Raw genomic sequence first — 54,907 nt, 5'->3', positions numbered from 1 at the left:
CCAACAACTACACCCCAGATTTGGAGTTCGCTGTTCTCATTAAAGGTAATAGGCTCGTAATTGGGGTTCTCGGGCTGAAGCTCAGTTTTGCCGCGTAATTGATAGAGGCGCTTGATGGTGTATTCATCATCCACTACGGCAACCACGATATCTTTATGTTTTGGCTTGAGGGCTTTATCGACCACCACCTTATCGCCATCACAAATACCTGCGCCCATCATCGAGTCCCCTTTGACGGTAAACATGAAGGTAGCTGGCTTGTTTTGAACTAAATAACTATTGAGATCGAGACCTTCCTCGGCATAATCGGCTGCTGGACTCGGAAATCCCGCTGAAATACGGTGACTCAGAAGTTTGAACTCATAGGCGTCGTGAACCGCTAAGACTTGTGGAGCCTGGCTTAAGGTCGCTTTTGAAGGGATCATTTGAGTCGTCATGTTTATTAATATACTGTATATCCATACAGTATATGTAAAAACCTTAAAAATGACGCTCTTTTTGTTGTTTTGCTGCTGACCACCCCCTTTTTCTAGTCATAAACCCCAAGTTCTTTAGTGGGGGAAGCATCACATAATGGCTTTGAGAGTGCATGTCAAAGCGCATGCACTCATTAGAAAATGGCAGTAGGAGACGAATGAAGACTTACAAAATAGCCTCGATTCCGGGTGATGGCATTGGCAAAGAAGTCATCCCTGAATGCGAGAAAGTATTAAACGCTTTAAGTAAAAAACATCCTCAGGTGGCCTTCGCCTTTGAGCATTTTGATTGGGGCGGCGACTACTACCGCAAGCACGGCATCATGATGCCTCATGATGGTCTAGAGCCCTTGCGCTCTAAAGATGCCATCTTATTTGGTTCGGCTGGTGACCCTGATATTCCGGATCACATTACGCTGTGGGGTTTGCGTCTCAAGATTTGCCAAGGCTTTGATCAATATGCCAATGTGCGCCCAACTCGCATTCTTCCAGGTATTGAGACCCCTTTGCGTCATTGCAAGCCGGAACAATTGGATTGGGTGATTGTGCGGGAGAACTCAGAAGGCGAGTATTCCGGGGTGGGCGGCAGAGCTCACCAAGGTCACCCGATTGAAGTGGCGTCCGATATGAGCATCATGACGCGCGTTGGCGTAGAGCGTGTACAGCGCTTTGCCTTTAAGCTCGCGCAGTCTCGACCCCGTAAACACCTCACCGTCATTACCAAGTCCAATGCCCAGCGACACGGCATGGTGATGTGGGATGAAATCGCTCAGTTAGTAGCCAAGGATTTTCCAGATGTAACTTGGGATAAAGAACTGGTCGATGCTGCTACTGCTCGCATGGTCAATCGTCCTGAATCACTCGATACGATTGTGGCTACTAATTTGCACGCGGATGTCTTGAGTGATTTAGCGGCAGCGCTTGCCGGCAGCTTGGGTATTGCTCCTACCGCCAATCTTGATCCTGAAAGACGTTACCCATCGATGTTTGAACCGATTCATGGTTCAGCGTTTGACATTATGGGTCAGGGCTTGGCAAATCCCATCGGTACATTTTGGTCCGCAGTCATGATGCTCGACTTCTTAGGAGAAAAAGAGCTTGGCAAGATACTCATGCATGCAATTGAAGTTGTCACCGCTAATCCCCAATTACATACCCGAGATTTAGGAGGCTCTGCAATGATGAGTGATGTTACTAATGCAGTAATTGAGGAGATATCCAAATGAACGTATTTTCACTAATGAAGTTTGCTGTGCTCTCTTTAGGCTTTATCTCAGTGGTCAGTGCACAGCCATTCCCTGATAAAACGATTCAATACATCATCCCCTTTCCACCCGCTGGAGAGTCTGACTTAGTAGCGCGCTATCAAGCGGATATTTCTGCTAAAAAGTTCAAGCAACCGATGGTGGTCATGAATCGCGCAGGTGCCGGTGGTGCGCTTGTCTGGAGTGCTCTTAATACCTATCCTGCCGATGGCACTACCGTAGTCGGCGTCAATATTCCCCATACGATCTTGCAGCCATTACAAGAAGGCATTCAGTACAAGACTGAGGACATCAGCGCAATCTACTACTACCACTTCACTCCAGATGCCCTCATGGTCTCTGCTGATAGCCCCTATAAAACCTATCAAGAGTTTATTGCCGCCGCTAAAAAGGAACCTGGCAAGATCAATCTTGCTGGCTCTGCACAGTACTCTGCAAACCACATGGCAGTAGAGCGCTTAAATAAATTAGCAGGCGTAAAAATTAATTACGTTCCTTTTAAAGGTACGGGAGATTTAATTACTGCCTTAATTGGGATGCACGTAGATGGCGCTATGGGTTATCTCCCCCTAGCGATTCAGCAAAAATCGAAGGTGCGCACACTGGCGATTGCTACTGAAAAACGCAATCCCGCCCTGCCAGATGTTCCTACCTTTAAAGAATTAGGTCTGAACTGGGTGGATGGCGCATACCGCGGTGTTGCAGTACCTAAGGCTACGCCACTAGTCTTGCAGCAAAAAATGTCGGATTATTTTGCACAGCTCAATGCCGATCCTGAAACGAAGAAAAAGCTAGAAGACTCGGGCTTTGTGATTGTAGATATCCCACTCTCTAAAATGCCGGCGTTTATGAAAGAGAAAATCCCCCAGGCAATGGAAGATGCGAAGAATGCTGGGATGATTAAATAATGACTGAATCAGTTGATAAAGCAATACATTAATTTGTCTTCATAAAAACAGAAGCTACCATGTCGGTAGCTTTTGTTTTGTGGGCAGAGTGAGAATTAAACATCACTCATAAAGTCACCGCCACCGCTGTCATCCCATGAGCTTGCACCGCCATCGTCCCAAGAGCCGGCATCACGCACGCCAAAGTTGGGATCTAAAGATGCTGGGCCGCCTACTTGATTCAGATTGGGGTTAGAGCCAGCATTGGAATGTCCGTTATCGTGACCACCCATCAGATTGCTTGCTAGTGCCTGACCAGCATACATACCAGCACCCAATGCAGCGCCAGTGGCAAGACTACCCATCAAGCCGCTACCCATACCACCTGCTGCTGGTGCTCCGGGGTATCCAGGACCGCCGGGACCACCAGGATAGCCAGCGGGGCCACCTGGAGTGCCAGGATAACCAGCGCTTGGAGCGTTGTAGACCTGGACTGCTTGATCTTTACGACGCTTCATCACAATGATGACGCCTACTACCAAGATGGCAATCAAACCCCAAAAGAGTGGATTACTGAAAATGGATGTCTGACTAGCGGCAGGTGCAACTTGAGTGTTAGCCAATTGCACTTGCAGTTTTTGTACAGACTCAGCTTGTGCAAATGGCAAACCGGGGGCTAAGTTTTGCGCTTTGATGAAATGATTGCGCGCAAGCTCTACCTTACCTTCTTTGAGATAAAGCTCAGATGCCACATAGTGCGCTTTTGCACTATTCGGATGGTTTTGGAGCACCTCTTTCATCATGGCATCGGCTTTAGCCATCTGCCCAGATTGCACAGCCTTGTATACCTCTGGCAAAGTTGCCTCAGCAAATACTGCGTTGCTAGTGAACAGTACCGCTGCCGCGAATACGCCAACGAATAAATGGGTTACTTTACGAATGTTCATCAAGACTCCTTGTAGGATGTTTCGTGTGAATTTCATTATCCCTAGTTTGGGGATTTTTGCTATTCCCTACTCATATTGGGTCTTTAGCGGGGGATTTCAAGGTATTAATTGATAGATCGAAATCTTAATTTCCTTAATTTTTGTAGCTATATAAATTCATTGCTGATATGATTTAACGTAACTACAATATTTAGGATGAAATTATCATATGATTCGGCTAAAAATGATTCAAATATTCAGAAACATGGTTTATCGCTTGCAGGAGCGAGGATGCTTGAGTGGGTTACAGCCCTAGAGTGGATTGACGCCAGAAAAAATTATGGTGAGGAAAGGCGTGTAGCGCTGGCCCTAATGAAGCAATGCCTGTACTGCATTATCTATGTTGAACTAAAAATAGGTATCAGAGTTTTTAGCTTAAGAAAAGCAAATGTTCGGGAGGTAGAAAAATATGAAAAAGAAAATAATTAGACCTACTGCTGCAGAAGATGCTGCAATCACAAAAGCCGCGATGGCGGACCCAGACGCTATTCCATTCACCGATGAAGAGTGGGAGAAAGCCAGGCCCACAATGGTTCGCGGTCGCGGCAGACCTCTAGGAAGCGGAATCAAAGAGCAAGTCACCCTAAGGATAGATAAGGATGTTTTAGATTTCTATAAATCTAAAGGCGAAGGCTGGCAAACTTTTATTAATCAGGTGCTGAGTGAAATCAAAAAAGAGGCCAAATCGATTTCTGCCGTTGAGAAAAAAATCATCAAGGGTAATTTAATTTCAAGCAAACTTAAAATTGCTGCCTAGAAATCTACTTAAATAATTTCCTTGAGATCCCCCTTTGAGGAGATTAAAAAGGCCTTATTAGGCTTATCTTTCCGAATACGTGCGAGCTCAGCCTGATAGCCCTGTAATTGCTTGCGGTATTTATCGTACTTCTCATCACCCTCTTCTGGAATGGTGAGCTTGTAATCCAGGATGGCCAAGTGATCATCAAACTCTACTAGGCGATCCATGCGATAGCTTTTACCTTGCTCGTCCGCTATATCAATCTCATTCCAGGCCTGCACCCACTGATTATCCGTAAGGTAAGGCTTGAGTATGGGCGCATCCATGACAAGCTGGACACGCTCCATGAGTTTTTGGGCACGCTCTTGATCAATGCTGAGCCAATTCATGAGCTCTTGCTCGCTTGGCATTGCAACTACAGCTTGACTGCCAGAATGTGGGGTCAAGAACTCCAATAGCTTATGAAAATGCGTACCCTCTTCCAAAATTTCTGGGTCGGGCTGCGCCACTGCTTGTGCTTGCTCTTTTGCCTTTGTGGCAATGGCTAGTGCACCGCTTTCAATATTGGCAATGGTCTCTTGATGGGATTGCTTGGCAGCGTCCCATGACAATTGGAAATGATTTATCTGAAATAGTTCGCTATCGCTAGAGATCACCTGCTCTTGCTTTTGCGGGATCACTTCACCCAATTGAGTGGGATCTAAAATTGCCATACCAGCTGCCAGAGCCCTGCCATACCAAGATTTTTGGCTAATGCCATCTCTAATGTGAGAGTGCACCCCACTAATCCATAAGCCTTGCTGAGCGCGCGTCATTGCAACGTACAGAACGTTCCAATTTTCATTCTCACTCACTTCATTCTCTTTTTGATAGATTGCTGCGCGCTTCTCGGTCAAAGACTTCGCGGTATATAGGGATAGATGGCTTGGGCTAGTTTCATCCGGAGACCAATCGAGTAGGACTCCGCGCTTCGGTGCTTTCCACTCGGTATGGTTAGCATCTAGCATGATCACAAATGGCGCCTCCAATCCCTTAGCACCATGAATAGTCATGAGACGTACACGCTGATGCTGATCTTCCTCGGACATCTCACTATCGAGATCTACTTCACCAATATCTTCCTCGGCTCCAGCCTCTACATCCCCTTCATCAGGCGTCTCATCATCGTCACCCCGACGCATCGCATTAATCTCTTCAATAAAGCGACTCAAACTCGGATAGCGACCGCCATCTTGATTTAAGGCAAGTTCCAAGAACGCGTCTAAATTAGCTAGTACCTGTGCACGCGCTAGATTTTGAGAGGCCACTGCGTAGCTGACTCGTAAATTACTCTCTTGATAAATCAGATCAAGCAGGTCATGTACAGGCAATACTTCACCTAAACTTCTCCAGCGCTCCAAATAGCGTGCCGCTTTCTGAATCTCGGACTCAGAACTACTTTGTAAAGCATCCCACCAAGAGGTTTGGGTTTGACCTTGGCTCTCGCTTTGGCTGTCACCCACATGACTACTGAGCTTTTGCATTTGCTGCTCATTAAAACTAAAGATGGGACTACGCAATACTTGCGCCAATGGCAAGTCATGCCTAGGAGATACCAAGACAGTGAGCAAAGCAATTAAGTCATCAATCTCTAAAGTATTGAGAAGACCACCGAGGCGAGAACTGTCATAGGCCAAACCTGCCTCGCGCAGCGCTCGTTCAAATTGCGGTAGGTAGGTACGACGTTTAACGAGCAAGATAAAGTCGCTAGCTCTTGCTGGGCGCCAACAGTCTTTGCCATCTTTTTTATCAATCACTTGGCGAGTTGCCAATATATGATGAATCAAGCGACTGACTTGTTGACCCTCCCAGTAGCGTTGCTGTACACCCACAGTAAGCCCCAAATCCTCAATAGGGTTATCTAAAGCATTGCCAGTGCGCTCAGCTTGATCTTGTTCTATACGCTCAATTAGCGGCAATAACATTGCCTCACCCTTAGCAGCAAACTCGTGCTTAGCAATACCCTCTATTGGCGCCTTCCAGTCGGTATCCTGGTTTGAAAACTCATAACTTGATGGCACGGCATCCGTTAAAAAGATATTGTTCACTGCTTCGTTAATTGCATCCGCATTTCTGCGGGTGGTGTTTTTTTCTAGATACTTCGCTTGCAAAGTAGATTGCAGGAAAGTAGTTGCGCTAGTAAATAGTCTTGGGTCAGCGCGGCGGAAGCGATAAATTGACTGCTTCGGATCCCCCACAATAAATACGCTGGGGCGTGAGTCATCTTGTCCATAGCCCTCTAACCAAGATCGCAGAATCTGCCATTGCAGTGGATTGGTATCCTGAAACTCATCTATCAGAATGTGGCTGTACTTGGCGTCGAGCCTTGCTTGCAGGTAAGCGGCATTTGCTGGATCGGCCATCAACTGGCTCACACCAATCTCTAGGTCATCAAAGTCACGCACACGCATTGACTCTTTTGCCTTTTGCATATGCCCTAGCATGGCTTCACTCATGGCAAACCAAGCTGTGTTGAGTGCATAGGCTTCTTGATCATTTTGCCAGGCAAACCATGCCTCATATGCATCTACCCAAGCATTGCGAATGGAGGTAATTTGCGTTGGGTCACCGCCAGTCGCAGCAAGATGCTTCTGCATGGGTGAAGACATATTTGCTATGTCGTCTGATGGGGCGCGCTTCTGGTTTAAAAAGCAGCTTTGCCATGCATCCTCAATCTCCACGATAGAGCGCCCTGCCGCATGAAGTGCGATCGCTTGCTGAATCAGTGGCACCCTTTTCTTTTGAGTGGCAGTGCCATGACCAAAGCAATCAAGCATCACCTTTAGGTCTTCTTTAGTGCCAGGGCGTTGCCAAAATTCTTCTAGCGGGTTTGGCAAAGACAAATTAGGCAAGCATTGCGCTAAAGCGTCGACTGGACTAATGCCTCTAGCCTTACAAGAAGCTAAGAAGAATGTCCAAGCACCTCTTTGCTTAAAGAGGCTGTAATTGCCCATCAAAAACTTATCAGCTTCAAAGGCACCAAACTCTTTGAGTAAAACGTCAAAGTGTTTTTTAAGATCAGCGGGTAAATCTCCCCACCAATCTTGCATGCACTCTTCCTGCAAACGCTTAGCATCTTCACGCAGATTAAATCCAGGCTGAACTTCTGCTGAAATTGGTGCCGCTCCGAGAAGTCTTCCGAACCATCCATGGAAGGTATCAATCACAATCGATTGGGGGCTCATTAATACTTTAAGGTAAAGCGCTCTTGCTTGCGGCAATAACTGCTTTGCTTGTGCATTATCTAAGCCCCTGATGGTGAGCTCATACAAGAGTTGCTCATCAGTCATTTGAGAAAACTGTTCTAGCAATCCATACAAGCGGTCACGCATTTCTTGTGCGGCTTTGCGAGTAAAGGTCAGCGCTAAGATCTCTTGAGGCTTAGCGCCAGCAAGTAATAAGCGCACCATACGCGCAACTAGGAGCCAAGTCTTGCCGCTGCCCGCACAAGCAGAAACAATCACGGAGTTATTGGGGTTGCAGGCTAAGGGGTAATCAAACTTATCGTTCACCACATCCCCTTTCTACAAATTCCTCTAGCTTCGCAATACTGGCAAACGCTATCTGGTGCAAAAGCTTTCATGGGTTTGCGTGCCCATAAGACTTCTAAATCTTCACGAAGCTGCTCTGAAAATTGCTCCATCATCTCTGGCATCTTTTCAACTGGATGCGCTCTGACAATCCTGTCTTTGGCTTTTTTAAGATCTGCCTTTAGTGAAACCCACTCTGCCTGCTCAATAGTTCGCCCAGGAAGATGGGCTGCAATAGCATTCTCATTTACTGCGCGGGCATAGATTAATAATTGCGGGTCATCCAAAAGACGCTCCGCCCGCTTCTTGATTTTGGTGATACCTTGGTTCTTGTAATCAATGACTGCGGCAACATTGGACTGATTGGTGTTCACATCAAAGCGGTCAGCGCGCCCCGCAATCTCAATCTCCCTCTCGATACCATCAGCGTCAGTCAGTATGATGGTGAACCCGACTGATAGCTCAGCATCGTGATATTGCCAACCCTCTGCCTCACGCTGGAGTTGCCACTCTACAAAGCTAGGGATCTGCTTTTGCCAATCACGTAAAGTTCCAGTAACCCTGGCATCACCCTGAATCAAGCGCTCAAACTCTTTTTCTGAATGCTTTGTTAGATGCTCTTGCATCCACAGGCGGCGCGCATCTTCACCCCTCGCAACATTCGAATGGGATTTTTGCTCTTCTGTTTTTAATGCTTGGAAGAAGTTTTTAAGCAAGGCATGTAAAACCTGCCCTGCCAATGAAGCATCAAAGCCTTCCTCAAATTCTTTTGCCTTACGTAAACCCAAGATGCTACGGACATAGTAGCGATAAGGGCAATCTCTTAAAGCCTTATATGCACTAGGGGACATGCTAATCGGCAAAGCAATATCTGGATTAACCGTTGCGACTGACTCCTGCAATGGAGCGGAGTGATCTGCATGGGTATCAGGCTTTGCCTCTAGTATTGACCAACCTGGAAGTTGGGTACGTAAGCGACTAATCCAAGCTGACGGCCTGAGGGGTTCACCGCTTTTGCTCTTGCTTTGCCAAAGTAACTCAACCTGCGGGCAAGAGATTAACAATTGCGATAGATCTCTGGCCTGCTGAATATATTGCGCTGTAATGGTGGAGGCTTTTAATAAACGATTGAGCGCATCTGAGAAAAACAATGGCGGCTCAGAGAACGCTGGCAATTGCTGCTCATCACAACCAACTAAGACAAGGGCATCAAATTCACGCAAACGTGTTGAGCTCAAAGGCAGAATACTCAGCGTTGCTTCCGCTTGCTGTCCCACCTCTTGATAAGAGGCTTCTTCAATAACTGTCTTGAGTAAGCTCAGCCATTCTGGCAAACGCATACTAACTTGCCGATAAGCTCCCGCGCCCAGATCAAAGGTCTTGAGTACTTCAAGCAATTGTTTTCCGGCAGAATCTTTTTCAAGCTCTTGTACCATACCCATCTCTTGTAGATTGGCATTTAGAAGCGCATAAGCATTTTCACAATCGAGTTTGAGTTCGAGCCACTGCGCATGATGTCTTTGTAAGCCAGTAAGCAACTCTAAGAGTAATTCATGGGGCACGCTACCGCGCGAAGATGAATAAGCATTAGCTCGCTCAATAGCCGTCCGAAAAGTTTCCCAACCAGACTTTGCTTGGCTTGCAATCAAAATATCTTCAAGCTGCGCAATTAGACTGATACAAGCCTGTGGCGGCTTTTGTAAGGTGTGCGCAATATCAAAAAATGGATTTTGTAAAAACTCGAGCAAGGCACTGGCACTCGGCCCTTCTTTTGGCGAGCGAATTAACTCTAACCAACTATTGAGCGAGGCAGCAGCACGAGTAGTGGAAAGTTTCCAACCGGTTTCATCACGAATGCGAAGGCTAGGGCCAAAGCGCGACAGCAATGCCCGCGCCCTTCTTGCGGCCAAACGATCTTGTGCAACCAGGGCGATATTCTTCTTGCCTGCAATTAAGTGCGCCTCAATTGATTTGGCTGCTGCCCAAGCTAGCTCTTCAAAGCGTCTTGCTGCTAATAGCTTCCAGCCATCGTGAAAGTTTGCTTGAACATTTTGATCAATCAGGATCTGCTGTTCGCTATCTACTGTTTTAAGTTGCCCTTCAGCATTTTGACCACTTAAGGCTTCAGACCACAGCGCTACTGAATGCCAATCCATTCCAATGTTGACTACAGGTGCAAATTGCGAATACTCCTGTAAATACTGCGAGATTGTCTCTTGATCAATTGGCTTAGGATCAGCAGTCTCTACCCAGATCAAAGGCCTTGCAAGAGCTTGATTGGTACTGGCTGCTTGAAGATGGGCTGCTAAGGCGATGTGTTTGCGCATCACAGGATCACCAGGACTACTGAGATAGCGCCAGAAAGCTAATAACACTGTGGATTCTTGATCAACGACCTTACGAGATAAACCAACATAGGCTTTAGCGATTGCTTGATCTAAAAGTGTTTCTACTTTTTTCACCCATAACTCTGCGTCGAGGGTTTGGTTTTGCACCAAGGCGTTGATCTCACTTTGCATTAGCGGCACGACTGCCTCTGACAAAGAATCGCAAGCATCGATTACCGCCTGCGCTAATCCCCATGCACCCGCCTCACTCTCAGCTTTGAACCAGCTTTGTAATGTTTTATGTTTGCGTAGATTGATGTAAACGGATAACCAACGCTCCAGATTCGTTTGCCTCTTAGGAAACTTCCATGCACCTGGCGCTGCTTCTAGCCAATCGTTAAAACTCATCACTTGGGGCAGGAAGGCAATATGGCTTGGTAGATTCTTGGGTCGGTACTTTTCTAGGGCAACTCTCACTCCCATTAATGGGCCTGCCGTACTCAGTACCACTAAGGGACGTTGTTTGGTTTGCACTGCACAATTCCAAATACCCTCGGCGAGCGATTTCAGAGCACCAGCGTTGGGCGCTATCGACCAAGTATGTGGCTGCTGTTGTTCGTTTAGGGTTGGAAACGGGTGCGGCATTAAGGTGAGTTCTATGGCTTCTTTTGAGAATTTAGGCACAAAGTGTGGCTTATTGCTAATATAAGCGTTGTAAAGCAATAACTATATAAAACTAAATAAGACTAATTAAGGAATTTTCATGAGTGCCGGCATCAAATATGTAACTGACGCTTCTTTCGAAGAAGACGTTCTCAAGTCCGATAAACCTGTTCTCCTGGACTTCTGGGCTGAGTGGTGTGGTCCTTGCAAGATGATCGGCCCTATCCTTGAGGAGTTGGCTGGTGAGTACGGTGACAAGATCCAAATCGCCAAGATGAATGTGGATGAGAACCAAGGCGTTCCTGCCCAGTTCAATATTCGTGGCATTCCTACATTGATCCTCTTTAAGAACGGCACAGTTGCTGCTCAAAAAGTAGGCGCTTTGGCCAAATCCCAGTTGACCGCATTTATTGATAGTCATCTGTAGATAGTCCCAGATCACAGGTTCACTGGGTGAGCCTGTGGTTTTAGCTGTTTTTAGTGTAGTATCTGTTCTATTAGTAGTTCAACGCACTCAAGTGCACCTCTTTTCTAGCAAGCTCCCCCAAATACTCCGCTTTTCCAATCTGTCTGATGTTCATCTAGGCAGCGATACCCCAAAACACATTTACACCCTTATCTATACCCGAGAACCACATGCAATTATCTGAACTCAAAATACTCCACGTATCCGCCCTGCTTGAAATGGCAGCTAGCCTGGAGATTGAAAATACGCAACGGATGCGCAAACAGGAGTTGATGTTCGCCATTCTGAAAAAGCGCGCTAAGGAAGGTGAATCTGTTTTCGGTGACGGCACCTTGGAAGTCTTGCCTGACGGCTTTGGTTTCTTGCGCTCCCCGGACGCCTCTTATATGGCTTCTCCGGATGACATCTATATTTCTCCTGCGCAGATCCGCCGTTTTAACCTGCACACTGGTGACAGCGTTGAAGGCGAGGTTCGCACCCCTAAAGATGGTGAGCGTTACTTTGCATTAGTTAAGGTAGACAAGATCAACGGTTTGGCTCCTGAAGCATTGAAGAACCGCATCATGTTCGAGAACTTAACGCCTTTACACCCAAATCGCGTGATTCAATTAGAGCGTGACATCAAGGCGGAAGAGAATTTAACTGGCCGCATCATCGACATGATCTCCCCGATTGGCTATGGCCAGCGTGGCTTGATCGTGTCTTCGCCTAAATCCGGTAAGACCGTAATGATGCAGCACATTGCGCATGCGATATCTGCAAATAATCCTGATGCGATCTTGATCGTGCTCCTAGTTGATGAGCGTCCTGAGGAAGTGACTGAAATGCAACGCTCGGTACGCGGTGAAGTCGTTGCCTCAACATTTGATGAGCCAGCTGTGCGTCACGTTCAAGTTGCCGAGATGGTAATTGAAAAAGCCAAGCGCTTAGTTGAGATGAAAAAAGACGTCATCATCTTGCTTGACTCGATTACTCGTCTGGCTCGTGCTTACAACACTGTCATCCCCTCATCTGGAAAAGTACTCTCTGGCGGTGTGGATGCCAACGCATTGCAACGTCCAAAACGCTTCTTCGGAGCCGCGCGTAATGTGGAAGAAGGTGGCTCGCTCACTATCATTGCTACTGCCTTGATTGAAACGGGTAGCCGTATGGATGACCTCATCTACGAGGAGTTCAAAGGTACCGGCAATATGGAAGTGCACCTTGAGCGTCGTTTGGCCGAGCGTCGTGTTTACCCATCGATTAACCTCAATAAGTCCGGCACCCGCCGTGAAGAGTTGTTGGTTAAAGCTGAAAACCTTCAGAAAATCTGGGTATTGCGTAAGTTATTGGCCGATATGGATGATATAGAGGCAATGAACTTTATCGTCGATAAACTCAAATCCACCAAAAATAACGGTGAATTCTTTGATTTAATGCGTAAGGGCGGCTAATTTAGGCTCTCTAAGTCGGTAAAAGTGCGCTTTGTTGTTGATTTCATGGCATAATTTCGCTTTTACCGCTTTAATAATTGCATTTAACTTGGGTAAGTATTTAGGCCTCGTATTTTGTACCTCGCCAAAACGGCTGCCCGCTAATAGGATCAATAATGAAACCTGGCATTCACCCCGAATATCGTGAAATCGTCTTTGTAGACGTTTCTAATAACTTCAGCTTCAAGACTCGCTCCACTATGTCTACTAGAGAGACAATCAAGTGGGAAGATGGCAAAGAATATCCTTTGTCCAAGATCGAGACTTCATCGGAGTCACACCCTTTCTACACTGGTACCCAGAAGATTATGGATACTGCCGGTCGTGTTGAGAAATTCCGTCAGAAATTCGGTACTAAAGCGGTTGCTAAAGCTACTGGTGATGGCGCTGCTAAAACAGCTGAGAAAAAAGCTGCTGCTGCAGAAGCTAAAGCTGCTGAAAAACCAGCTAAGAAGAAGGCTTAATAATAGGCCTACTCAATTAAGGGGCTGGGGTTTAGATATTCACTATTCACCCTCCTCTGCGAGATAATCAAGGCAGCGTTTGCTGCCTTTTTTATTGCTAGTTTTTTATGGTTAAACTCACCGCCGCCGCCACCACCTCCATTCCACGCATCATTATTTTTGCGTTAACTTTAGTCTATGGTTTTGCTGGCCTCTTTCTGCGTGACCCTTGGAAGAACGAAGATGCCATCGGATTTGGTGGCATGTGGGCTTTGCAACACGGCAAAGCGCTTGATTGGATTGTTCCGCACCTTGCGGGGCGCGATATCTCTCTTGGCGCACCCTTTCCCTACTGGCTAGGTGCCACCCTAATGGATCTATTTGGTCCATTGATTGGCATGGCCAATGCGGCACGCCTCTATGCGGCAGTTTGCTTCTTTGCTGCCGCTCTAGCCATTTGGTATGCGACTTATTTATTAGGACGTCGCCCAGAGGTGCAGCCGATGGTACTGGCAGTGGGTGGTCAACCGGGTCGTAAAAATTACGGCATGACTTTGGCTGATGGCGCTCTATTGATTTTCTTAGCTTGCGTTGGACTTGCGCAACGTGCACATGAGACTACGCCGATGATGGCGCAACTGATGGGCATCAGCATTGTTTTGTACGGCACCGTCCGTGGTTTAGATAAACCTTGGCAAGGTGGCTTTTGGACTGGTCTTGGTATTGCGATCGCTGCCCTTTCAAGCAATCTCACACTGAGCCTTATTATTGTGAGTTCCACCATCATTGCAGTGATTGCGAGTAATGCAAAGTTACGTTTTCGTTGGACCTTAACTAGTACTGTTTTGGGTTTGATTGGTTTTGCGATTTGGCCCGCACTTTGGTATCTCGGTAATCTCACCCCTGAGTGGCGTCATATCGCCGAAGAAGGCTGGCGCAATATGCCAGAGATGCGCGCAACACCTTCTATTGAATCCCTAGGATTTTTAAGCGTTAACTTCTGGGCCTATGCCTGGCCGGTTTGGCCATTGGCCATCATCTCACTCGCGCACTGGGGTCGAGCAAAAGAGGCGGGGCAATGGCGCGCTCCACATCTGTGTATTCCGCTAAGCTTGTTTATTGGTTGTTTGATTTATGTTCTGTTCCGCTTAGAAGCAAACGAACATGACCTCATTATTTTGATTCCGAGTTTGTCTATCATTGCTGCATTTAGTTTGCCGATTCTGAAACGTGGCCTAATTAGCTTTATTGATTGGTTTGCGATGTTTAGTTTCACCATCATTGCTTTGGCCATTTGGATTATTTGGCTAGCAAAAGTGACTGGCTTCCCAGAATCCACTGCTGCCAATTTGGCAAGATTATTACCTGGCTTCCAGGCACAGTTTGATTACATTGGTTTTCTTATTGCCCTTCTAATTACCGGCATCTGGTTGGCAATTGTGCGCTGGAGAACTTCTCGCGCCCCTAAAGAAATCTGGCGTTGTCTCATCATCTCCGCCTCTGGCACTACCTTGATGTGGGTGCTGTTGATGACCTTGTGGTTACCAACAATTAATTATGCTAAGACCTATCGTTATGTTTCTGATCGCCTGGTTGCGATTATTGCCAATACGCCAGGATGTATTGACACCACCAATCTAGGTGCCGCTCAGTTAGCTTCATTTGGTTATTTCACAAAACTGCCTTTACGTGATGATTCCAGCTGCAATCTGATGTTGACTCACAGCTCCTCAGAGGCCAAGGCATACGCCAGTCTCAATAAAAAGAAAATTGAATTACTCTGGGAAGATCGCCGTGCGTCTGACCGTGATGAGCGTCTACGTCTCTATCAAATTACCCCTGCAGGCAAAGAATAAAACGTGTTGCACTTTAAATTATCGCGTCTGCGCGAGGATATTCCCTCCCTTCTAAAACTTGCTGGCCCACTACTGATTGGTCAGTTAGCAGTGATTGCCTTTGGTGTTTTAGATACTGCGATGACTGCGCGCTATTCTGCCGATGACTTGGCTGCTCTGGCGATGGCTTCAGCTATCTTTATCAGCATCTATGTTGGTCTGACTGGCGTGATCTCTGCCCTCGCCCCAATTGCAGGACAACTCTTTGGCGCTAAGCGTTTTGGTGAGATTGGTGAAGAAGTACGTCAAGCCACCTGGCTCGCTCTTGGCCTCACCTTATTGGGTACTGCAATCTTGCTCAATGCAGATTACTTATTACAAATCTCTCAGGTAACGCCAGACATTGAGGGCAAGGCTAAGCTCTATCTGAATATCCTTGCAATTGGTTTACCCGCCAGTATGGCCATGCGCGTGCTCATGGCGCTTCACAATGCTGTGTCAAGACCAACCGTCATTACGGTAGTGCAACTGATTGGTTTGGGCTTAAAACTACCACTTAATCTCTTATTTATTTACGGGGGCTTTGGCATTGAGGGTATGGGCGGTCCAGGTTGCGCAGTAGCCACTGTCATCATCAGCTGGTTCTGGCTCATCATCACTCTGGGCTTTGTACTCTTCGATAACTTCTATAAGCCATTCAAAATCTTTGTATGCTTTAGTTGGCCAAACTGGCATCGCATCTGGACCCTACTCAAATTAGGTGCGCCCATTGGCTTTAGTTATTTAATTGAAGTGACCTCCTTCACCTTTATGTCACTCTTTATTGCGCGCCTGGGTACTACCGCTTTAGCTGGCCATCAAATTGTGGCCAATATGGGAACGGTGATTTATATGGTGCCCTTATCCTTATCGATTGCCACAATGACTTTGGTATCGCAATCGATTGGCGCAGATAAACAAGAGCGTGCAGAAGAAATTGGCTGGTCGTCGGTTTTCTTCACAACGACCTTGTGTGTTTTTATTGGTGTGATGGTGTGGATTTTTAGAGTGCAATTGCTAGATCTTTACGACCCACCGGAAGAGGTGAAGGTATTTTCTATTCCACTCTTTTTGTTTATTGCTTTTTACCAGCTCTTTGATGCCCTGCAAGTGACTGCAGCATTTATTCTGCGTGCCTATCGTATTGCCTTTTGGCCTATGCTGATTTATGCAGGCTCACTTTGGGGTGTTGGACTTGGTGGTGGCTACTTGATGGGCTTTAATGCCTTTGGCAATACCCCGGAGTTTTTGCAAGGTGCTAATGGCTTTTGGGCTGGCAATAGTATGAGCTTAGGATTGGCTGCACTGTTATTACTCTACCTCTTTAGAAGGACGGCAGCACGATTTGAGAAAACGCATCCGCCGGTTGAGGTTTAATTACAGTAAATTGTTTTACTGAATGGGTTTAAATCCACTGCTTGGAGGTCTGTAGTTAGAACTACCACCCTGCGATGGATAGCTCGGTACCTGATTACCCTTGGAGTACATGCACTGCTGATAAGCGATGTTGTATTGCGCCTGAGCCTGATTTTGTTTACCTGAAGAATTCATGGCACCCATAGCTGCGCCACCGAGCAAGCCAACACCAGCACCAGTGCCAATGTTCTGACTACTACCCCCCTGAATCACTGCACCAGCAGCCGCGCCTAAGGCAGCGCCAATGGCAGCACTAGTTGCACCTTCTTTTAAAGCAGCATTACTAGTATCTTTAATTGCATTTGCGGCAAACTCACGGCACTGCTGATCGTCCTGCTGGAACACATCAAAAGGTTTGCCTTCACGCGGCATGATCGCAATGGTTGGGCCAGTTGGTGCAGAGACACAAGCAGCTAAAGAGGCTACAGTGCTGATGATGGCCAAAGTCAGTACGGCACGTTTCATATTCATTTCCTAAATTGAGTCACTTAGTTAATTGCTTAATTTTGTCTGTACTGTTTGGTAGGCGCGTTCCCAGATGGCGGCATCGCCGGCTGAGTTTGCCAACCTGATGCACAACTTTGCACGTATGGGAAATATTGCTCACTCGCCGCACAGTAATACCAAACTGGCGCCTGAGGCTGGGAAGCTAAAACCATGGGCTGCTGAGGAGCTGCATAGCTTACTACTGGTGGCGCCGCATAAACCACGGGTGGCGAATAGTAAGCACCAGCATAAGGGCAACCATAGCCAGGACCGTAATATCCGCCTCGCCAGCCTGGACCCCATCCACCACCATAACCTGGCCCGTATGCTGCTGGGCGCCAACCACCGCCATGGCCACCACCGTAACCGCCCCCAACGGAGACCGCCCAACCAACATTACCTGCCTGAGCTGGTTGTGGCGCAAGCGCTAATAATCCCGCTACCGTGAGGAGCGCCAGCATCACTTTAGAGATGCTAATTGGGTATTGCAGTTGAGCTGTTTTCATAGTGGACCCTTTGAATTGCTTACCTTCTACTACTTATAACGCTCCATCCAAACCTAGGCTGACAGGAATTGGGTATTTATTGAGATATTTATTACTTTGCTGCATCGAACTACTACTCTAATTTTGCGCCTGATTTGTAAATAACCCTACCCCATTTATTGGTCTCGGATTGAATCAGCTTATTGAGCTCTTGAGGGCTTCCTGGCGCTGGCTCCAAACCACTAGCGCGCAGCTTGTTTTTGACTTCGGTCTGATTGAGGGTTTGGCGAGTCAAGGTATTTAAACGCTGTTGTAAAACTGGGGGTAGATTTGCTGGCGCCATGAGAGAGAACCATGATGTAGCCTCAAATCCCGGCAAGCCTTGCTCTGCCATTGTCGGAATCTCTGGAGTTGCTGGTGAGCGTTTTAAGGTCGTTACTGCCAAAGCCTGAACCTCTCCTGCCTTAATCAAAGGTAGCGATGAAGACAGGTTGTCAAATAGCATAGAAATACGTCCGCTGAGGAGATCGGGCAAGGATTGGGCTCTTCCTTTGTAAGGAATGTGACGAATCTGCACGCCAGTCATTTCTTTAAAGAGTTCGCCAGACATGTGCAATGAAGTGCCGACACCAGAAGAGCCAAAAGTAAGCTCATTCGGTTTAGCTTTGGCAAGCTCAATCAGTTCATGAAGATTGTTGACGCCCAACTTCTTATTCACTACCAATACATTGGGCGTACTCGCCAAAAAACTAATGGGCGTGAAATCATTGATCGGATGAAAAGACAACTTGTCATAAAGAGCGCCGTTGATTGCATGGATGCCCACCGTGCCAATCAGAAGTGTGTAGCCATCTGGCTCGCTCTTAGCTACTAGGTCAGCGCCAATATTGCCGCCGTAGCCGGGACGATTTTCTACTAGCACTGGTACACCTAAACTTTTTTGCCAACTCTCAGCCAGTACCCGCGCCAAAATATCGGGCGCTCCACCTGGCGTAAAGGTCACTACAATTTTGATAGCCTGTTTAGGCCAAGCAGTATCAGCTTTGATTGTTTGGGATTTGACAGGACCAGTAAGGCCTAAGCAAAGCAGCAGAGCTACAAGATACTTCACGGAAGCCGACTTAAAAACCAAAACGTGTACGCAACCAAATCCATCCCTCGTATTTAACGGGATCGTCAGCACAAGGGCCAATGCCGCATTCCAACAGAGTGGAAGCTAGGTTAGCAAACACTAAAACAATAAATAGCATGATTAATGTATTGGCAAGCAGTGAACGCGAGCGCACGTCTCGGTTAGGTAGCATCAATAGAATTGCGAGTCCTGCGATGAGGCCAAGGTAAGCCACAAAAGCCCAAGTGTAGAAGTGCAGTTCCAAAAAGGTGGCGCCAAATCCTTTGTCTCCTGGCAAAACATGCAAGAGCACTTGGCGTAATGACACCATCATGCCAACCAAGCCGCCAATGATGCCCCAGCCGTAGTGAGCAGAATGCGCTCCACAACGAATATTGAGCACCAATGCAAAACCGATAATCACAAAACCCATGCGTTGCATAAGGCACAGTGGGCAAGGCAATTCACCGAAATACAGTTGGTCGACAAAGGCATAAGACAGCATGCCAATAATCGCCGCTAAAGCCAGCTGATTACCAAGACCTGCTAGAGAAAAAGAAAATTGCTTACTCATCTTCATTAGAAATTCAGATTGAGATGACTGTTGGCATGAATGCGGAACCAGAACAACAAAATGCCAACGGTAATAGCAAGTACAACTAAACCTGCCAGACGTTTCTCAAACCACACAAGGACAAGACCGATAAAGGCTGTCAGGAAAGGTAGAAACATATACATGAATGAATTCTATCGCAGGTCGATCCAGACCCAATAACAAGTGACTCAAAGGGTCTTTTGTATAGAATGAGTTTATAAAATCCAACCCACCTTGCATCGACCTCCCATTACACAAAAAGGTAAGCAAAGATAGGTCAGCGATCGATGACCGCCTACATTAGGATTTCGAGTTTAAGAAATCCACTACCGTCTGAACAAAAATATCCGGCACTTCAATATGGGGAATATGTCCGACATTATCCAAAGGGACTAACTTGGCATTCGGAATCGCCTGCGCTGCTTTACGACCCAACTCAGGAAAATTACCCAAAGACTTAACCGCTTCAGGCGGAGCAAAGCGACGACCAAATACGGTTCTGTCTTTCTGGCCTATGACTAACAGTACCGGCATCTTCAATTGAGGCAAGTCACCCACTACTGGCTTTTCAGCAATCATCTGATAAGTTAACACCGAGGTCTTTGCATAGGCCGGGTAGTCAGGCCCTTTTTGAATCCTGACATACACCTCTACAAATTGCTCAAAGCTCGGCTGCCATACTGGAAAATAAGTCTGCAAGAAACGGCGATAACTGGTTTCTGTTTGCGCCATTTCTAGCTTGAGTAGATTGTCATTCGTTTGTGGTGGAATATCCTTGCTGTAGTCCTCAAGACCCAATGGATTTTCTAAGATCAGTTTCTGGACAGTTTTGGGATAAAGGCGCGCATACCGAATACCCACCATGCCACCCATCGAGTTGGCAATTACTGAAGTCTTACTAATACTGAGCGATTTCAACAGAGCTTGGGTGTTCTGAGCAAGATCATCAAAGTGATATGCGACATCTGGTTTGGAAGATTTACCAAAGCCAATCTGATCAGGGGCAATCACTCGATAGCCTGCCGCAGTCAATCCTTTGATCGTAGGCAACCAATAATCGCTTGAAAAGTTCTTCCCGTGAAACAAGACTACTACACCCTTCTGCTGACCAACTGCAGGCACATCCATATAAACCATGGTGGCAGGCTGACCCTGAAGGGAAGTTTTAAATTCTTTAGTGGGAAAGGGATAAGGCCAAGCGCTGAGGCGTAAATCTAAAGGACTTGCGTTGGCATAGCGACTGGGTGGTGGAGACTCCGCTTTAGGCTGATCAACCGTTGTACAGGCCGAGAGGAAGACTCCGCCAACGCACATCACCAAAGCGATTCCTAGTGCCTTTATTTTCATCTCCACCCCTTTGCCTGTTTGAACTACTTGAAATATTTAAACGATCTTGATTTTCAGAGGGCTGAGACCTTCAACTAATCCTTCAAGTACATCACCTTTTTTTACAGGGCCCACACCAGCAGGTGTTCCAGACATAATCAAATCACCTGGCTCAAGCGTAAATAAAGTAGAGAGGTATGCAATGGTGTCAGGAACATTCCAGATCAGCTGGTTTAAGTCGCCCTCTTGGCGCACTTCACCATTGACCAAGAGTTTGACTGTGCCTTTAGTCGGATGACCAAACTGAGTGGCGGGAGTTAGCGCTGCACATGGGGCGGATTGATCAAATGCTTTACCGGTATCCCATGGGCGGCCCATTTTTTTAGCTTCGCCTTGCAAGTCACGACGAGTCATATCCAACCCAACACCGTAACCATAAACATACTCTAGCGCTTTATCCGCAGGAATATTGGCGCCGCCCTTACCAATCGCGACAACCATCTCAATCTCATGATGCACGTCATTTGACAGGTTTGGATATTGCATATCTTTACCATCAGCAACGATCGAGTTAGCTGGCTTCATAAAAAAGAATGGCGGCTCACGATCGGGGTCATGACCCATCTCACGAGCATGATCTGCATAGTTACGCCCAACGCAATAGATGCGATTCACAGCAAAACGGCGGGTATCGCCTACTACAGGTAGTGATGGAACGATGGGTGGATCGATAACGTATGTGGTGCTCATGAATTGCCTTTGTGATGAATGTCTAATTTTTTAATCATTCTGATCTGAATAAGTGATGATATTACTTGAATCAATGTCATTGCTGCCCCTTACTGCTCCTTACTACGGAGCTTGAGCACGAGAATGCTCAGAGCTAAGGCAAAGGTCAAGGCGTTAGCCAGAATCAAAGGCCACTTCTCAATAATGAGACCGTAGATCAGCCACAAACCTACCCCAGCAGTAAATAAGCTATACATCCCCACCGAGATCCCTGAGAGATCACGGGTGCGCCAAGATTGAATAGCCTGTGGCAAAAAGGCAATTGTGGTTAAAAATGCAGCGCAGTAACCAATAATCTCAATCTGATGTGGCAATAAATTCACGCGCTTACGGCTTCTTATTCAGGCTCGCTTTACGCGCTTCAATTTCTTTATTGATGGCCGCTAGGGTTTTTGCGTCAGGAGTCTTCCAGTTACCACCCGCCTTATTGACCATATAAGCCACTGCCTCTGAGAATCCTTCTACCGTGAGATTGGGGTTACCGCCTTTGGCTGGCATTCCTCTCACGCCAACATAACCGTGTGCAGTGAGGGTGACCTGACCTTCCGCAATCAATGGAGCCCATTGAGCTTTATCACCAAACTTGGGAGCCTTGAGAACGCCAGCGCCATGGCAGCCTGCGCAGACTTGCTTATAAGTATTCTCACCAGGTTCAGCAAGGGCGGCTAATGGGGAGAAAAAACAAGCGGCAAGAACAAAGGGGTGAAGGAGCGATTTCATGGGTAGCTTCTCTGAGATAGGTGGGTGTGACTCATAATTTATCTCATTTTCAGACGTCGCACTCATTTTGCTCGCGCTACTTAAAGCCAACCGGCAATCTGTCGCTTTAGTCCAATCGACTTATAGCCTGGACTGGCGCTGGATAGAACCCGAATTTTCCGAATGAGTTTTGCGAAATCGGGATTCAGGCTAAGCTCCTTATTCATCGCAAGAAAGAAGATTTCGTCTTTCAACTGAATGAAATCAAGGCCATTCTCTAATGCGATGCTTTTAACACCCATACCTACATCCGCTTTTTTAGCCAAGATAGCTGTAGCAATTGCGGAGTGCGTGAACTCTTCATTTTCGTAGCCCCTGATGCCATGAGCATCAATACCCTCTTTAGCCAAAATGGTATCTAGGAGCAAGCGCGTACCAGACCCTTTCTGGCGGTTAATAAAGCGAATTTTGGGTCTTAGTAAATCTTTAGGAGAAATAATATTGAGTGGATTTCCCTTGGCCACCAACAGACCCTGTACGCGCTTCATCACGGGAAATATTTGCATCCCTTCTTTTTGTAGTCGCTTGGAAATAATCAAGGAACTTTTTGGATCCGAAACATGGTAACCAGCAATATCGACTTCATAATTTTGTAGACGCTCCAAAGCCTCACCCGATCCAGCGGTAATGAGTTCAAAGCCGCCAATATTTAAAACTGCTTTTTGAATGATCGGATCACTACTACTAGCAAAGCGCCATTGTTTTTTTGCCTTCACTCTAAATTGCGCAAAGCCCTCTTCTAGGTGCGAAAGACTGGATTGCCCTAATCGTATGGTCTTTTGATCAAAGTCTTCGGTAAATTGAATTAAGTACCTTGCGTATTCTGATAATTGGGAGCCATGCCCCCTCACGCGATTCATCAACTTAAATCCCAAGGCTAGCTCCACATCATTGAGTTTTTGCCAAACATTTCTATAAGAAAGCCCCATCTTTTTGCAGGCAGACATCAGCGTTTTGCCGTGATCAATATCCTTTAATAAGGCGGTCAACCACACCAAATCGACTACAGCTGGATCTTTAGCATTCTTATTACCAAAAACTAGGGTTGGTCGGATCTGAATTCTCATATGTAATTTTTTGCATATTGATGTTTTGTAATATAACAAATCTTAACCGAACCTACCTTATGGAGCTCTATTCAAATGACACACCCATTTAAGCAATTACTGGCAAGCGCTATTACTGCACTAATGCTTATAAGCAGCACATCGAATGCACAAGAAAAAAGTATTGTCCTTTCTTCAACCACCTCCACAGAGCAATCTGGTCTTTTTGGATTCATCTTGCCAATCTTCAAAATGAAGAGCGGGATTGATGTCAAAGTAGTTGCTGTTGGAACAGGTCAAGCCCTAGACATTGGACGTCGTGGCGATGCAGATGTCGTGTTTGTTCATGACAAACCTGCTGAAGAAAAGTTTATTGCTGAGGGTTTTGGCACAAAACGTACTGAAGTCATGTACAACGACTTTGTCTTAATTGGACCTAAAGCAGATCCAGCCAAAATTGCTGGTGGTAAAGACATCAAAGTCGCATTTCAAAAGATCGCTACAGCACAGGCACCATTCGTATCCCGTGGTGACAAGAGCGGTACACATGCAGCTGAATTGCGCTACTGGAAAGATGCTGCCGTTGCGGTGGCTCCAAGTGCTTGGTACAAAGAAACTGGCTCCGGTATGGGTCCAGCATTAAATACCGCTTCAGCAATGAATGGCTATATCTTGGCCGATCGTGCTACCTGGCTTTCATTCAAGAACCGTGGCGATTTAACGATCCTAGTCCAAGGCGACCCAAAGCTATTTAATCAATACGGCGTGATGTTAGTCAACCCAGCCAAATTCCCGCATGTGAAAAAAGCAGAAGGCCAAGAATTCATTGACTGGATTACTTCCAAAAATGGTCAAGACGTGATTGCCAGCTATCAAATTGGTGGTGAGCAACTCTTCTTCCCGAATGCCAAGAAATAATGCATATGAAATATCCCCATCTATTAATTAGCACCCTACTCACCGCTTTGCTACTGGGACTTGGAATGCAAACATCGACAGCGCAATCCAATCCGCCAAAAGTAGAAGCTACTTATGGTCAAGGTGCCAAGAGCTTTAAATTGGCCACTGGCAGTCCCGGTGAGTTGGGTCTACTGCAAGAACTTGGTGAGGCCTTTGATAAGAAAGAAGGTGCGCGCCTGGTGTGGATTAAGGCGGGAAGCGGCGCCTCTCTCAATTTACTGAAAACAAAGCAGGTTGACATGATCATGGTGCATGCGCCAGATGGGGTTAACAAGGCAATTACTGAAGGATGGGCAACTGGCAGAACGCTGATTGGTTCTAATGAGTTTTATATAGTCGGCCCTAAAGCCGATAAGGCCAAGATCCAATCTGCAAGCAGTGGCGCAGATGCCTATACAAAGATCGCGAAAACACAGGCTAACTTTATTTCTCGGGGTGATAAATCCGGTACACACCAAAAAGAAATGGATATTTGGAAAAAAGCTGGGGTTGCGCCAGAAGGTAATTGGTATATCGTAACCAATGACTTTATGACGGCATCACTCAAAAAGGCAAATGCAGATAAAGCCTATTTCATGACAGATAGCAGCACTTGGGTAGCAGAGAAAAATGTCGCTCCTGAGTTACAAATTCTGTATCGAGGCGACCCTTACTTAGTTAATACCTATGATGCTTTAGTAGCACCCGTGGGTGCAACTGAAAATCGCGATATTGCCGCCAAGTTCATTCAGTTTGTAGCATCTGATGAAGGCCAGACTATTATTCGCAATTATGGCAAAGCTCTGTACAAAGAAACCCTCTACAATGATGCCGTCTACGCCAAACAATACGTCCAATAGGAGAAATCATGGAACTTAAAGTCAAACTCAGCGCACGCAATACGCTTAGCGGAAAAGTAGTTGAACTCAAAATGGGTCAAACCACCTCTCACGTTAAATTAGATATCGGCGCTGGCCACATTGTTACTGCATCTATTACTAATGAGGCAGTCGATGAACTCAATCTTAAGGTTGGCGATCAGGCTTGGGCAGTCATTAAAGCTTCTGATGTGATGATTGCTAAAGACGCTTAATCTTTCCCTGCATGCAAAAGGCCCGCAGTTTAATGCGGGCCTTTTTCTTTACCGCATCAGCACTGAGTCGTGCTGAATGAATGATCAGATACTTATTTCTTTGGTGTTACGAAGCCAATTGCTGTGTCGTCAACGAACTCAACCAATACGTCATCACCAGCCTTAAATTTCTCAAGACCTAAAACGCTTTGATCTACTTTCACTTTTTGCTTCTCGCCTGATGGTAATGTGAATGTCACAACGCGAGTCTTTGCATCGATCGTAGTAATTTTCACGGTGGCATAAACGGTATCTGTTGTCTCTTCAAATGGCTTAGCTGAACCTTTACCAGCGATCACAACAGAGCGAACACCTGAAACACCTGGTTTTGCATCCTTAGGAGCAGCAACCAAACCAACTGCAATCGCTTGAGCGTGCTCAACCACAAACAGATCGCCCTTCTTTACCTTATCCAAATCATTGACTTGCTTAGATACGTTCATTTGAGCCAAGTTACCGTTAGCGTCCTTCAGTACTACGATGCGCTTCTTTACGTCCACTGAATCAACAGTAGCAGTCAGTACAACTGCTTCGGCTGCCAAAGGCAACATTTTTGCTGGTGCTTGAGCAAACACTGAACCTGCAACAACTAAACCGAGTGAGGCAACTAATGTAGCTAGTAAAGATTTCTTCAAGATAACTCCTAAATAAAGGTTTTTTAAGGAGTGCCAGTCTCTGACACCTCCGATTCATTCTAACCATGAAGTGAGTTACTTTTAAGTCTTAGAGATCATATTTACACTTTAAATGGGTCCAATTTGCTACATTAGAAGCCTTTATGACTCATTCGCAGACCCCTATCGTAATCCTGCTTAAAACCTGGCAGGATGCCAAGCTAGATGCTTACCCCATTCGAAAGTGCGTCTTTGTTGAGGAGCAAGGCGTTCCAGAAGAGATGGAGCTCGATGAATTCGACCTCAATGCTCAGCATGCACTTGCCTATGCAGGCCCAGAATGCATCGGTACAGCTCGTCTGGTTACTCTATCTGGGAGTGTTGGAAGCATTGGAAGAATTGGACGCATGGCGGTATTGCCAAAGCATCGAGGGCAAGGTATTGGTAAAAAACTGCTGAAGGGTTTACTTAAAGCATCCCAATCCCAAGAAATCAAACAAGTCGAGTTACATGCACAGGTATCCGTGATCCCGTTTTATGAGCAATTTGGGTTTATTGCTCAAGGTGATGTTTATGAGGAAGCCGGCATCCCACATCGCGATATGATTCTACGTATCCAACAGTATTGAAATTACCATGACTCAGACTAATCACCCGCCTTTCCTTTTTCGTGTTTGCTACTCCGATACGGATGCAGCAGGCTTTGTGTATCACGCCCGTTATTTAGAGATCTTTGAGCGCAGTCGCTCAGAATGGCTTCAGCAAAGAGGCTTAAGTCCAACAAAATTAGTCAATGAGTTTGGTATTCTTCTTCCCGTTCGTGAGATCACTATGAACTTTCATAGGCCGGGACGCTTAGATGATCTGTTCAGTATTGATCAAATCATTGAACATCGTGGTCGCACTCAAATTGCAGTGAAGCAAACTGCTAAGCGGATTGTTACAGGTAGCGAGCCGGAGCTGATTGCCAGCGCTGTTCTGCATATTGTTTGTGTGGATACTACCACCCTTAAACCTAAGGGACTTCCCGATTGGCTATTTGCAGCCGATCAATAAGACCTCAATTTAGGAGCATGTATGCAAGAAGGAAAATTACTGAGTTTTGTGAAAGGTCTCGCGACGCTACTGGAGACCAATCCTAGTGAAGAGATCATTTTTTCCAAGGGTAAGCAACTCTTAGAAAACTTAATCCAGTCTGATGACTGGCTATCAGAGGAATTTTGCAAACCCCATCCACAGTATTACCAGCAATACTTGCTGTATGCAGATCCATTGGATCGCTTTTCAGTAGTGAGCTTTGTGTGGGGTCCGGGTCAAAAGACACCGCTGCATAACCATACCGTTTGGGGAATGATTGGTCAGTTGCGCGGGCAAGAACGCAGTACTAACTATTACCGTCAGTCTAATGCTAGCTATCAAGCTGATGGGTCCTTTATTTGCGATCCAGGCCAAGTAGCCACTGTATCTCCCAATACACATGACATCCACATAGTTGAGAATGCCCTGAGCGACCAAACCTCCATTAGCATCCATGTTTATGGTGGAAACATTGGCCGTATCGAACGAGCTGTATTTGATCCGCTTATAGGTTCAGAAAAATTATTTATCTCGGGGTATGCCAATTCGGTAACGCCAAATCTTTGGAATGCGGCCTGATAGCTTAAAATAGCGACTCTTTCTGCAAACACTGCAAGTGTGGCAGCTCACCCCATTGGCCGGGATAGTCGTTTAATTGAATACGGGTCAATATTTATTTGGCCCCTATGTTATTTAAAGATCTTGGTTTATCAGAACCTATTCTTCGCGCAATTAGCGAGGAAGGCTATACCAGCCCTACCCCCATTCAAGAAAAATCAATCCCTGCTGTATTGAAGGGTGGCGATTTACTTGCCGCCGCTCAAACTGGCACCGGTAAAACTGCCGGCTTTACCCTACCAATTCTGCAGCGCTTAAGCAGCACTTCTCAGGCTGGCGGCAAACGTCAATTACGTGTATTGATTTTGACCCCCACCCGCGAACTAGCTGCACAGGTTCAAGAGTCCGTCGTGACCTACGGCAAATATACTGGCCTTAAATCCACCGTTATATTTGGTGGCGTCGGCGCTAACCCGCAAATTAAAGCTATTGCTGCAGGACTTGATATCTTAGTAGCAACACCGGGTCGCTTGCTTGACCTGATGTCGCAGAACTGTGTATCACTTGCCAATATTGAAATTCTGGTTTTGGATGAAGCAGATCGCATGTTAGATATGGGCTTCTTGCGAGATATTAAAAAGATCTTGGCAGCATTGCCAAAGCAACGTCAGAACTTACTGTTTTCAGCGACCTTCTCTACTGAGATTAAAGCCTTAGCGGATGGCTTGCTGAATTCACCAGCATTAATTGAAGTAGCGCGGAGGAACAGCACCAATGACGCTATTGCCCAACTCATCCACCCGGTCGATAGAAACCAAAAACGTCCTTTGTTAGCGCATCTGATTAAAATAAATCAGTGGCAACAAGTTCTCGTGTTTACTCGTACCAAGCATGGTGCCAATAAATTAGTGACTCAGCTTGAGAAAGATGGCATCACCGCCATGGCGATTCATGGCAATAAGAGTCAAAGTGCACGTACCAAAGCTTTGGCAGAATTTAAGGATGGGAAAATCACTGTTCTAGTAGCTACTGATATTGCTGCACGCGGTATCGATATTGATCAACTACCTCACGTTGTGAACTACGACCTACCAAATGTCTCCGAGGATTATGTTCACCGCATTGGTAGAACTGGTAGAGCTGGCTCAAACGGAGTTGCGGTTTCTTTAGTCTGCGTTGACGAACATGAGATGCTTCGAGATATTGAAAAACTCATTAAGCAAAAGCTACCGCGGGAAGTGATCGCTGGATTTGAGCCAGATCCGAATGCCGTGGCACAACCAATCCAATTACGAAGCCAGCAACACCAGCAATCCAGAAAACCTAGACCAGGCAATGCTGGCGGTGGTATTGGTAGTGAAAATGGCGGAGCCAGACCTGGAGCTAAACGTAGTAGCCCGCCCAAACGCAGCTTTAATCGATAAATGCAGAGTTTGAGATGGGCTGCATTGAATAGCCCAATTTCAAACTAGCTTGAGATTAAATACACTAGAAAAATCGAGCTGCCCATTGCCAGCTTTGCTGTGGGCTTCGTAGAGTTTGCGGGCCAACTCTCCAAGTGGAACGCTCGCATCTAAGTCACTTGCATTCTCAGTAGCTAAGCCGAGATCTTTCAACATCAGATCTACACCAAAGCCACCCGCATAGCCTTTTGAGGATGGCACGTTCTCCATTACCCCAGGACAAGGGTTGTAGAGCTCTAAGGCCCAGTTACGGCCAGAGCTCTTGGATATAATGTCGGAGAGCACCTTCGGGTCCATGCCGTTAGCTATACCTAGGCGTAATGCCTCACTCGTGCCGAGCATCTGAATGCCTAAGAGCATGTTGTTGCAGACCTTCACGGTTTGGCCACTGCCACTTGGACCTGCATGAAAGATATTCTTACCCATCTTCTCTAGCAATGGTCGAGCTCGGTCAACATCAATACTCTCCCCGCCCACCATGAAGGTTAAGGTTGCTGCTTGGGCCCCTGCAGTTCCACCGGACACTGGTGCATCAATCATGGCAAAGCCTTTAGCTTTTGCTTGGGCGGCCACAGCTTGCGCTACCTTAGGAGAAATCGTGGAGCAGTCGATGAGTAAAGACTTGGGATTGGCTACAGCAAGCAAGCCAGAATTACCCAAGTACAAAGCCTCAACATGCCGTGAGGCTGGGAGCATACTAATAATGGCATCTGCATCAGCAACGGCGTCGGATGCACTCAGCACAGGGAATCCACCGCCAGCCTTAAACGCATCTAGTTGCGCCTGAACGAGATCAAATCCATGAACCTGGTGACCTGCTTTAACTAAATTGAGGGCCATAGGAAGACCCATATTGCCTAAACCTAAAAATGCGACTTTCATAAGCGCCTCGTATGAAACAGTAAAGTTTTAATATCTCACTATAGCTTGCTAATAAACGAGCTTGATCAATTTTTGGAGAATGAAATGACTATTAGGGTAATTGGTCTGATTCAGCTAAATGATCTTGAGGCTTTTGAGGAGTACCGATCGCAAGTAGGAGATACAGTCAGCCTCTATCAGGGCAAGATCATCTCTCGTGGCTCCTTAAATACATTTTTATGGAATGAATTGAAGTGCGATTCCTTTAGCGCTGTTGTAGAGCTGGAGTTCCCAGATCTAGAGCACTCAGAATCATGGGCCAATAGCCCTGAGTATCAAAACTTACTAGCAATTCGCAGCAAAGCCATGAAGCTCACTTTATTTTCTGTCAGCCTATAAAAATAAAGCCCGGCTCCTTGTGGGGGCCAGGCTGAATTCAATTTAAGTTAAGAAGAGTTACTTCTTAGCTTCCATAGCTTCTTTGGTAGCAGTAATTTCTTTGCGACGCTCTTTGCATGCACCGGCAATTTCTTGCAAGGCTTTACGAGCACGAGCAGCAGATGCCTTGACACCCTTTTCAATAAACTTTTCGTTCTCTGCTTTGTAAGTTTCAAAAGCAGCCAACAATGTATCGTGTTGTGACATCATGTCTCCTAGATCTTTAATTAAAGTTTGAGTATTGAGCTCGGAAATAGTATATCCCCATAAAAAGCAGGGAATTACAGGTCCAGCCCTAGGGATAACTCTTATATGGACTAAATCCCTCAAAATGAGAAAAACTATTAAAAACAATGGAGATGCGCCTAAAAAAACAAAAAATCCCCCGTTTATGACCTATCCTCTAAAAAAAGGCGAGTCCATGCTTTCGAGGCATTTTTAGTCGGATATCTTGCGTGAAAATTGAATATTTCCTTAGATTTACGCCTAAATTAGCCACCACAATTAATCCAGAAAAGAATGATGTCTATCAAAAATCAAGACTATGCATTTGTCCGCAATAAGCTCCTTAAAAAAGAAGAAATTGCCCTATTAGATGTTCGCGAAGAAGATCCTCATGCACAAGAACATCCTTTGTTTGCTGCCAATCTCCCACTGTCACGGATTGAGGTTGATGCATTCAGTAAGCTCCCCAGAAAAGATGTGCCGATTGTTACGCTTGATGATGGCGAGGGGCTTGCGCAATTAGCAGCAAAAAGACTCTCTAAACTTGGCTATGTCGATGTTTCAGTATTTGCAGGCGGTGTTACAGCATGGAAGGCTGCTGGTGGAGAGGTCTTTAAAGATGTAAATGTTCCGAGTAAATCTTTTGGTGAGTTTGTGGAATCAAAGCGTCACACACCTTCCCTGTCAGCGCAAGAAGTAAAGAAATTAATTGACGACAAGGAGGATGTAGTCGTTGTAGATGTACGTCGCTTTGATGAATATCAAACTATGAGCATTCCAACTGGCATTAGCGTCCCTGGTGCCGAATTGGTTTTGCGCCTTCCAGAATTAGCACCCAATCCTAAGACGAAGATCATCGTCAATTGCGCAGGTAGAACACGTAGCATCATTGGCACTCAATCGCTCATTAATGCTGGCATCCCAAATGAAGTCAATGCATTACGCAATGGCACGATTGGCTGGACCTTAGCTGGTCAGGAGCTAGATAAAGGGCAAAGTCGTAAATTCAAAGAGGTAAGTGAAAGTACTGCTACCACAGCTGCAGAGCGTGCACGTAGCGTAGCTGATCAAGCTGGAGTAAGGCGGGTTAAGCTGGCCGATATCGAGCAATGGAAGTCTCAGGCTGAGCGCACTACGTATTTCTTTGATCCAAGAACGCCTGAAGAATATGAAGCTGGTCACCTACCTGGGTTTCGGTCAATACCAGGCGGACAATTGGTTCAAGAAACAGAAATGGTAGCGCCTGTTCGTGGTGCACGTATCGTTTTATCTGATCCTGCTAGCGTAAGAGCAAATATGCCAGCTTCATGGCTTGCCCAGATGGCTTGGGATGTCTATGTGATTGATGACATCAAAGCATCGGATCTGACGCAGAAAGGAGCCTGGATTGCACCTCAGCCGCAAACACCTCATATTCAAATGGTGGATGCGAAAACGGCTGCATCATGGTTAAAAGATGATGCCAAGACGATTTGCATCGATCTGAGCACTCATGCAAATTATGTCAAAGGCCATATTCCTGGTAGTTGGTTTGCACTACGTTCTCAGTTTGCTAGCGCTCTGAAGAATCTTCCCGTAGCAAATCGCTACGTACTCACCAGCACTACAGGTGACTTAGCTATATTTGCTGCACAAGAAATTCAAGCGCTCACTCAATCTCTCAATCAGGCGGAAGTATTCGTGTTGACTGGAGGTAATGCAGCATGGATCAAAGCTGGTCTTGATATTGAAAAAGGCGCTACGCATTTAGCATCACCCCCAATGGATCGCTACAAACGACCATACGAGGGAACAAGCGTTGATCCTGCCGCGATGCAGGCCTACCTAGATTGGGAATTTGGTTTGGTAGAGCAGCTTGGCAAGGATGGCACCCATCACTTTTGGGTACTTTGATCATAGTGATGAACAAAACAATCCCCCTCTTGATACTGGCTTTAGGGCTCTCAGCATGTGGGCGAGAAACATACACTACCTGGTCGTGCACTGATAGCACTGGGAGTAAATCTCCGATGATTCTCAAAAAAGCACAGATGCAGTTTCAGAATCGTCAGTACGACTACTGTGGAAGTCTTGGTCCACTGAGTTATTTTGATCTGAAATGCCCTACCCAAATACAGGACTCCAGCAATATCTTTACGACCAGCTCAGGCAAACTCATCAGCAACACAAATGAATTTCAGTGTAATGAGCTCTAAAGAACTCAATCTAATTAGCCCCAAAAAACTACTGCTGAGCAAATGGACAGCGGTAAAACCAAGTCATAAGCGAAAACACTTTTTAGTCAGCAAAGTCATCCTGCCTGAGTTACCAGAGGTGGCCATTGAGTTTGTAGTGCTAGAAGCTGTTTTTGATCAACATTCTCAAATCATTCCTTGGCGTGAGCTTAAGGATACCAATACCTGGTTGCAGGGCTGGGTATAAAAAAGCCGCCAATCAATTGGCGGCCCCTTAGAACTTAGTTAAAAAATAACTACTTCTTCTTACTTGTATCTGAAGATTTTCTGAGATGCTCTTCGATATTCTTTTCTGCTGTGTCGGCTACTTGGTTCACAATTTTTCGCCCCTCTTTAAACATCTTCTGCCCAGCAGTTGACATATCATGAACTACCTTAGATAACTTGTCAGCATGTCCTGGCAATTTACTTTCAGCATCCTCAAGCCAAGTCACTAAAGAGCTGCGAACTTTCTCTAAATGCTTTTCGGTTTCATCAGCCGCATTGTCACCAATGTCCTTGAGAACAGATTTCACTTTCTTTTGATAAACAGTGGCGCGTTTTGCAGCTTCCTTGGTAGCTAACTCCTGAAGCTCTTTGAGCTTAGCAAGATCATTTTTGGCGGCAGACTTAGCGCTCTCCATGGCATTTTTCATGCCCCACTGAATTTCTTCAAGATGATGCTCGCTCAGATCTTTGGCGGCATCTAATAACTTATGGGAATAGGCGAATAGCTCCTTCGCCTTTTCCTGTTGCCATGCTTGAATATCCTTATGGTCCATTGCATTTCTCCTTGAGTTAAGTAAACATTCTGATCAATTAAAAAGTACACTTCTACTCTATACCCAAATCACATTCTTGCCAATTCCCTGCTCTCTTAGCATTAAAATTAGGGGTATGAGCGAAAGAAAAAACCTGTACGAAATGATTGGCGGCGCTGCAAAGCTTGAAGAATTAGTGGATCGATTCTACGATTTGATGGCCCTAGAAGAGGCCTTTACAGACTTGCGAGATCTACATTCACAGGATCTATCGAACTCTAGAGATAAGCTCAAGCTATTTTTATCAGGCTGGATGGGCGGTCCAGATGTCTACTCTCCAAAGCATGGCCACCCCATGCTGCGCGCACGTCACTTACCCTTCAAGATTGGTCTCAAAGAACGTAATCAATGGCTAGCTTGCATGTATCGCGCAATGGAAGACTGTGGAATTAATAGTCAGGTTGGCGCCCAGCTAGAGGAGTCTTTTTTTAATACAGCTGACTGGATGAGAAATCAGCCAAACTAAGTAGTCTATTGATGCTTCAAAATCTCTTTAGATCGATTGTGCGCAAACGTAACCACTGGCCCAGGCCCACTGAAAATTATGACCGCCAAGATGACCCGTGACATCAACACACTCGCCAATGAAATATAAACCCGGATGATTTCGGGCCATCATCGTTTGGCCGTCAAGCTCTTTGGTATCTAAACCCCCCAACATCACTTCAGCTTTTTTCCAACCCAGAGTTCCAGCTGGCTTTACTGACCAATTGGTAATGAGTTCTTTAAGTGACTGACGATCCTTTTTTGAAACCTCAGCCCATTTTTTACCAAGAAGGTTTTTCTGCTCAGCAAATGCTTTTGCTAGGCGCAATGGCATTACTGAAGCCAAGATATTTTCCGTCAGCTTGAGGCGGTTATCTTCGTGATTAAATAATTCATCGCAAGTAAATTGACCATGAGCCTCTACTGCACCTAACCAATCAACATGAATTTCCTCACCTTCGGCCCAGTAACTACTGGCCTGCAACACTGCAGGTCCGGAGAGGCCTTTATGGGTTAAGAGCAGATCCTCATTAAAGCGACACGCGCCATAACGCTTTCCCTTGGAGCCTGCCGCAATACGCACCGGCAAGCTGAGGCCGGACAATTCAATCAGATTATCAAATTCACCAGATGTAAATGAGAGTGGTACCAGTGCAGGACGTGGATCAATAACATTCAGTCCGTATTGCTTCGCGATATCCAAGGAATATGCTGTTGCACCAATTGCCGGGACTGGTAAACCACCAGTTGCCATGACTAATGATCTAGCTCTCTCATGACCCGCATTGGTTTTAATAGTCCATTCCCCTGCTACATTTGAAATCGATTGCACTGCAACTGGATGACGGATATCGACATGGCCTTTAGCGCATTCAGCAAGCAACATCTCGATAATTTGCTTTGCTGAATCATCGCAAAATAACTGACCCTGATGTTTCTCATGATAGGCAATGCGGTAAGACTGCACTAACTTGATAAATTCTTTTGCGGGATAGCGCGCTAAGGCACTTTTTACAAAGTGGGGGTTTAGGGATAGAAAATTTGCTGGACTACTATGCAAGTTAGTGAAGTTACATCTTCCCCCACCGCTAATCCGAATTTTCTCGCACAAGATATCAGCATGGTCGAGTACCAAGACCCTCTTGCCCAACTGGCCAGCAACACTAGCACAAAAGAGTCCAGCAGCTCCACCGCCGATAATAATGGCATCCCATGCCTTACTCATATTTTGCTCATGCCTTACTTAAAACGCTCAATGACTTCAGGTGCCATCTTTAGTTTTTGCATATGCAGACGGGTATAAGCCTGACGGAAATTCTTGGTCATGGAGATCATGACCGATGCGGTCCAAGCAAAGGCAAACATTCCCGAAAAGGCAATGATGATTGCCAGCATCTTCCAGCCACTTGGCAGGAGGTCATCCATGAAACCCATTGCTGTATAGGTGCTGCCACTGAACAAGATGCTCTCACCTAAATTCGGTAAAAGATTAAATACTCGCAGTGAGATACCCCAGAGAATGATTTCAAAGATGTGAGTCAGAAATAAACACAGCACGCTGACATAAAACACGAAAGCTACTGAGGAGTACTTGTGCTCTGATAAATATAAAAATGACTTCACTTCATAGCGCTTGGCAATTTGTAGCAAAGCAAACCCATGCACCAGCATCACCATGAGGAGCATGGCGATGCCAAACAAGTAGGCCGGTAAATCTAATTCGGAAGTGAGGGTGACAGTATTAGTAATAGACATGATCTTAGCCGACTATATTACAGTTCTTATGGGTCAACTTAGGCTAATTGATACCAGTCGCGAATGACCGCCCAGGCCTCATCAGCAGTCTCAACGAAATGGATTAGCTCCATATCTGCCTGATCTATTACTCCATGGTCCAGCATATGCTTGAAGTTGATCACCTCTTGCCAGAATGATTTTCCTACTAGAACGATTGGAAAACGGTCGACCTTTTTTGTTTGCATTAAGGTAAGCACTTCAAACAACTCATCAAAGGAGCCAAAACCGCCTGGGTAGGCCACAATTGCTCTAGCCCTGAGCATGAAATGCATTTTTCGAATAGCGAAGTAATGAAAGCGGAAACTCAAGCCAGGTGTGAGATAAGAATTAGGGTGCTGCTCTCTTGGCAGGCTGATATTAAAACCAATGGCTTTATCCCCCGACTCAAATGCGCCACGATTAGCAGCCTCCATAATTCCGGAGCCTCCACCAGTAGCAATATGTAACTTATTGCGAGCTTCAGATTGAGTGGCGTTATAACCCGCAACGATTGCCCCAAACTCTCTAGCTGAGTCATAGTACTTACAATGCAGTAAAGCCCGTTCAGCCTCTGCTTGAGCCTCTGGTGTTTTGGCGCCCTTCTCTAATTCCTGGGCCGTTTGACAGCTTACAAAACGGGTTGAACCAAATACGGTGATGGTGTGTTCAATGCCGTGCTCATGCAACAAGATCTCTGGCTTGAGTAACTCCAACTGAAAGCGTAAACCTAGAGTTTCACGACGCGCCAAAAAAGCCTGATCATCAAATGCAAATCTATAGGAATCATCAGAATCACTTTCTGCTAACTGGCTTTTCTGAAGCTTTAAAAAATCAGTAATGGTTTGGGAGTTATTTACAGGGAGTCTTGGACTCATATCGGCACCTTTATTTCAACCTTTAAAAATGACTTATCTTCAGTTCGGTAGACAGGCAAGCCCTAGGATACAAGGTCAGAATTAGTATTACTACCTAGAATATTGCATTAATTTCACATCTAGGGCTTATTCGGATATACCGTCTGCGCTTCAGGCGTTAATATTGGAGGATATTAACCAACTCGAAGGAAATGCAATGAGCAACCGTTCAATCATCATCATGGTACTGGTATTAATCTCTGCTACAGCCTACTTACTCATCAAAGGCGACGGCGACATTGATATGGGTGGCGAGAAGCATGGTGCTGAAGCTGCTCACATGGAAGAGGCTAAGAAAAATGCTCCTGCAGCTCCAGCTGCACCCGCTGAAGCTCCAGCAGTTCCAGCAACTGATACTAAGAAATAATCTCTTTCCAAGATAAATAAGCCGCGGTTCGCCGCGGTTTTTTTATACCGATTTATTTAGATGAATCCCCCTACCGAACTGAGATCACTCGAGCTCATTACCCGCCTTAAGCGAGCGCCCTCAGAACATAAAGGGAATGCCGGTAAAGTTCTACTGATTGGTGGCGCACCTGGAATGGCTGGCGCCCTCATTTTGGCAGGCAGTGCCGCGCTGCACTTAGGGGCAGGTTGGACTATCTTGGAGATGCTAGATCCGACCGCTGCCCATGCAATACCCGAACAAGCCGAGCTGATGATTCGCCTAGCGAGCTTTAACGCCCACGAACAATTAGAAACTACCACACCGGACGTCATTGCAATTGGGCCCGGCCTTGGCTTTTCTGCACTGGCTAGAGATTGCTTAATAGCCTCGCTATGCTATCCAAAAGTGCCGCTTGTGATTGATGCCGATGCACTCAGCCTGATTGCCGATAATCCTGAATTTTTAGATCTTCTTAAGCAACGTAATCAAGTGTTTCCAGGCATGACTGTACTCACCCCACATCCTGGAGAGGCAGCCCATCTTCTCAACACCATCGCTTCAGTCATTCAGGCAGATCGCTTAGCCGCCGTATTGGACTTGGTCAAACTTACCGATTGCATCGTTGCACTTAAAGGTCAACATACACTCATTGCCTCACCTCTTCATCCAGTAGTGCAATGCGCTGAGGGCAATCCGGGCATGGCCGTTGGCGGCATGGGTGATGTCTTAACAGGTGCGATCGCAGCTCTCGCAGCACAGGGCATCCAACACAATCTTAATTTATGGGAGTCTAGTTGTATTGGGGTGCAACTACACGCCACGGCAGCCGATAGCCTGGTAGCAAAGCAAATTGGTCCCATTGGACTTACTCCAACAGAGGTCATTGTGGAGATGCGGAGTCTACTCAACAAACTGTTATAAAGCATCATGCAATCAGTTAGTGGAACTCTTCATCATCGCCGTTACATCTACGGCCTCTTAATGGCCGGACTAGGCTCCATACTATTTTCCGGCAAGGCGATTCTAGTCAAACTCGCTTTTGGCTACGGCGCAAATGCTGAGACGCTGATTGCCTTAAGAATGCTGATGGCGCTTCCCCTCTTCTGGGGAATTTATTGGTGGCAAGCGCACAGACAAGCTATGAGTCCGCTCATATTGAAAGATCAAATTAAGATATTTTCTCTGGGATTTATGGGTTATTTTCTTTCTAGCTATCTTGACTTTTTAGGACTGCAATACATTTCCGTTGGACTAGAACGTATCGTGCTTTACCTGACACCCACCATCGTATTGTTGATTTCTTATTTTGTATTGAATAAATCCATTAGTCGCTTGCAGTGGTATGCACTCGCGGTAGGTTATCTTGGCGTAATCGTTGTATTCATTCAAGATGCCAGCTCGACCGGATCAATGGCTCTGCTCGGCATGTTATTGGTCTTTGCTAGCGCATGTTCCTATGCAATCTACATGATTGGGTCTGGAGAGATGGTCAGGCGCGTGGGTAGCGTACGCTTAGTGGTCTATGCTAGCTCTGCATCCGCATTCATGAGCGTCATTCAAATTCTGATTTACGATCCTGCCGCTGTATTTGTGCAAGCACCGCAAATCTATTGGCTTAGCCTGCTCAATGCAAGTCTATGTACTGTCATTCCGATGTTGTTAATCATGGTTGCCATTAATCGTATTGGCTCACCGCTAGTTGCTCAAGCTGGAATACTGGGCCCCGTCTCCACCCTCTTTATGGGCTGGATCGTATTGTCTGAACCAATTACCTGGATGCAGATGGGTGGCATGAGTTTGGTGATGGGGGCAATGTGGTTGCTGGTACGCAACGATGCGCCAAACAAACAACAGGGTCAGAACCCAATAAAGCCTTTAGATCCCGAGGGCTCTGATCCTCTAAGTTAGTTGCTAATTTATTGCTGAGGAGCCGCAGGCTCTTGAGCTGCTTTTGCTTTCTTCTGAGATTTTTTCTTGGCCTTCTTCTCTGCTTTTTTATCCTTCTTGGATTTCTTCGCAGCCTTCTTAGCGGCCTGCTCTGACTGAACATCAGTCATCGTTGCAGAGGCGGCCACGGGTGCTCCCGCTGAGGTTGAATCCGCTGCCATTACAGCCCATGGTGATAAAACAATTGAGATAGAAACGAAGGTGGCTAAGATCAATTTTGCTAAAGAGGTGCTCATTTGAGGTTCCGATAGATTCATGGGTGGCTTAATGATACCCAATTAAAAAGCCGTCCTAAGACGGCCTTTTGTAAACATGAATTAAAGCTACTTAAGCTGGCTGCGCTTCAGTCTCGGTAATTCTCTCTAATGCTGTTGCAAGGTGATCCACTGTGCGGTCAACATGTGCCAGCTTCTCTAGGCCAAATAAACCAAGGCGGAAGGTACGGAAGTCTGGACGTTCATCGCACTGCAATGGCACGCCAGCTGCTGTCTGCATACCAAGAGCAATAAACTTTTTACCTGACTGAATATCTGGATCTTTGGTAAAGCTCACTACAACACCAGGAGACTGAAAGCCTTTTGCTGCAACTGAGTGATAACCATTGGATACCAATAAGGCACGAACCTTATCACCCAACTCTTTTTGCTTTGCTTTGAGTGCAGCAAAACCTAAGGACTGAGTTTCTTTCATCACATTGCGCAAGATTTTGAGCGCATCGGTTGGCATAGTGGTGTGATACACGTGACCACCCTTTTCATAGGCTTCCATAATTTGAAGCCACTTCTTCAAATCCATTGAGAAACTGCTGCTTTGAGTGGACTCAATACGCTCGCGTGCTCTGTCACTCATAGCCACCATCGCGCAGCAAGGTGAACTGCTCCAACCTTTTTGAGGCGCAGTAATCAACACATCGACATTGCAAGCCTTCATATCTACCCATGTTGCACCTGATGCGATGCAATCGAGTACAAACAAACCATTGACTGAACGCACCGCTTCACCCACTGCCTTGAGATAGTCATCCGGCAGAATGATGCCTGCAGAAGTTTCTACGTGAGGAGCGAAAACAACTGCTGGCTTTTCTTTTTTAATAAAAGCCACTACTTCTTCGATCGGCGCAGGGGCAAATACACCTTGCGTAGCATCTTCCAATTGCCTACCTTTGATAATGGTAATGTCCTTGGTGATATTGGCTAAATCAAAAATCTGAGTCCAGCGATAGCTAAACCAGCCGTTGCGCAAGATAAGGCATTTTTCATTATTGGCAAACTGACGTGCTACGGCTTCCATACCAAATGTGCCGCTACCAGGAACGATCACTGCAGAAATTGCGTTGTAAGCATCTTTCAGGACGCTAGAAATATCCACGATGACTTTTTTGAATTCATCAGACATGTGATTTAGCGAGCGGTCGGTGTAAACAACCGAGAACTCTAAGAGACCGTCTGGATCAACATTCGGGAGCAAGCCTGGCATAGTAATTTCCTAGTGAATCGTGTGATTAGCCCTAAATGATACTGATTTAGCGCTGTTTTGGTACTGAGCCTTTAAAAACAGGCTTTTTGAGTTAATAAAGGGGCTTAGGCCCTTTTCTGCGTTACAGAAGAAACCAGTATTCCAGCCACAATCAGGACAAAAGCCAGACCATGAAAAAGCTGGGGTGGATCTCCCAAAATGGCAGCAGACAGTAAGGCTGTAAACAAGGGAATGAGATTAGCAAAGAATCCTGCCACCGTAGGTCCGGCAACATTCACTCCCAAACCCCAGCACCGATAAGCAATTAAGGAGGGGCCAATAGCAACAAATAAGATCAAAGCACCAGTCCAATAATTGAGGTCAATAAAGGCGTGCCCTGTAGCAATTTCCGCACCCTCAAACAGCATCGTCCACAAAAATCCAATCAAGACCTGTGCCATCAAAAACTCAGCCCAGGGCCACTGCCGCTCAGCACTCCCTCCCGGGCGGCTAATCATCCAGCTATAAAAGGCCCAGAGAATCGTGGCTAACATAATGAGCAAATCACCCATGACTACATCCATACTCAAGAGACTGGCAGGCTCACCCCGCGTAAGGACTACGGTCACGCCTACCAAGGATACGACTGCCCCTAAAAGCTGTAACAGTGTCGGCCTCACTTGATAAAAGACGGCGCCGATCAGGAGCATCCAGATCGGCATACTCGCCCCAATGAGGGTGACATTAATTGCCGTCGAGGTTTGTAAGGCAAGATATAAGAGCACGTTATAGCTACCTACCCCTAATAATCCCAAGATGAGGAAGCGACTCTTGTTTTGCCATAGGGCGCTACCTGGCTTTAGGATTCGCCAGCCAAGAGGTAGTAGTAATAAGGCTGCCAAACCCCAGCGGACAGCACTGAGGGTGATCGGTGAAACACTACCCACTAATGCTCTACCAGCTATTGCATTACCCGCCCAGAGGAGGGTCGCAAGCGTTAAATACAAGACCGTCGACAGGGGTATTTGAGGCATTCAGGAGGATATGGTTGGATGGGTGGCTGTTTAGAGCCCCAAGAAGGGCTTTGCCTACGCATTGTAGAAACAAATGCTCGGTATTGCTAAGATAGAGCTTAAATTAGCTTTTGCTCTCAGGCATTTGCAATATACAAAGGGGTTTTAGTGGCAATCATCACCAATATTGAAGATTTACGAGTTCTGCATCAGAAGCGCACCCCTAAGATGTTTTATGACTATGCAGACTCCGGGTCATGGACTGAATCTACCTACCGCGCCAATGAGTCGGATTTTCAGAAGATCAAACTACGTCAGCGTGTTGCTGTCAATATGATTAACCGCACCACCAAAACAACGATGGTCGGAGAAGAAGTGGCGATGCCAGTCGCATTAGCGCCTACTGGACTGACCGGCATGCAACATGCTGATGGTGAAATTCTGGCGGCCCGTGCGGCAGAAAAATTTGGTGTGCCTTTCTGTCTTTCTACGATGAGTATTTGCTCAATTGAGGATGTGGCAGAACGCACTACTAAGCCCTTTTGGTTTCAGCTCTATGTCATGAAAGACCGCGGCTTTATTGAGCGTCTCATTGAGCGTGCCAAAGCAGCCAAATGCTCTGCCCTCGTTCTTACTTTAGATTTACAAATTCTGGGACAACGCCATAAGGATTTAAAAAATGGTTTGTCTGCACCTCCAAAGCTGACGATTACCAACATCATCAACATGATGACTAAGCCACGCTGGTGCGTGGGTATGGCAATGACTCCTCGCAGAACTTTCCGCAACATTGTTGGTCATGCTACGGGCGTTGGCAATATGTCTTCCCTCTCCTCATGGACAGCAGAACAGTTCGACCCTGGCCTGAGCTGGGATGATGTGGAGTGGATTAAGAAACTTTGGGGTGGCAAGTTAATTATTAAAGGTATCTTGGATGAAGGCGATGCCCGACTTGCTGCCAATTCCGGCGCGGATGCCTTGATCGTCTCTAATCATGGTGGCCGTCAGTTGGATGGTGCGATCTCCAGCATCAGAGCATTGCCTGGCATCGTGAATGCCGTTGGTAAAGATATTGACGTGTGGATGGATGGTGGCATTCGTTCAGGACAAGATGTTTTGAAAGCCTGGGCACTAGGTGCACGCGGTACATTGATTGGTCGCCCCTTTCTTTATGGCTTGGGTGCTATGGGCGAGGCCGGCGTGACTAAATGCCTAGAGATTATTCATAATGAATTGGATATCACTATGGCGTTTACAGGACACCGTGATATCCAGAATGTGACTAAAGATATTCTGTATCCAGGAACTTTTTAATATTCCACACTTAGCTAATTACCCCGGACTGGTATTTTTCATCTCTGCTGTAGCCCTCTCAGGCTCAGTCTGGTTTGGCAATGCCGTACTCAGCAAGTACCGAACCAAAGACACTGAGACCTCGGCAGATTTGGGCGTCATCCAGACTGCAACGCTCACCCTACTTGGCCTCATTATTGGATTCACCTTCTCCATGGCGATTGCTCGCTATGACTTGAGGCAGACCTATGAGGAAGCGGAGGCAAATGCCATTGGTACAGAATTTTTAAGGGCTGATCTTCTGCCCAGTAAAACCGCAGAGAGTATTAAGGGTCTTCTTGGTGAATACCTAGATCAGCGTATCTTGTTTTACTCCAAGCAAGATCATGAGACGGCTAAGCAAATTACCAAACGCACCACTGCTTTAGAGAATGCCATGTGGAACGAATTACTCCCTGTGGCACGAACTCAATCAACCCCCACCATTGCGCTTGTGGTCTCCGGAATGAATGATGTGATCAACTCCCAAGGCTATACTCAGGCGGCTTGGTGGAATCGTATCCCAACTGCGGCTTGGTGGCTGATGTCTGCGATCGCGATTGCAGCCAATATATTGGTAGGCTTTGGTGCGCGGAACTTTAAACCCAATGTCGGCCTTTTTATGATTTTCCCAACCATGATTGCCATTGCTTTCTTTCTGATTGCAGACATTGATAGCCCTCGTGGTGGCGTGATTCGTATCGATCCACGAAATCTGATCGATTTAAAAAACAATATGAGTCCTGCAAATGGCTCAGCCCCTACCAGAGGCATTAATAAATGAAGCGCATTGTTGACGTATATAAAGACAGGGGCCGAGAACTGGTGTGGACTTATGTCATCCACCTTGGCAACCTTGAATTTCACCCGGCTCAAACTGATTTTGAGCAAGAAGCGCTAAGACTCTCTCAACTTGATAAACGCGGCACGCCAAGCGAGTTGAGCGCCAGAGCTAGACTTACCGTTCGATAACTTTTCACTTTAGTTCCGAAATATGAAACCTTTAAGCAAAAAAGCCAAGATGGCAGTTGGATGGACAATCTTAATGACCGTCACTGGTACTGCCATGCTGCATCAATGGGAATTCTTTGCCATGGGATGTGCGTCCATTGCAATGCTGCTGGTTGCCAATCACTATGGCCTATTAAAAGACCCCGAAGACAAAAAATAAGGTCGCTATCTTTCGACAGCGGCCCTGATTAATCATTAGCAGATTAGAGTGTTGGGTAGTCTGTGTACCCGACTTCTGCTCCACCGTAAAAAGTGGCACGGTTGTAAGCATTGAGTGCAGCACCCTGCGCAAAGCGTTCAGCCAAATCCGGATTAGAGATATACAAACGTCCATAGGCAACGGCATCAGCAAGGCCGGCCTCTAAAACAGCTTCGCCCATGGCTTGATCATATCCACCAGCACTAATAAATTGACCTTGATAGGCTGTACGGAACATCTCTGAAGTAATAGGCGCCTCTGTGTTCACTTGATCGTTACCACCTGCACTGGTAGAGCGCGGTTCAATCATATGTACATAAGATAAGTGATAGCCATTGAGCTTCTGAATCACCGCAGTGAACAAAGCAACTGGATCGCTGTCAGCCATATCATTAAAGCTACCGTAGGGTGATAAGCGCACACCGATACGATCGCTCGGATATACCTTGGAAATAGATTCAATCACCTCACCCAATAAGCGCATACGATTTTCGATTAATCCGCCATAGCCATCAGTACGTTGATTGGTTTTGTCTTGCAAAAACTGATCGAGTAAATAGCCATTCGCAGAATGAATTTCCACGCCGTCAAAACCTGCCGCTTTGGCATTCATAGCAGCCAGCTCAAAGTCTCTCAAAAGACGGGCAATATCTTCAGCAGTCATCGCCTTAGGCGTTTCGTAATCGTGCAACTTCCAATCAGCACCATAAGTTTGGCCAGCAGGCGCAATCGCAGACGGAGCTTCAGGAATACCTTGCTCTGGATGCAAGGAGGAATGAGAGATGCGCCCAACATGCCATAACTGCGCAATCATCTTGCCACCTTTGGCATGTACCGCACTCACAATCTCTTTCCAAGCCGCTGTTTGCTCAGCAGAATAGATTCCAGGCGTTCCCGGATAACCTTTACCAATAGCAGAAATTTGTGTTGCTTCGCTGATGATGAGGCCAGCACTTGCCCTTTGCGCGTAGTAAGTTTTTGCCAGGGGGTGTGGCACATCCCCATCGATGGCACGCATTCTAGTGAGAGGCGCCATCACCAGGCGATTCTTTAATTCAATCGCGCCAAGCTTGACGGGGGTAAACATGATTTCTTTTCCAGACATGAACTACTTTCTTTTTTTGGGGGTGAATACTGCAATTAATGCGCAACTTTAGCAGGGATATTAAAGTCCCGCCGACACCATACTAGACTCTTTGAAAACTCTTTCGACTGCCTCGACTAATTCTTGGGCTAGATTTAAATCTTGATTCAATGCTGTGGGCAAGCGCTTGGAACTCATCATGATGCGCGGTTGATAAGCGGGCAACCAGTGCAATCACTCTCTTGGGGGCGGGTGGCGCTAGAGGCCGAGCAATCAATGTTGTACCATTTAAAATCCCGCCTTTTACCGCCATCTCAGGAAGCAACGCAATGCCCATGCCAGACTCCACCATTTGCAACAGAGTCAATAAGCTAGTTGCTTCCATACCCTCGGCATTGCGAATATCAGATTGCTTACAAGCTTGCATCGTGTGATCACGCAGACAATGACCCTCTTCTAACAAAAGTAGTCTCTCTGCCATTTTGGTAGGCAAATGAATTTCCTTACCCTTTAATGCAGGATCATTTGCGCCTGCAACCAGCCAAAATTCATCGACAAACAACTCTTTCACCAAGAGGCCAGCTGTGTCATAGGGCAATGCAATTAATGCAAAATCAAGTTGATGATCTATTAAGCGCGCCAATAGATTGGCGGTTAAATCCTCACGCAGAGCAATTTTTAACTTGGGGTAATGCTCCCGAATATCAGGCAACACGTTTGGCAATAAAAATGGTGCGATAGTGGGGATGACCCCCAATCGAATGGTCCTCGCCATTGGCTCGCCAGAGGCACTCGCATATTCCACTAAGTCTTGAGACGAGGCCAAGATCGCCTTAGCCCTTTCTAAAATCTCTGCGCCGATTGGAGTGATGGCTACATTTTGCCTATCCCGCTCAACCAGGCGGACTCCCAAAACATCTTCTAGCTCTTTTAAACCGGCGCTTAGCGTAGATTGACCTACGAAGCAGACCTCTGCAGCTCTAGTAAAATTGAGCTCCTGAGCAACCGCTACAAAATAGCGAAGCTGTCGTAATGAAGGTAGAGCAGCCATGATCTGTCCTTATCCCTATAATCTAATTATCAGATAAATAATATCATTCCTATTCATCCTATAAATCATTAGTTACTTACTTGCTTGATACAAAACAACCAGATCTGTGGCTAGTAAGTGAATTTGAAATTCAATTTAAACTGCCTTTAAACCATTACAACAAGGAATCCCTATGAAATCTTGGCAATGTATCGTTTGTGGTTTTGTCTATGACGAGGCGAAAGGCTTGCCTGAAGATGGCATTCCTGCTGGTACCGCTTGGGCTGACGTTCCTGAAGATTGGGAATGCCCAGATTGCGGTGTATCAAAATCTGACTTTGAAATGGTACAAGTTTCTTAACTCAAGCCAAACGTAACACCTTTAAACGCATTATTAGGGAGTCCAGTTTTGGATCATCAGAATCAATTATCCCCACCGGGGATTGTCATTATTGGTAGTGGATTAGCTGGCTACACTGTCATTCGAGAGCTTCGCAAACTAGATAAGGCAATGCCAATTACCCTAATAACAAGGGAGCCAGGCTACTTTTACTCAAAGCCGATGCTTTCCACTGCATTGGCAAGCAGCAAATCTGCAGAGCAATTAATTTCTACCAATGCTGAAGGGATGGCAACACAGCTAGACATTAGGATTGTGGGCGATGCCAATGTCACTGCTATTGATACAGCCGCACAAATAGTCACCACTTCTACAGGTAGCATTTCCTATGGGAAGTTAGTTCTGGGATTAGGCGCTGATCAAATTCGCCTTCCTTTGAGAGGCAATGCAGCCAATGAAGTGATTACCGTCAATGATCTGGAAGACTATGTGCAATTTCGCAAGGCAATTGAAGGTAAAAAAAGAATCGCTATCTTGGGTGCTGGCTTGATTGGATGTGAGTTTGCGAATGATTTAGTTTTAGGTTCATATGAAGTCGATGTCATTGACTTAGCGCCGCAGGCTTTGGGCAGACTACTTCCCGAGGCGGCAGCACAAGCACTTCAGGCTAAGCTCAGTGCAGCAGGCGTGCGTTGGCATTTAGCTACTACCGTGAAATCGATTAATCGAAACGGCGGCTCTCTCTTAATTACCCTTGCCAATGGAACTGTAATTCATAGCGATGCATTTCTATCCGCAGTCGGTTTAAAGCCCCGCTTAGATTTAGCGCAAGCAGCTGGAATTGCGACAGGCGAAGGCATTACAGTGAATCGTCAATTAGAAACTAGCGCTAAGAATGTTTATGCCATTGGCGACTGCGCCGAGGTTGAGGGCTTAGTTCTACCTTATGTCATGCCGATCATGCAGGCTGCGCGGGTTTTAGCCCCTAACCTGCTTGGACAGCACACTACTCTCAGTTATCCCGCGATGCCGGTCATGGTGAAGACTCCCGCCCTACCAACTATTGTTTCACCACCAGCCAAAGGTGTAGTCGGCGATTGGAAAATAAACTCCGTTGAAGGTGGTCTTGAAGCGCGCTTTGAATCTAGTGATGGCAAGTTACTTGGGTTTGCTCTACTGGGGGCAGTTACTGCACAACGTGGCGCACTGACAAAAGAGTTGCCGCCTATCTTGTGATCAAGACACTCTGCACCAAAGCAAAAGGCCCGCTCTGCGGGCCTTTTGCATGAACTAAGAAAGCTTGCTTTATGAGGCAATCACAAACCACGTTGTGTTGTGTGACTGAGCACTCATCAAAAATAACATTGGAACAGACAGCATTGTATTGAAACGGGAAGTCAACATCGCAATACGTGCAGACTTCGCTTTAACATCAGGCTCAACCGCAACGATGCCAAGAGCACGTTTTTGATTTGGCCAAATAATGAACCAAACGTTAAACGCCATGATCAAGGCAATCCACATGCCTAAACCAATTGCGCGAAAAGGCGCCTGCAAAGTAAATGCTTGGTGCGCATATCCATTCACTATGGATAAAACTAAACCACTAACTACAGTCGCTAAGGCAGCCCAACGGAACCAAAAGAGCGCTGTTGGAGCGATTACTTTTCCGATGGCCGGCTTTTGCTCATCCGGAATCTTGGACATAGATGGAATCTGCACAAAGTTGAAATACCAAAGTAAGCCTATCCACATCACGCCAACCATCACGTGAATCCAACGGAATAAGAATGACAACTCAATCGAACCGAAGTTTGTACCCATGGCAAGGACGATCAATGCGAGGAGCACAAAGCCGGCTAAAACAGTGCGACCTAATGAGGTAAAGATAGATGACATGAGAGCTTCCTAAAAAAGGTAAATATATCAGGCAGGATTTAAGCAAAATTCTTACTTGCAAAATCCAACTTCACTACATTGTAAAACGTAATAATCAGCAGCCATAACAGCCACAACCGTCCTAACTATAGACGATTCCGGAGAATTTGTTCGCCATGAGCCAAACAAGAGGCGCCCGGCAACCCATTTAAAGATTACTGAGCCGTCCAGCCACCATCCATATTCCAGGCCGCTCCACGCACTTCTGAAGCATCTGGACTGCAAAGGAAAACAGCCAATGCTGCTAATTGTTCTGGAGCCACAAATTCGCCGGAGGGCTGCTTTTCAGATACCAAGGCTTTTTTGGCTTCCTCATTCGAAATTCCTTCGCGCTCTGCCCTTGCGTCTACTTGATTTTGTACCAAGGGAGTTAAAACCCAACCTGGGCAAATCGCATTGCAAGTAATCCCTGTTTTGGCATTCTCCAGAGCGGTCACCTTGGTTAAGCCCACGATGCCATGCTTAGCAGCGACATAAGCTGATTTTTGAACAGAGCCCACCAAGCCGTGAACGGAGGCAATGTTAATAATGCGACCCCAGTTGCGCTTCTTCATTCCTGGCAAGGCATGGTGGGAGGTATAAAAGGCTGAGCTTAAGTTGATAGCAATAATCGACTCCCACTTATCTTCTGGAAAGTCTTCAACATTCGCCGTGTGCTGAATGCCTGCGTTGTTTACTAATATATCTAGCGAACCGAAGCGTTTTTCAGTTTGCTTGATGAGATCCTCAATCTCGATAGGCTTACTCATGTCAGCACCGTGATATTCCACTTCAACACCACAAGCTTTAATGGCGGCAATCGCGGCATCTTTTTCACCAAAGCCGTTCACCATAATATTGACGCCCTGCTTTGCTAAGCCGATAGCCATTGCCAACCCAATACCACTGGTCGAGCCGGTCACAAGAGCTGTTTTAGATTTTAAATGGGACATATTTTTTATTCGCAATATCAAATTAATTACAAATCCCCAGGGAGGGGATTTGCGTATGGTCAAAGCTGGATGTTACAGGATGCACTCGCCCCTTTGATCCGGGTAATTTGCCTCATTTAGGTGAGCTCTCAATTAGACTTTTCCAAGGGCCTTGAGAATCTTTTCACAAGTAATGGGCTGGTCAAACACTGCCTTATTAAATGGCGCTAGAGCATCGTTAATCGCATTCTGAACCGCCCCAGGAGCGCCAGCAGTACCAGCCTCACCAGCACCTTTTGCGCCCAACTTAGATGACTGGGTTGGAGTCTCTACGTGAGCTACTTCAATATCCGGCATTTCATTGGCCATTGGCACTAAATAATCGGCCATACTGCCATTTCGCAATAGGCCACTCTCGTCGTAGATACACTCCTCGAAAAGGACTCCGCCGATACCCTGAACAATGGCTCCGCGAACTTGCTCGTCTACTAACATGGGGTTCAATACCCGACCGCAATCCTCAACCGCCCAATGTTTTAGAAGCTTTACAAATCCAGTATCCGGATCGACTTCAACATAAGAAGCCTGAACGCCATTGGTAAAAATAAATGGATATTCTTTTTGGGTGTAATGACGTGTCACCATCAGATCAGCCGAGAATCCCACCGGCAAAGTATCTGTACGGAAATAACCTATTCGCCCAATCTCACTAAACGGCAGAAGTTGCTCACCGGTGGCCTTATCTAATACGTGACCACGTCGAACGGATAACTCCTCAGGTGATCTATTCAGGATTGCACCTGCAAGCTTCAAAATGTTCTCTTGAAGTGCCTGGCAAGCCAATAAGACCGCCTCACCACCTACTCCAGCACCACGCGAAGCCCAGGTACCACCGCCATAAGGAGTCACATCGGTATCGCCTGTAATGATGCGCACATCTTTGATGGAGAGGCCGACAGCATCAGCAGCAATTTGGGCATAAATACCTTCAGTACCCTGACCTTGCTCACCAACACCGATTAATATTGAGACAACGCCGCTTGGATCTAGACGCGCAGAGGCTCCATCCTGAGACGCGATGCGTGCTCCACCCACACCATAGAACGCTGGACTTGGGTTGGTTAGCTCGATTAGTGTGGCAAAACCAATTCCGCGATAAATACCTTTTTTACGTAACTCAGCCTGCTCTTTACGCAAAGCAGAATAGTCCATCATCTTTTCAATGGTTCGCAAGCATTGCTCATGTGACAGTACTTCCAACTTAATTCCGGAAATTCCCGAGCAAGGGTATGCGTCATCAGGAATCACATTGCGCTTACGGAACTCCAAAGGATCCATTTTTAATTTTTGAGCTGCTAAATCAACCAAGCCCTCAGTCACAGCACAGGCAATTGGATGACCTACGCCGCGATATTGGCAGGTAGGTGTTTTATTCTGAAACACCACATTGAGTTTGGCGCGGTAGTTTTGATGCTTGTATGGTCCACCAACCAAGTTGACCACTTGGTTACCCTCGATCGCACTGGTTCTTGGGAACATGGAGTAAGGGCCAATGGCCGTAAGATCATCAATCTCAAAAGCTAAAATATCGCCCTCTTTATTGGCTGCAATACGCCCTTTAATCCGATGTTCACGGGCATGAATATCACTCGTAAATGATTCAAGTCGATCTGCAACAAACTTAACTGGACGCTCCAACATCATCGCTAAGCCCACCGTTGCAAAATCATCGGGATACGCATGCACCTTAATACCAAAGGATCCACCTACGTCTTTACAAATGACATGCACATCAGACTCAGACAAGCCAAACTGACGGCAATATAAATCTTGCATCATGTGCGGCGCTTGTTGCGAGTGATACACCGTGAGGCGACGATCGCCGGGATTGTAGTCAGCAATTTGGCAGCGAGGCTCTAAGGTAACCCCTGTGTGTCGGCCAAATCCAAAAGTAGCTTCAGCCACAATATCTGCTGTTGCAAATACTTCATCTACCTGACCAACATCCAAGGTGCGGGTAAAGCAGAGGTTGTCGCCCAGCTCAGGATGAATAACCGGAGTATCTGCATCTAATGCCGTTTCCATTGAAACTACTGCGGGCAACTCTCCCCACTCAACATCAACGAACTGCAAAGCATCTTCTGCCTGTGCGCGTGTCTCAGCAACTACCGCAACTACAGGCTCGCCTTGCCAGCAAGCTCTATCCATTGCCAATGCATATTGAGGGGCGGATTTCATACCCGCAAGGTGACCCAGAGTGGCAACCCATGGCTTACACAGCTCAGCCATTTTCACACCATCGACAATCGCCAGAACACCTGGCATCTTGCTAGCTTGTTCAGTATGAATTTTTCCAATTTTCATGTGCGCTACTGGCGAACGCCAATAAACGACATGACCCATCCTCGGTAGCTGAATATCATCGACATAAGTGCCCTGACCCTCGATAAGACGGCGCGCCCCATGTCGAGGCTCACTGCTACCGATATAGCGTTGGTCATTGGTTACTGGATCAAGCACTAATCCTTTGAGATCTACTGGCTTATTCATAATCAGTTTTCCCAGTCTTCTTAAGCGAGAGTAACAACAGGTTTCATTTTTTCACCTTTGGCACGAGCGTCAAGCACGGCCATGATGGCGTCTACTATGGAGTGATAGCCAGTGCAACGGCAGTAGTTTCCAGAGATCCATTCACGCACTTCTTCACGGGTGGACTTAGGTTGCTTTTCTACTAATTCAGCGGCAGCAAGCAACATTCCAGAAGAGCAGAAACCACATTGCATTGCGTTATGACGCATAAAAGCTTCTTGTAGATCTGATAATGCCCCACTCTTAGTTAATCCCTCGATTGTTTCCACTACACACCCATCAGCTTGTACAGCTAGATATAGACAACCACGAATAATTTTCCCATCCACCTTCACGGTACAGGCGCCACAAGCCCCCTGCTCACAACCGAGGTGCGGACCCTTGAGATGGAGATCTTCTCGTAAAAAATCCACCAAATGACGACGCGGCTCAATCTCAGCATTGACTGTCAAACCATTGACAGTCATCGTAATTTTTTTCTTTAAGCTCATTGGAATCTCCGAACTAAATTTATCTTTTTATATATTGATTACTTAAGCAATTAAGTGCTTTAAGCCACGCTCTAATAAAACACCAATCAGATGTTGCTTAGTTTCTGCACTACTAGTGATATCTGCGATCGACTCAATCTCTTGCCTTGTCACATCAACTGCATTTGCTATTAATTCGTCATTAAGCGGCTTACCATCCACCAAGGCTTGAGCCTTCTTCGCCATGATCGGTGTAGCGCAAACAGAGAAGAAAGTGAAAGTGCAATCACTCAGAACATTGCCTGTCTTATTGGCAACCAAGGCTACTCCCGCAATCGCATAGTCTCCGTGACGGCGAGCTAGCTCATGGAAATAAAACACTTGATTACTGCTCGCAATGGGGATTTCTGCTGCTATCAGAATTTCATTGGGCTCTAAGGAGGTGGTGTAGAGATCAATGAAAAAATCTTGCGCTGAAATTCGACGCTCGCCATCAGGACCGCCAATTAGCATGGTCGCATTCAGTGCCAGGCTACAAGCAGGCCATTCAGCCGCAGGGTCGCCATAGGCTAAAGAGCCGCCCCAGGTTCCTAAATTGCGGATTGCTCTGTGGGCGATATGTGGGGCTGCAGCCTTCAGAAGTGGTGCATGCTGCGCAATCAGTTTGGAGTCTTCAATCTCAGTATGGGTTACTAATGCGCCAATACGTAATTGATCTCCGACGACTGAAATGCCTTTTAATTCATCTAAATTGGTAATGTCAATCAGTATGCTGGGTTCAGAAAGACGTAAGTTCAAGGTAGCTAAAAGTGTCTGTCCGCCCGCAATCAATTGGGCATCTTCACCCGCTTCGGCCAACATAGCCAAGGCCTCGCTGAGAGCCTTCGGTTTTGCATAATCAAATGCTGCTGCTTTCATTGCGTCTCCTTCACTACTTTTATATTGACATCGCCACGCATTATTCAACTTGCGGGTCTGACTCCACTGGTGTTATTTCACCACCCAACTCTTTCGCAAATCGCTGGAAAAAATCATCCGCAATCTTTTTAGCAGAAGCGCTAATGAGTCGCCCACCAATTTGCCCCAGCTTGCCACCAATAGAGGCCTCAGTCGTATAGGAAACCAGTGTCCCGCCCTCGGCAGGCTTCAACTCAACCCGCGAACGACCTTTTGCAAATCCCGCAGCGCCACCCGAGCCCTCAAAGGCCATAGAGCAGGACTGATCTGGAATGACATCACTTAAAAATAGCTTTCCTGAGAATCTAGCTCTGACAGGCCCAATTTTGAACATCACCTTGGCATGAATCTCCTCTGGTGAGACGCGACTGATTTCCTCACAGCCTGGAATGGACTTTGCCAGCACATCAATATCATTCAAGCCCTTCCACACATCGGGGATTGGGGCTGCAATGAGCTGCTCGCCATTTAATTCCATTACATCTCCTCGGGGTTTGTACGAATAGAGTCTTATCTACCAATTGCTCAACAATGTACCATTATTTAACTTTTGGTCAATAAGCCTAAATTCGGATAAACCCTGATGACAATGAGTTTCGATCGAGACAGCAGCGCCAGAAGCAGTATCGCTACAGAAGTAGCTACATCTACTGCGCCTGCACGTCGCAGAATGAGTACTGTAGATCGTAAGCGTCAGATTCTGGATCGTGCTATCCAGTACTTTGCTAAGCATGGAATTGATGGGCAACTCAGAAACTTAACAAAGGGCTTGGGCATTACCCACACCCTGCTTTATCACTACTTCCCAACTAAGGATGCTTTAATCAAAGCAGTCTATGAAGATGTCTTTGAGTCACGCTGGAAGCCTGAGTGGGAGCAACTGCTCGATGACAAGAATCTTTCTCCCGAAGAAAAATTCAATGCCTTCTATATCGACTACTCAAACACCGTACTGACCTACGATTTTGTACGTATTTTGATTTTCTCAGGCCTAAGCGATCACTCCATCAGTGACCGCTTCTTTGAATTATTGCGCAATCGCCTATTACCGCGCCTCATTCGAGAAACCCGTAAACACTGTGGTCGTAGCTCGCGTAGCAAGCCTTCGCAGCGAGAATTAGAGTTTTTAATGGGCTTGCATGGCGGTATCTTTTATATTGGTATGCGACGTTGGATTTATGGGCAAGCCATTTACGACTCCGGCAACCCTCACACCGAACAAGAAATTATTCAAGATCGTATTAGCTCTTACCTCACTTCAGCAAAAACTTTATTTAATACCGGTAAAAAATAAAATGACCAACTTAAGCTTAAATCACTTCTCCATTCGCAGCCTTGAGATTGAACAAACCACCAAGTTTTACTGTGATGTCTTTGGATTCACAGTGGGGCCTCGTCCCGATTTTCCTTTTCCTGGCGTCTGGTTATACAACGGTGATCAAAACGATTGGGCTAACGCAGTTGTGCACCTCATTGCGATTGATAAGAACAATCCGAATGGCTTGAAACAATATCTCGGCGAACGAGATCCTAGCTCACTTTATGG

Annotated in this window: 64 protein-coding genes (2 of these 64 only partly in view); 32 read left to right on the top strand and 32 right to left on the bottom strand. The window is 46.3% G+C overall.

All coding sequences use genetic code 11. The annotated features are described in order from the left end of the window. Positions 1 to 425, bottom strand: the 5' portion of a protein-coding gene (locus ICN22_RS05730; protein WP_255533856.1) for a LexA family protein. Its footprint begins 52 nt before the window's first position; 425 of the gene's 477 nt are visible here — the first part of the coding sequence; it begins with the start codon at positions 423 to 425; the stop codon falls past the left edge of the window. A 209-nt stretch (positions 426 to 634) separates the two neighbouring features. Here ICN22_RS05730 and ICN22_RS05725 point away from each other — a divergent pair, with 209 nt between their 5' ends. Together ICN22_RS05725 and ICN22_RS05720 are read left to right on the top strand one after the other, a co-directional pair. Continuing rightward, positions 635 to 1,702, top strand: a complete 1,068-nt coding sequence (locus ICN22_RS05725) for a tartrate dehydrogenase (RefSeq protein ID WP_216169367.1) — start codon at positions 635 to 637, stop codon at positions 1,700 to 1,702. After that, positions 1,699 to 2,649, top strand: coding sequence for a tripartite tricarboxylate transporter substrate binding protein (locus ICN22_RS05720; protein WP_216169282.1), 951 nt, complete (start codon positions 1,699 to 1,701; stop codon positions 2,647 to 2,649). The genes ICN22_RS05725 and ICN22_RS05720 overlap by 4 nt, the downstream gene beginning before the upstream one ends. Before the next feature lie 95 nt (positions 2,650 to 2,744). On the opposite strand, the gene ICN22_RS05715 is transcribed toward ICN22_RS05720, so the two are convergent. Next, positions 2,745 to 3,575 (bottom strand): tetratricopeptide repeat protein, encoded by an 831-nt coding sequence (locus ICN22_RS05715; RefSeq protein WP_216169281.1) that lies wholly within the window; start codon positions 3,573 to 3,575, stop codon positions 2,745 to 2,747. A 195-nt stretch (positions 3,576 to 3,770) separates the two neighbouring features. Between ICN22_RS05715 and ICN22_RS05710 the strand changes: the two genes are divergently transcribed. Together ICN22_RS05710 and ICN22_RS05705 are read left to right on the top strand one after the other, a co-directional pair. Next, a complete protein-coding gene (locus ICN22_RS05710) occupies positions 3,771 to 4,043 on the top strand; it encodes a BrnT family toxin (protein ID WP_216169280.1) in 273 nt (90 codons plus the stop codon). Continuing rightward, positions 4,024 to 4,371 carry a BrnA antitoxin family protein gene (locus ICN22_RS05705; protein WP_216169279.1) on the top strand — a complete coding sequence of 116 codons (348 nt, stop codon included), beginning with the start codon at positions 4,024 to 4,026 and terminating at the stop codon, positions 4,369 to 4,371. The genes ICN22_RS05710 and ICN22_RS05705 overlap by 20 nt, the downstream gene beginning before the upstream one ends. Before the next feature lie 8 nt (positions 4,372 to 4,379). On the opposite strand, the gene ICN22_RS11185 is transcribed toward ICN22_RS05705, so the two are convergent. Together ICN22_RS11185 and ICN22_RS05695 are read right to left on the bottom strand one after the other, a co-directional pair. After that, a complete protein-coding gene (locus tag ICN22_RS11185) occupies positions 4,380 to 7,904 on the bottom strand; it encodes a UvrD-helicase domain-containing protein (RefSeq protein ID WP_369411566.1) in 3,525 nt (1,174 codons plus the stop codon). Continuing rightward, the gene (locus tag ICN22_RS05695; protein ID WP_369411565.1) at positions 7,901 to 10,933 is read right to left on the bottom strand and encodes a PD-(D/E)XK nuclease family protein; all 3,033 of its coding nucleotides are present in this window, start codon (positions 10,931 to 10,933) and stop codon (positions 7,901 to 7,903) included. Before ICN22_RS05695 ends, ICN22_RS11185 begins: the two co-directional genes overlap by 4 nt. Before the next feature lie 79 nt (positions 10,934 to 11,012). Between ICN22_RS05695 and trxA the strand changes: the two genes are divergently transcribed. The 5 genes from trxA (at position 11,013) to ICN22_RS05670 (ending at position 16,544) form a co-directional block, all read left to right on the top strand. Beyond that, positions 11,013 to 11,339, top strand: a complete 327-nt coding sequence (trxA, locus tag ICN22_RS05690; RefSeq protein ID WP_215304272.1) for a thioredoxin TrxA — start codon at positions 11,013 to 11,015, stop codon at positions 11,337 to 11,339. A 209-nt stretch (positions 11,340 to 11,548) separates the two neighbouring features. Further along, the gene (rho, locus tag ICN22_RS05685; protein WP_216169278.1) at positions 11,549 to 12,811 is read left to right on the top strand and encodes a transcription termination factor Rho; all 1,263 of its coding nucleotides are present in this window, start codon (positions 11,549 to 11,551) and stop codon (positions 12,809 to 12,811) included. A gap of 155 nt (positions 12,812 to 12,966) precedes the next feature. Next, positions 12,967 to 13,314: a type B 50S ribosomal protein L31 gene (locus tag ICN22_RS05680; RefSeq protein ID WP_216169277.1), complete on the top strand. Its 348-nt coding sequence runs from the start codon at positions 12,967 to 12,969 to the stop codon at positions 13,312 to 13,314. A gap of 107 nt (positions 13,315 to 13,421) precedes the next feature. Beyond that, positions 13,422 to 15,149, top strand: coding sequence for an ArnT family glycosyltransferase (locus ICN22_RS05675; RefSeq protein WP_216169276.1), 1,728 nt, complete (start codon positions 13,422 to 13,424; stop codon positions 15,147 to 15,149). Positions 15,150 to 15,152: 3 nt separating this feature from the next. Next, a complete protein-coding gene (locus tag ICN22_RS05670) occupies positions 15,153 to 16,544 on the top strand; it encodes an MATE family efflux transporter (RefSeq protein ID WP_216169275.1) in 1,392 nt (463 codons plus the stop codon). A 15-nt stretch (positions 16,545 to 16,559) separates the two neighbouring features. On the opposite strand, the gene ICN22_RS05665 is transcribed toward ICN22_RS05670, so the two are convergent. The 10 genes from ICN22_RS05665 to ICN22_RS05620 form a co-directional block, all read right to left on the bottom strand. Continuing rightward, positions 16,560 to 17,048: a glycine zipper family protein gene (locus ICN22_RS05665; RefSeq protein WP_216169274.1), complete on the bottom strand. Its 489-nt coding sequence runs from the start codon at positions 17,046 to 17,048 to the stop codon at positions 16,560 to 16,562. A gap of 35 nt (positions 17,049 to 17,083) precedes the next feature. Further along, the gene (locus tag ICN22_RS05660; protein ID WP_216169273.1) at positions 17,084 to 17,575 is read right to left on the bottom strand and encodes a hypothetical protein; all 492 of its coding nucleotides are present in this window, start codon (positions 17,573 to 17,575) and stop codon (positions 17,084 to 17,086) included. A 112-nt stretch (positions 17,576 to 17,687) separates the two neighbouring features. After that, a complete protein-coding gene (locus ICN22_RS05655; RefSeq protein WP_216169272.1) occupies positions 17,688 to 18,665 on the bottom strand; it encodes a Bug family tripartite tricarboxylate transporter substrate binding protein in 978 nt (325 codons plus the stop codon). Positions 18,666 to 18,675: 10 nt separating this feature from the next. Continuing rightward, the gene (locus ICN22_RS05650; protein WP_216169271.1) at positions 18,676 to 19,239 is read right to left on the bottom strand and encodes a disulfide bond formation protein B; all 564 of its coding nucleotides are present in this window, start codon (positions 19,237 to 19,239) and stop codon (positions 18,676 to 18,678) included. 5 nt (positions 19,240 to 19,244) lie between these two features. After that, positions 19,245 to 19,403 carry a DUF5993 family protein gene (locus ICN22_RS05645; protein ID WP_216169270.1) on the bottom strand — a complete coding sequence of 53 codons (159 nt, stop codon included), beginning with the start codon at positions 19,401 to 19,403 and terminating at the stop codon, positions 19,245 to 19,247. A gap of 157 nt (positions 19,404 to 19,560) precedes the next feature. Further along, a complete protein-coding gene (locus ICN22_RS05640) occupies positions 19,561 to 20,607 on the bottom strand; it encodes an alpha/beta fold hydrolase (RefSeq protein ID WP_255533855.1) in 1,047 nt (348 codons plus the stop codon). Positions 20,608 to 20,643: 36 nt separating this feature from the next. After that, positions 20,644 to 21,336 carry a fumarylacetoacetate hydrolase family protein gene (locus tag ICN22_RS05635; protein ID WP_216169269.1) on the bottom strand — a complete coding sequence of 231 codons (693 nt, stop codon included), beginning with the start codon at positions 21,334 to 21,336 and terminating at the stop codon, positions 20,644 to 20,646. Between the two features lie 89 nt (positions 21,337 to 21,425). Then, positions 21,426 to 21,698, bottom strand: coding sequence for a SemiSWEET transporter (locus ICN22_RS05630; RefSeq protein ID WP_216169268.1), 273 nt, complete (start codon positions 21,696 to 21,698; stop codon positions 21,426 to 21,428). Between the two features lie 4 nt (positions 21,699 to 21,702). After that, entirely contained in the window at positions 21,703 to 22,095 is a 393-nt protein-coding gene (locus tag ICN22_RS05625; protein ID WP_216169267.1) for a c-type cytochrome, read from the bottom strand. An 80-nt stretch (positions 22,096 to 22,175) separates the two neighbouring features. Continuing rightward, a complete protein-coding gene (locus ICN22_RS05620; RefSeq protein WP_216169266.1) occupies positions 22,176 to 23,201 on the bottom strand; it encodes a substrate-binding domain-containing protein in 1,026 nt (341 codons plus the stop codon). A gap of 75 nt (positions 23,202 to 23,276) precedes the next feature. On the opposite strand from ICN22_RS05620, the gene ICN22_RS05615 reads away from it, so the two are divergent. From ICN22_RS05615 to ICN22_RS05605, 3 genes are read left to right on the top strand one after another with little or no spacing between them, the layout of a single operon-like run. Then, positions 23,277 to 24,098 carry an ABC transporter substrate-binding protein gene (locus ICN22_RS05615; protein WP_216169265.1) on the top strand — a complete coding sequence of 274 codons (822 nt, stop codon included), beginning with the start codon at positions 23,277 to 23,279 and terminating at the stop codon, positions 24,096 to 24,098. A 5-nt stretch (positions 24,099 to 24,103) separates the two neighbouring features. Next, the gene (locus ICN22_RS05610; protein WP_216169264.1) at positions 24,104 to 24,979 is read left to right on the top strand and encodes an ABC transporter substrate-binding protein; all 876 of its coding nucleotides are present in this window, start codon (positions 24,104 to 24,106) and stop codon (positions 24,977 to 24,979) included. An 8-nt stretch (positions 24,980 to 24,987) separates the two neighbouring features. Beyond that, on the top strand, positions 24,988 to 25,212 hold the full coding sequence (locus ICN22_RS05605; RefSeq protein WP_046330336.1) for a TOBE domain-containing protein: 225 nt from the start codon (positions 24,988 to 24,990) through the stop codon (positions 25,210 to 25,212). Between the two features lie 92 nt (positions 25,213 to 25,304). Here the strand turns inward: ICN22_RS05605 and ICN22_RS05600 are convergent, their stop codons facing one another. Then, positions 25,305 to 25,886, bottom strand: coding sequence for a hypothetical protein (locus ICN22_RS05600; RefSeq protein WP_255533854.1), 582 nt, complete (start codon positions 25,884 to 25,886; stop codon positions 25,305 to 25,307). Positions 25,887 to 26,029: 143 nt separating this feature from the next. On the opposite strand from ICN22_RS05600, the gene ICN22_RS05595 reads away from it, so the two are divergent. The 4 genes from ICN22_RS05595 to ICN22_RS05580 all read left to right on the top strand — a co-directional run bounded on the left by ICN22_RS05595 (position 26,030) and on the right by ICN22_RS05580 (position 28,924). Continuing rightward, entirely contained in the window at positions 26,030 to 26,494 is a 465-nt protein-coding gene (locus ICN22_RS05595) for a GNAT family N-acetyltransferase (protein ID WP_216169263.1), read from the top strand. A gap of 7 nt (positions 26,495 to 26,501) precedes the next feature. After that, positions 26,502 to 26,921 carry a YbgC/FadM family acyl-CoA thioesterase gene (locus ICN22_RS05590; RefSeq protein ID WP_216169262.1) on the top strand — a complete coding sequence of 140 codons (420 nt, stop codon included), beginning with the start codon at positions 26,502 to 26,504 and terminating at the stop codon, positions 26,919 to 26,921. Positions 26,922 to 26,942: 21 nt separating this feature from the next. Continuing rightward, positions 26,943 to 27,521, top strand: coding sequence for a cysteine dioxygenase family protein (locus tag ICN22_RS05585; RefSeq protein ID WP_216169261.1), 579 nt, complete (start codon positions 26,943 to 26,945; stop codon positions 27,519 to 27,521). Between the two features lie 107 nt (positions 27,522 to 27,628). Then, positions 27,629 to 28,924, top strand: a complete 1,296-nt coding sequence (locus ICN22_RS05580) for a DEAD/DEAH box helicase (RefSeq protein ID WP_216169260.1) — start codon at positions 27,629 to 27,631, stop codon at positions 28,922 to 28,924. Between the two features lie 39 nt (positions 28,925 to 28,963). Here the strand turns inward: ICN22_RS05580 and mmsB are convergent, their stop codons facing one another. Further along, a complete protein-coding gene (gene mmsB, locus ICN22_RS05575; RefSeq protein ID WP_216169259.1) occupies positions 28,964 to 29,845 on the bottom strand; it encodes a 3-hydroxyisobutyrate dehydrogenase in 882 nt (293 codons plus the stop codon). 84 nt (positions 29,846 to 29,929) lie between these two features. Here mmsB and ICN22_RS05570 point away from each other — a divergent pair, with 84 nt between their 5' ends. Beyond that, a complete protein-coding gene (locus tag ICN22_RS05570; protein WP_216169258.1) occupies positions 29,930 to 30,223 on the top strand; it encodes a DUF1330 domain-containing protein in 294 nt (97 codons plus the stop codon). A gap of 57 nt (positions 30,224 to 30,280) precedes the next feature. Here ICN22_RS05570 and ICN22_RS05565 read toward each other — a convergent pair whose 3' ends face one another. Then, positions 30,281 to 30,472 (bottom strand): Hc1-related histone H1-like protein, encoded by a 192-nt coding sequence (locus ICN22_RS05565; protein ID WP_237150472.1) that lies wholly within the window; start codon positions 30,470 to 30,472, stop codon positions 30,281 to 30,283. A 312-nt stretch (positions 30,473 to 30,784) separates the two neighbouring features. On the opposite strand from ICN22_RS05565, the gene ICN22_RS05560 reads away from it, so the two are divergent. The 3 genes from ICN22_RS05560 (at position 30,785) to ICN22_RS05550 (ending at position 32,908) form a co-directional block, all read left to right on the top strand. Beyond that, complete coding sequence (locus ICN22_RS05560; RefSeq protein ID WP_216169363.1) at positions 30,785 to 32,380, top strand: rhodanese homology domain-containing protein; 1,596 nt, start codon at positions 30,785 to 30,787, stop codon at positions 32,378 to 32,380. Positions 32,381 to 32,496: 116 nt separating this feature from the next. Then, positions 32,497 to 32,682, top strand: a complete 186-nt coding sequence (locus ICN22_RS05555) for a hypothetical protein (RefSeq protein ID WP_216169257.1) — start codon at positions 32,497 to 32,499, stop codon at positions 32,680 to 32,682. Continuing rightward, positions 32,672 to 32,908 carry a TIGR02450 family Trp-rich protein gene (locus ICN22_RS05550; protein WP_216169256.1) on the top strand — a complete coding sequence of 79 codons (237 nt, stop codon included), beginning with the start codon at positions 32,672 to 32,674 and terminating at the stop codon, positions 32,906 to 32,908. The genes ICN22_RS05555 and ICN22_RS05550 overlap by 11 nt, the downstream gene beginning before the upstream one ends. Before the next feature lie 49 nt (positions 32,909 to 32,957). Here the strand turns inward: ICN22_RS05550 and ICN22_RS05545 are convergent, their stop codons facing one another. Beyond that, positions 32,958 to 33,482: a hypothetical protein gene (locus tag ICN22_RS05545; RefSeq protein ID WP_216169255.1), complete on the bottom strand. Its 525-nt coding sequence runs from the start codon at positions 33,480 to 33,482 to the stop codon at positions 32,958 to 32,960. 115 nt (positions 33,483 to 33,597) lie between these two features. Here ICN22_RS05545 and ICN22_RS05540 point away from each other — a divergent pair, with 115 nt between their 5' ends. Then, positions 33,598 to 33,987, top strand: coding sequence for a group II truncated hemoglobin (locus ICN22_RS05540; RefSeq protein ID WP_216169254.1), 390 nt, complete (start codon positions 33,598 to 33,600; stop codon positions 33,985 to 33,987). A gap of 27 nt (positions 33,988 to 34,014) precedes the next feature. Here the strand turns inward: ICN22_RS05540 and ICN22_RS05535 are convergent, their stop codons facing one another. Genes ICN22_RS05535 through ICN22_RS05525 form a run of 3 tightly spaced genes read right to left on the bottom strand, consistent with a single transcriptional unit; the run spans position 34,015 to position 36,658 of the window. Continuing rightward, positions 34,015 to 35,232 carry a BaiN/RdsA family NAD(P)/FAD-dependent oxidoreductase gene (locus tag ICN22_RS05535; protein ID WP_216169253.1) on the bottom strand — a complete coding sequence of 406 codons (1,218 nt, stop codon included), beginning with the start codon at positions 35,230 to 35,232 and terminating at the stop codon, positions 34,015 to 34,017. Positions 35,233 to 35,246: 14 nt separating this feature from the next. After that, positions 35,247 to 35,762, bottom strand: a complete 516-nt coding sequence (locus tag ICN22_RS05530) for a hypothetical protein (protein WP_216169252.1) — start codon at positions 35,760 to 35,762, stop codon at positions 35,247 to 35,249. A 38-nt stretch (positions 35,763 to 35,800) separates the two neighbouring features. Continuing rightward, positions 35,801 to 36,658, bottom strand: coding sequence for an LOG family protein (locus ICN22_RS05525; protein WP_216169251.1), 858 nt, complete (start codon positions 36,656 to 36,658; stop codon positions 35,801 to 35,803). 196 nt (positions 36,659 to 36,854) lie between these two features. Here ICN22_RS05525 and ICN22_RS05520 point away from each other — a divergent pair, with 196 nt between their 5' ends. Genes ICN22_RS05520 through ICN22_RS05510 form a run of 3 tightly spaced genes read left to right on the top strand, consistent with a single transcriptional unit; the run spans position 36,855 to position 38,993 of the window. Further along, complete coding sequence (locus ICN22_RS05520) at positions 36,855 to 37,064, top strand: hypothetical protein (protein WP_216169250.1); 210 nt, start codon at positions 36,855 to 36,857, stop codon at positions 37,062 to 37,064. Between the two features lie 60 nt (positions 37,065 to 37,124). Then, the gene (locus ICN22_RS05515) at positions 37,125 to 38,006 is read left to right on the top strand and encodes an NAD(P)H-hydrate dehydratase (RefSeq protein ID WP_216169249.1); all 882 of its coding nucleotides are present in this window, start codon (positions 37,125 to 37,127) and stop codon (positions 38,004 to 38,006) included. Positions 38,007 to 38,012: 6 nt separating this feature from the next. Then, the gene (locus ICN22_RS05510; protein WP_216169248.1) at positions 38,013 to 38,993 is read left to right on the top strand and encodes a DMT family transporter; all 981 of its coding nucleotides are present in this window, start codon (positions 38,013 to 38,015) and stop codon (positions 38,991 to 38,993) included. A gap of 8 nt (positions 38,994 to 39,001) precedes the next feature. On the opposite strand, the gene ICN22_RS05505 is transcribed toward ICN22_RS05510, so the two are convergent. The 3 genes from ICN22_RS05505 to ICN22_RS05495 all read right to left on the bottom strand — a co-directional run bounded on the left by ICN22_RS05505 (position 39,002) and on the right by ICN22_RS05495 (position 41,521). Next, the gene (locus ICN22_RS05505) at positions 39,002 to 39,268 is read right to left on the bottom strand and encodes a hypothetical protein (protein WP_216169247.1); all 267 of its coding nucleotides are present in this window, start codon (positions 39,266 to 39,268) and stop codon (positions 39,002 to 39,004) included. Positions 39,269 to 39,359: 91 nt separating this feature from the next. After that, positions 39,360 to 40,508 (bottom strand): aminotransferase class V-fold PLP-dependent enzyme, encoded by a 1,149-nt coding sequence (locus tag ICN22_RS05500; RefSeq protein ID WP_216169246.1) that lies wholly within the window; start codon positions 40,506 to 40,508, stop codon positions 39,360 to 39,362. Between the two features lie 104 nt (positions 40,509 to 40,612). Next, complete coding sequence (locus ICN22_RS05495; RefSeq protein WP_216169245.1) at positions 40,613 to 41,521, bottom strand: DMT family transporter; 909 nt, start codon at positions 41,519 to 41,521, stop codon at positions 40,613 to 40,615. A 147-nt stretch (positions 41,522 to 41,668) separates the two neighbouring features. Between ICN22_RS05495 and ICN22_RS05490 the strand changes: the two genes are divergently transcribed. Genes ICN22_RS05490 through ICN22_RS05475 form a run of 4 tightly spaced genes read left to right on the top strand, consistent with a single transcriptional unit; the run spans position 41,669 to position 44,003 of the window. Continuing rightward, the gene (locus ICN22_RS05490; RefSeq protein ID WP_216169244.1) at positions 41,669 to 42,814 is read left to right on the top strand and encodes an alpha-hydroxy acid oxidase; all 1,146 of its coding nucleotides are present in this window, start codon (positions 41,669 to 41,671) and stop codon (positions 42,812 to 42,814) included. Then, complete coding sequence (locus ICN22_RS05485) at positions 42,789 to 43,616, top strand: bestrophin-like domain (protein WP_500797045.1); 828 nt, start codon at positions 42,789 to 42,791, stop codon at positions 43,614 to 43,616. Before ICN22_RS05490 ends, ICN22_RS05485 begins: the two co-directional genes overlap by 26 nt. Further along, a complete protein-coding gene (locus tag ICN22_RS05480; RefSeq protein ID WP_216169242.1) occupies positions 43,613 to 43,804 on the top strand; it encodes a hypothetical protein in 192 nt (63 codons plus the stop codon). The genes ICN22_RS05485 and ICN22_RS05480 overlap by 4 nt, the downstream gene beginning before the upstream one ends. Before the next feature lie 22 nt (positions 43,805 to 43,826). After that, positions 43,827 to 44,003, top strand: coding sequence for a hypothetical protein (locus ICN22_RS05475; RefSeq protein ID WP_170217000.1), 177 nt, complete (start codon positions 43,827 to 43,829; stop codon positions 44,001 to 44,003). A gap of 43 nt (positions 44,004 to 44,046) precedes the next feature. Here the strand turns inward: ICN22_RS05475 and ICN22_RS05470 are convergent, their stop codons facing one another. Then, positions 44,047 to 45,147 carry an alkene reductase gene (locus ICN22_RS05470; protein ID WP_216169241.1) on the bottom strand — a complete coding sequence of 367 codons (1,101 nt, stop codon included), beginning with the start codon at positions 45,145 to 45,147 and terminating at the stop codon, positions 44,047 to 44,049. 82 nt (positions 45,148 to 45,229) lie between these two features. Continuing rightward, on the bottom strand, positions 45,230 to 46,177 hold the full coding sequence (locus ICN22_RS05465) for a hydrogen peroxide-inducible genes activator (protein WP_216169240.1): 948 nt from the start codon (positions 46,175 to 46,177) through the stop codon (positions 45,230 to 45,232). A 172-nt stretch (positions 46,178 to 46,349) separates the two neighbouring features. Here ICN22_RS05465 and ICN22_RS05460 point away from each other — a divergent pair, with 172 nt between their 5' ends. Together ICN22_RS05460 and ICN22_RS05455 are read left to right on the top strand one after the other, a co-directional pair. Beyond that, positions 46,350 to 46,517, top strand: a complete 168-nt coding sequence (locus ICN22_RS05460; RefSeq protein ID WP_215304339.1) for a rubredoxin — start codon at positions 46,350 to 46,352, stop codon at positions 46,515 to 46,517. Between the two features lie 48 nt (positions 46,518 to 46,565). Continuing rightward, positions 46,566 to 47,732 (top strand): NAD(P)/FAD-dependent oxidoreductase, encoded by a 1,167-nt coding sequence (locus tag ICN22_RS05455; protein WP_255533851.1) that lies wholly within the window; start codon positions 46,566 to 46,568, stop codon positions 47,730 to 47,732. Positions 47,733 to 47,801: 69 nt separating this feature from the next. On the opposite strand, the gene ICN22_RS05450 is transcribed toward ICN22_RS05455, so the two are convergent. From ICN22_RS05450 to ICN22_RS05425, 6 genes are all read right to left on the bottom strand, one after another. Beyond that, positions 47,802 to 48,395, bottom strand: a complete 594-nt coding sequence (locus ICN22_RS05450; protein WP_216169239.1) for a urate hydroxylase PuuD — start codon at positions 48,393 to 48,395, stop codon at positions 47,802 to 47,804. A 194-nt stretch (positions 48,396 to 48,589) separates the two neighbouring features. Next, positions 48,590 to 49,366 carry a 3-hydroxybutyrate dehydrogenase gene (locus tag ICN22_RS05445; protein ID WP_216169238.1) on the bottom strand — a complete coding sequence of 259 codons (777 nt, stop codon included), beginning with the start codon at positions 49,364 to 49,366 and terminating at the stop codon, positions 48,590 to 48,592. Between the two features lie 132 nt (positions 49,367 to 49,498). Next, positions 49,499 to 51,895 (bottom strand): xanthine dehydrogenase family protein molybdopterin-binding subunit, encoded by a 2,397-nt coding sequence (locus ICN22_RS05440; RefSeq protein WP_216169237.1) that lies wholly within the window; start codon positions 51,893 to 51,895, stop codon positions 49,499 to 49,501. Between the two features lie 20 nt (positions 51,896 to 51,915). Beyond that, positions 51,916 to 52,425 (bottom strand): (2Fe-2S)-binding protein, encoded by a 510-nt coding sequence (locus ICN22_RS05435; protein ID WP_216169236.1) that lies wholly within the window; start codon positions 52,423 to 52,425, stop codon positions 51,916 to 51,918. A 42-nt stretch (positions 52,426 to 52,467) separates the two neighbouring features. After that, complete coding sequence (locus tag ICN22_RS05430) at positions 52,468 to 53,322, bottom strand: FAD binding domain-containing protein (protein ID WP_216169235.1); 855 nt, start codon at positions 53,320 to 53,322, stop codon at positions 52,468 to 52,470. A 40-nt stretch (positions 53,323 to 53,362) separates the two neighbouring features. Then, positions 53,363 to 53,839: an SRPBCC family protein gene (locus ICN22_RS05425; RefSeq protein ID WP_216169234.1), complete on the bottom strand. Its 477-nt coding sequence runs from the start codon at positions 53,837 to 53,839 to the stop codon at positions 53,363 to 53,365. A gap of 105 nt (positions 53,840 to 53,944) precedes the next feature. On the opposite strand from ICN22_RS05425, the gene ICN22_RS05420 reads away from it, so the two are divergent. Both ICN22_RS05420 and ICN22_RS05415 read left to right on the top strand, forming a co-directional pair. Beyond that, positions 53,945 to 54,655, top strand: coding sequence for a TetR/AcrR family transcriptional regulator (locus tag ICN22_RS05420; protein WP_216169233.1), 711 nt, complete (start codon positions 53,945 to 53,947; stop codon positions 54,653 to 54,655). Position 54,656: 1 nt separating this feature from the next. After that, positions 54,657 to 54,907, top strand: the 5' portion of a protein-coding gene (locus tag ICN22_RS05415; RefSeq protein ID WP_216169232.1) for a VOC family protein. It continues 208 nt past the right edge of the window; 251 of the gene's 459 nt are visible here — the first part of the coding sequence; it begins with the start codon at positions 54,657 to 54,659; its stop codon lies beyond the right edge, outside the window.

This window comes from Polynucleobacter bastaniensis (assembly GCF_018882205.1).
GTDB lineage: Bacteria > Pseudomonadota > Gammaproteobacteria > Burkholderiales > Burkholderiaceae > Polynucleobacter > Polynucleobacter bastaniensis.
Note: the sequence above shows the minus strand (reverse complement) of the source record. Positions and strands in the feature narration are given on the sequence as shown.

Excerpts from the sequence above, each read along its gene's own strand:
- ICN22_RS05725 (WP_216169367.1), top strand. The coding sequence starts at position 635 with ATGAAGACTTACAAAATAGCCTCGATTCCGGGTGATGGCATTGGCAAA.
- ICN22_RS05720 (WP_216169282.1), top strand. The coding sequence starts at position 1,699 with ATGAACGTATTTTCACTAATGAAGTTTGCTGTGCTCTCTTTAGGCTTT.
- ICN22_RS05715 (WP_216169281.1), bottom strand. The coding sequence starts at position 3,575 with ATGAACATTCGTAAAGTAACCCATTTATTCGTTGGCGTATTCGCGGCA.
- ICN22_RS05710 (WP_216169280.1), top strand. The coding sequence starts at position 3,771 with ATGAAATTATCATATGATTCGGCTAAAAATGATTCAAATATTCAGAAA.
- ICN22_RS05705 (WP_216169279.1), top strand. The coding sequence starts at position 4,024 with ATGAAAAAGAAAATAATTAGACCTACTGCTGCAGAAGATGCTGCAATC.
- trxA (WP_215304272.1), top strand. The coding sequence starts at position 11,013 with ATGAGTGCCGGCATCAAATATGTAACTGACGCTTCTTTCGAAGAAGAC.
- rho (WP_216169278.1), top strand. The coding sequence starts at position 11,549 with ATGCAATTATCTGAACTCAAAATACTCCACGTATCCGCCCTGCTTGAA.
- ICN22_RS05680 (WP_216169277.1), top strand. The coding sequence starts at position 12,967 with ATGAAACCTGGCATTCACCCCGAATATCGTGAAATCGTCTTTGTAGAC.
- ICN22_RS05675 (WP_216169276.1), top strand. The coding sequence starts at position 13,422 with ATGGTTAAACTCACCGCCGCCGCCACCACCTCCATTCCACGCATCATT.
- ICN22_RS05665 (WP_216169274.1), bottom strand. The coding sequence starts at position 17,048 with ATGAAACGTGCCGTACTGACTTTGGCCATCATCAGCACTGTAGCCTCT.
- ICN22_RS05660 (WP_216169273.1), bottom strand. The coding sequence starts at position 17,575 with ATGAAAACAGCTCAACTGCAATACCCAATTAGCATCTCTAAAGTGATG.
- ICN22_RS05650 (WP_216169271.1), bottom strand. The coding sequence starts at position 19,239 with ATGAGTAAGCAATTTTCTTTTTCTCTAGCAGGTCTTGGTAATCAGCTG.
- ICN22_RS05645 (WP_216169270.1), bottom strand. The coding sequence starts at position 19,403 with ATGTATATGTTTCTACCTTTCCTGACAGCCTTTATCGGTCTTGTCCTT.
- ICN22_RS05640 (WP_255533855.1), bottom strand. The coding sequence starts at position 20,607 with ATGAAAATAAAGGCACTAGGAATCGCTTTGGTGATGTGCGTTGGCGGA.
- ICN22_RS05635 (WP_216169269.1), bottom strand. The coding sequence starts at position 21,336 with ATGAGCACCACATACGTTATCGATCCACCCATCGTTCCATCACTACCT.
- ICN22_RS05625 (WP_216169267.1), bottom strand. The coding sequence starts at position 22,095 with ATGAAATCGCTCCTTCACCCCTTTGTTCTTGCCGCTTGTTTTTTCTCC.
- ICN22_RS05620 (WP_216169266.1), bottom strand. The coding sequence starts at position 23,201 with ATGAGAATTCAGATCCGACCAACCCTAGTTTTTGGTAATAAGAATGCT.
- ICN22_RS05615 (WP_216169265.1), top strand. The coding sequence starts at position 23,277 with ATGACACACCCATTTAAGCAATTACTGGCAAGCGCTATTACTGCACTA.
- ICN22_RS05610 (WP_216169264.1), top strand. The coding sequence starts at position 24,104 with ATGAAATATCCCCATCTATTAATTAGCACCCTACTCACCGCTTTGCTA.
- ICN22_RS05605 (WP_046330336.1), top strand. The coding sequence starts at position 24,988 with ATGGAACTTAAAGTCAAACTCAGCGCACGCAATACGCTTAGCGGAAAA.
- ICN22_RS05595 (WP_216169263.1), top strand. The coding sequence starts at position 26,030 with ATGACTCATTCGCAGACCCCTATCGTAATCCTGCTTAAAACCTGGCAG.
- ICN22_RS05590 (WP_216169262.1), top strand. The coding sequence starts at position 26,502 with ATGACTCAGACTAATCACCCGCCTTTCCTTTTTCGTGTTTGCTACTCC.
- ICN22_RS05585 (WP_216169261.1), top strand. The coding sequence starts at position 26,943 with ATGCAAGAAGGAAAATTACTGAGTTTTGTGAAAGGTCTCGCGACGCTA.
- ICN22_RS05580 (WP_216169260.1), top strand. The coding sequence starts at position 27,629 with ATGTTATTTAAAGATCTTGGTTTATCAGAACCTATTCTTCGCGCAATT.
- mmsB (WP_216169259.1), bottom strand. The coding sequence starts at position 29,845 with ATGAAAGTCGCATTTTTAGGTTTAGGCAATATGGGTCTTCCTATGGCC.
- ICN22_RS05570 (WP_216169258.1), top strand. The coding sequence starts at position 29,930 with ATGACTATTAGGGTAATTGGTCTGATTCAGCTAAATGATCTTGAGGCT.
- ICN22_RS05565 (WP_237150472.1), bottom strand. The coding sequence starts at position 30,472 with ATGATGTCACAACACGATACATTGTTGGCTGCTTTTGAAACTTACAAA.
- ICN22_RS05560 (WP_216169363.1), top strand. The coding sequence starts at position 30,785 with ATGTCTATCAAAAATCAAGACTATGCATTTGTCCGCAATAAGCTCCTT.
- ICN22_RS05555 (WP_216169257.1), top strand. The coding sequence starts at position 32,497 with ATGATTCTCAAAAAAGCACAGATGCAGTTTCAGAATCGTCAGTACGAC.
- ICN22_RS05550 (WP_216169256.1), top strand. The coding sequence starts at position 32,672 with ATGAGCTCTAAAGAACTCAATCTAATTAGCCCCAAAAAACTACTGCTG.
- ICN22_RS05545 (WP_216169255.1), bottom strand. The coding sequence starts at position 33,482 with ATGGACCATAAGGATATTCAAGCATGGCAACAGGAAAAGGCGAAGGAG.
- ICN22_RS05540 (WP_216169254.1), top strand. The coding sequence starts at position 33,598 with ATGAGCGAAAGAAAAAACCTGTACGAAATGATTGGCGGCGCTGCAAAG.
- ICN22_RS05535 (WP_216169253.1), bottom strand. The coding sequence starts at position 35,232 with ATGAGTAAGGCATGGGATGCCATTATTATCGGCGGTGGAGCTGCTGGA.
- ICN22_RS05530 (WP_216169252.1), bottom strand. The coding sequence starts at position 35,762 with ATGTCTATTACTAATACTGTCACCCTCACTTCCGAATTAGATTTACCG.
- ICN22_RS05525 (WP_216169251.1), bottom strand. The coding sequence starts at position 36,658 with ATGAGTCCAAGACTCCCTGTAAATAACTCCCAAACCATTACTGATTTT.
- ICN22_RS05520 (WP_216169250.1), top strand. The coding sequence starts at position 36,855 with ATGAGCAACCGTTCAATCATCATCATGGTACTGGTATTAATCTCTGCT.
- ICN22_RS05515 (WP_216169249.1), top strand. The coding sequence starts at position 37,125 with ATGAATCCCCCTACCGAACTGAGATCACTCGAGCTCATTACCCGCCTT.
- ICN22_RS05510 (WP_216169248.1), top strand. The coding sequence starts at position 38,013 with ATGCAATCAGTTAGTGGAACTCTTCATCATCGCCGTTACATCTACGGC.
- ICN22_RS05505 (WP_216169247.1), bottom strand. The coding sequence starts at position 39,268 with ATGAGCACCTCTTTAGCAAAATTGATCTTAGCCACCTTCGTTTCTATC.
- ICN22_RS05500 (WP_216169246.1), bottom strand. The coding sequence starts at position 40,508 with ATGCCAGGCTTGCTCCCGAATGTTGATCCAGACGGTCTCTTAGAGTTC.
- ICN22_RS05495 (WP_216169245.1), bottom strand. The coding sequence starts at position 41,521 with ATGCCTCAAATACCCCTGTCGACGGTCTTGTATTTAACGCTTGCGACC.
- ICN22_RS05480 (WP_216169242.1), top strand. The coding sequence starts at position 43,613 with ATGAAGCGCATTGTTGACGTATATAAAGACAGGGGCCGAGAACTGGTG.
- ICN22_RS05475 (WP_170217000.1), top strand. The coding sequence starts at position 43,827 with ATGAAACCTTTAAGCAAAAAAGCCAAGATGGCAGTTGGATGGACAATC.
- ICN22_RS05470 (WP_216169241.1), bottom strand. The coding sequence starts at position 45,147 with ATGTCTGGAAAAGAAATCATGTTTACCCCCGTCAAGCTTGGCGCGATT.
- ICN22_RS05465 (WP_216169240.1), bottom strand. The coding sequence starts at position 46,177 with ATGGCTGCTCTACCTTCATTACGACAGCTTCGCTATTTTGTAGCGGTT.
- ICN22_RS05460 (WP_215304339.1), top strand. The coding sequence starts at position 46,350 with ATGAAATCTTGGCAATGTATCGTTTGTGGTTTTGTCTATGACGAGGCG.
- ICN22_RS05450 (WP_216169239.1), bottom strand. The coding sequence starts at position 48,395 with ATGTCATCTATCTTTACCTCATTAGGTCGCACTGTTTTAGCCGGCTTT.
- ICN22_RS05445 (WP_216169238.1), bottom strand. The coding sequence starts at position 49,366 with ATGTCCCATTTAAAATCTAAAACAGCTCTTGTGACCGGCTCGACCAGT.
- ICN22_RS05440 (WP_216169237.1), bottom strand. The coding sequence starts at position 51,895 with ATGAATAAGCCAGTAGATCTCAAAGGATTAGTGCTTGATCCAGTAACC.
- ICN22_RS05435 (WP_216169236.1), bottom strand. The coding sequence starts at position 52,425 with ATGAGCTTAAAGAAAAAAATTACGATGACTGTCAATGGTTTGACAGTC.
- ICN22_RS05430 (WP_216169235.1), bottom strand. The coding sequence starts at position 53,322 with ATGAAAGCAGCAGCATTTGATTATGCAAAACCGAAGGCTCTCAGCGAG.
- ICN22_RS05425 (WP_216169234.1), bottom strand. The coding sequence starts at position 53,839 with ATGGAATTAAATGGCGAGCAGCTCATTGCAGCCCCAATCCCCGATGTG.
- ICN22_RS05420 (WP_216169233.1), top strand. The coding sequence starts at position 53,945 with ATGACAATGAGTTTCGATCGAGACAGCAGCGCCAGAAGCAGTATCGCT.